Annotated in this window: 56 protein-coding genes and 2 pseudogenes (2 of these 58 cut by a window edge); 31 read left to right on the forward strand and 27 right to left on the reverse strand. The window is 59.6% G+C overall.

Annotated features, from left to right (window positions below; genetic code table 11):
• From ACDZ94_RS25495 to ACDZ94_RS25535, 9 genes and pseudogenes are all read left to right on the forward strand, one after another.
• Nucleotides 1–717, forward strand: the 3' portion of a protein-coding gene (locus ACDZ94_RS25495) for a PIG-L deacetylase family protein (RefSeq protein WP_432751820.1). The gene continues 45 nt to the left of window position 1, outside the view; the window shows 717 of its 762 coding nt (coding positions 46–762); its start codon lies beyond the left edge, outside the window; the stop codon is at nucleotides 715–717.
• Nucleotides 718–856: 139 nt separating this feature from the next.
• Nucleotides 857–1876, forward strand: coding sequence for an alpha/beta fold hydrolase (locus tag ACDZ94_RS25500; RefSeq protein ID WP_432751821.1), 1020 nt, complete (start codon nucleotides 857–859; stop codon nucleotides 1874–1876).
• A gap of 222 nt (nucleotides 1877–2098) precedes the next feature.
• Complete coding sequence (locus ACDZ94_RS25505) at nucleotides 2099–2719, forward strand: LysE family translocator (RefSeq protein WP_432751822.1); 621 nt, start codon at nucleotides 2099–2101, stop codon at nucleotides 2717–2719.
• A gap of 30 nt (nucleotides 2720–2749) precedes the next feature.
• Nucleotides 2750–3142 (forward strand): ester cyclase, encoded by a 393-nt coding sequence (locus ACDZ94_RS25510; protein ID WP_432751823.1) that lies wholly within the window; start codon nucleotides 2750–2752, stop codon nucleotides 3140–3142.
• Nucleotides 3143–3154: 12 nt separating this feature from the next.
• A pseudogene (locus ACDZ94_RS25515) lies at nucleotides 3155–3253 on the forward strand (VOC family protein); the annotation flags it as partial.
• A 104-nt stretch (nucleotides 3254–3357) separates the two neighbouring features.
• Nucleotides 3358–4335, forward strand: coding sequence for an alpha/beta hydrolase (locus ACDZ94_RS25520; RefSeq protein ID WP_407016877.1), 978 nt, complete (start codon nucleotides 3358–3360; stop codon nucleotides 4333–4335).
• A gap of 285 nt (nucleotides 4336–4620) precedes the next feature.
• Nucleotides 4621–5472 (forward strand): 4-hydroxy-tetrahydrodipicolinate synthase, encoded by an 852-nt coding sequence (dapA, locus tag ACDZ94_RS25525; RefSeq protein ID WP_432751824.1) that lies wholly within the window; start codon nucleotides 4621–4623, stop codon nucleotides 5470–5472.
• Nucleotides 5473–5616: 144 nt separating this feature from the next.
• Nucleotides 5617–6993, forward strand: coding sequence for a pyridoxal-phosphate dependent enzyme (locus ACDZ94_RS25530; RefSeq protein ID WP_064452621.1), 1377 nt, complete (start codon nucleotides 5617–5619; stop codon nucleotides 6991–6993).
• The gene (locus tag ACDZ94_RS25535) at nucleotides 6990–8156 is read left to right on the forward strand and encodes a cystathionine gamma-synthase (RefSeq protein ID WP_432751825.1); all 1167 of its coding nucleotides are present in this window, start codon (nucleotides 6990–6992) and stop codon (nucleotides 8154–8156) included. Before ACDZ94_RS25530 ends, ACDZ94_RS25535 begins: the two co-directional genes overlap by 4 nt.
• Before the next feature lie 1295 nt (nucleotides 8157–9451).
• Here the strand turns inward: ACDZ94_RS25535 and ACDZ94_RS25540 are convergent.
• Entirely contained in the window at nucleotides 9452–11650 is a 2199-nt protein-coding gene (locus tag ACDZ94_RS25540) for an OsmC domain/YcaO domain-containing protein (RefSeq protein WP_432751826.1), read from the reverse strand.
• A 135-nt stretch (nucleotides 11651–11785) separates the two neighbouring features.
• On the opposite strand from ACDZ94_RS25540, the gene ACDZ94_RS25545 reads away from it, so the two are divergent.
• Entirely contained in the window at nucleotides 11786–12406 is a 621-nt protein-coding gene (locus ACDZ94_RS25545; RefSeq protein WP_432751827.1) for a LysE family translocator, read from the forward strand.
• A gap of 13 nt (nucleotides 12407–12419) precedes the next feature.
• Here ACDZ94_RS25545 and ACDZ94_RS25550 read toward each other — a convergent pair whose 3' ends face one another.
• Nucleotides 12420–13076 (reverse strand): O-methyltransferase, encoded by a 657-nt coding sequence (locus ACDZ94_RS25550; protein WP_064452625.1) that lies wholly within the window; start codon nucleotides 13074–13076, stop codon nucleotides 12420–12422.
• A gap of 111 nt (nucleotides 13077–13187) precedes the next feature.
• Here ACDZ94_RS25550 and ACDZ94_RS25555 point away from each other — a divergent pair, with 111 nt between their 5' ends.
• From ACDZ94_RS25555 to ACDZ94_RS25570, 4 genes are all read left to right on the forward strand, one after another.
• Nucleotides 13188–13820 (forward strand): TetR family transcriptional regulator, encoded by a 633-nt coding sequence (locus ACDZ94_RS25555; protein ID WP_432751828.1) that lies wholly within the window; start codon nucleotides 13188–13190, stop codon nucleotides 13818–13820.
• Between the two features lie 28 nt (nucleotides 13821–13848).
• Entirely contained in the window at nucleotides 13849–14655 is an 807-nt protein-coding gene (locus ACDZ94_RS25560) for a suppressor of fused domain protein (protein ID WP_407016884.1), read from the forward strand.
• Nucleotides 14656–14962: 307 nt separating this feature from the next.
• Nucleotides 14963–16276 (forward strand): NAD(P)/FAD-dependent oxidoreductase, encoded by a 1314-nt coding sequence (locus ACDZ94_RS25565; protein ID WP_432751829.1) that lies wholly within the window; start codon nucleotides 14963–14965, stop codon nucleotides 16274–16276.
• A 69-nt stretch (nucleotides 16277–16345) separates the two neighbouring features.
• Entirely contained in the window at nucleotides 16346–16927 is a 582-nt protein-coding gene (locus ACDZ94_RS25570; protein ID WP_432751830.1) for a cysteine hydrolase family protein, read from the forward strand.
• 39 nt (nucleotides 16928–16966) lie between these two features.
• On the opposite strand, the gene ACDZ94_RS25575 is transcribed toward ACDZ94_RS25570, so the two are convergent.
• From ACDZ94_RS25575 to ACDZ94_RS25585, 3 genes are read right to left on the reverse strand one after another with little or no spacing between them, the layout of a single operon-like run.
• Nucleotides 16967–17416, reverse strand: coding sequence for an NUDIX hydrolase (locus ACDZ94_RS25575; RefSeq protein ID WP_432751831.1), 450 nt, complete (start codon nucleotides 17414–17416; stop codon nucleotides 16967–16969).
• On the reverse strand, nucleotides 17409–17864 hold the full coding sequence (locus tag ACDZ94_RS25580; RefSeq protein WP_432751832.1) for a bleomycin resistance protein: 456 nt from the start codon (nucleotides 17862–17864) through the stop codon (nucleotides 17409–17411). Before ACDZ94_RS25580 ends, ACDZ94_RS25575 begins: the two co-directional genes overlap by 8 nt.
• A 20-nt stretch (nucleotides 17865–17884) precedes the next feature.
• Nucleotides 17885–18313 carry an HIT family protein gene (locus ACDZ94_RS25585; RefSeq protein ID WP_221294896.1) on the reverse strand — a complete coding sequence of 143 codons (429 nt, stop codon included), beginning with the start codon at nucleotides 18311–18313 and terminating at the stop codon, nucleotides 17885–17887.
• Between the two features lie 483 nt (nucleotides 18314–18796).
• On the opposite strand from ACDZ94_RS25585, the pseudogene ACDZ94_RS25590 reads away from it, so the two are divergent.
• Both ACDZ94_RS25590 and ACDZ94_RS25595 read left to right on the forward strand, forming a co-directional pair.
• Nucleotides 18797–19654: pseudogene (locus ACDZ94_RS25590) on the forward strand (cache domain-containing protein); the annotation flags it as partial.
• A gap of 198 nt (nucleotides 19655–19852) precedes the next feature.
• A complete protein-coding gene (locus ACDZ94_RS25595; RefSeq protein ID WP_432751869.1) occupies nucleotides 19853–20557 on the forward strand; it encodes a methyl-accepting chemotaxis protein in 705 nt (234 codons plus the stop codon).
• Nucleotides 20558–20636: 79 nt separating this feature from the next.
• Here the strand turns inward: ACDZ94_RS25595 and ACDZ94_RS25600 are convergent, their stop codons facing one another.
• Both ACDZ94_RS25600 and ACDZ94_RS25605 read right to left on the reverse strand, forming a co-directional pair.
• On the reverse strand, nucleotides 20637–21407 hold the full coding sequence (locus ACDZ94_RS25600) for a nucleotidyltransferase domain-containing protein (protein WP_432751833.1): 771 nt from the start codon (nucleotides 21405–21407) through the stop codon (nucleotides 20637–20639).
• Nucleotides 21404–21883 carry an AAA family ATPase gene (locus tag ACDZ94_RS25605; protein WP_432751834.1) on the reverse strand — a complete coding sequence of 160 codons (480 nt, stop codon included), beginning with the start codon at nucleotides 21881–21883 and terminating at the stop codon, nucleotides 21404–21406. Before ACDZ94_RS25605 ends, ACDZ94_RS25600 begins: the two co-directional genes overlap by 4 nt.
• 252 nt (nucleotides 21884–22135) lie before the next feature.
• On the opposite strand from ACDZ94_RS25605, the gene ACDZ94_RS25610 reads away from it, so the two are divergent.
• From ACDZ94_RS25610 to ACDZ94_RS25620, 3 genes are all read left to right on the forward strand, one after another.
• On the forward strand, nucleotides 22136–22558 hold the full coding sequence (locus ACDZ94_RS25610) for a DUF2231 domain-containing protein (protein ID WP_432751870.1): 423 nt from the start codon (nucleotides 22136–22138) through the stop codon (nucleotides 22556–22558).
• Entirely contained in the window at nucleotides 22555–23847 is a 1293-nt protein-coding gene (locus tag ACDZ94_RS25615) for a PQQ-dependent sugar dehydrogenase (RefSeq protein WP_064452635.1), read from the forward strand. Before ACDZ94_RS25610 ends, ACDZ94_RS25615 begins: the two co-directional genes overlap by 4 nt.
• A 68-nt stretch (nucleotides 23848–23915) precedes the next feature.
• Nucleotides 23916–24833 (forward strand): bifunctional helix-turn-helix transcriptional regulator/GNAT family N-acetyltransferase, encoded by a 918-nt coding sequence (locus ACDZ94_RS25620; RefSeq protein WP_432751835.1) that lies wholly within the window; start codon nucleotides 23916–23918, stop codon nucleotides 24831–24833.
• Nucleotides 24834–24975: 142 nt separating this feature from the next.
• Here the strand turns inward: ACDZ94_RS25620 and ACDZ94_RS25625 are convergent, their stop codons facing one another.
• On the reverse strand, nucleotides 24976–26379 hold the full coding sequence (locus tag ACDZ94_RS25625; RefSeq protein ID WP_221294901.1) for an MFS transporter: 1404 nt from the start codon (nucleotides 26377–26379) through the stop codon (nucleotides 24976–24978).
• Between the two features lie 143 nt (nucleotides 26380–26522).
• Nucleotides 26523–27053: a GNAT family N-acetyltransferase gene (locus ACDZ94_RS25630; RefSeq protein ID WP_432751836.1), complete on the reverse strand. Its 531-nt coding sequence runs from the start codon at nucleotides 27051–27053 to the stop codon at nucleotides 26523–26525.
• Nucleotides 27054–27206: 153 nt separating this feature from the next.
• Here ACDZ94_RS25630 and proP point away from each other — a divergent pair, with 153 nt between their 5' ends.
• On the forward strand, nucleotides 27207–28709 hold the full coding sequence (proP, locus tag ACDZ94_RS25635) for a glycine betaine/L-proline transporter ProP (protein ID WP_064452639.1): 1503 nt from the start codon (nucleotides 27207–27209) through the stop codon (nucleotides 28707–28709).
• A 51-nt stretch (nucleotides 28710–28760) separates the two neighbouring features.
• Nucleotides 28761–29267, forward strand: coding sequence for a GAF domain-containing protein (locus ACDZ94_RS25640; RefSeq protein ID WP_064452640.1), 507 nt, complete (start codon nucleotides 28761–28763; stop codon nucleotides 29265–29267).
• Here the strand turns inward: ACDZ94_RS25640 and ACDZ94_RS25645 are convergent.
• A complete protein-coding gene (locus ACDZ94_RS25645) occupies nucleotides 29242–30159 on the reverse strand; it encodes an AraC family transcriptional regulator N-terminal domain-containing protein (protein ID WP_432751837.1) in 918 nt (305 codons plus the stop codon). The genes ACDZ94_RS25640 and ACDZ94_RS25645 overlap by 26 nt on opposite strands.
• A gap of 166 nt (nucleotides 30160–30325) precedes the next feature.
• Between ACDZ94_RS25645 and ACDZ94_RS25650 the strand changes: the two genes are divergently transcribed.
• Together ACDZ94_RS25650 and ACDZ94_RS25655 are read left to right on the forward strand one after the other, a co-directional pair.
• The gene (locus ACDZ94_RS25650; RefSeq protein ID WP_064452642.1) at nucleotides 30326–31348 is read left to right on the forward strand and encodes an alpha/beta hydrolase; all 1023 of its coding nucleotides are present in this window, start codon (nucleotides 30326–30328) and stop codon (nucleotides 31346–31348) included.
• On the forward strand, nucleotides 31348–32535 hold the full coding sequence (locus tag ACDZ94_RS25655; protein WP_432751838.1) for an MFS transporter: 1188 nt from the start codon (nucleotides 31348–31350) through the stop codon (nucleotides 32533–32535). The genes ACDZ94_RS25650 and ACDZ94_RS25655 overlap by 1 nt, the downstream gene beginning before the upstream one ends.
• On the opposite strand, the gene ACDZ94_RS25660 is transcribed toward ACDZ94_RS25655, so the two are convergent.
• The gene (locus ACDZ94_RS25660) at nucleotides 32528–33349 is read right to left on the reverse strand and encodes an AraC family transcriptional regulator (protein ID WP_064452644.1); all 822 of its coding nucleotides are present in this window, start codon (nucleotides 33347–33349) and stop codon (nucleotides 32528–32530) included. The genes ACDZ94_RS25655 and ACDZ94_RS25660 overlap by 8 nt on opposite strands.
• 96 nt (nucleotides 33350–33445) lie before the next feature.
• On the opposite strand from ACDZ94_RS25660, the gene ACDZ94_RS25665 reads away from it, so the two are divergent.
• Nucleotides 33446–34657, forward strand: a complete 1212-nt coding sequence (locus tag ACDZ94_RS25665) for an MFS transporter (protein WP_262664895.1) — start codon at nucleotides 33446–33448, stop codon at nucleotides 34655–34657.
• Nucleotides 34658–34787: 130 nt separating this feature from the next.
• On the opposite strand, the gene ACDZ94_RS25670 is transcribed toward ACDZ94_RS25665, so the two are convergent.
• The gene (locus tag ACDZ94_RS25670; protein ID WP_432751839.1) at nucleotides 34788–35210 is read right to left on the reverse strand and encodes an MAPEG family protein; all 423 of its coding nucleotides are present in this window, start codon (nucleotides 35208–35210) and stop codon (nucleotides 34788–34790) included.
• The gene (locus tag ACDZ94_RS25675) at nucleotides 35203–35508 is read right to left on the reverse strand and encodes a DUF2834 domain-containing protein (RefSeq protein WP_432751840.1); all 306 of its coding nucleotides are present in this window, start codon (nucleotides 35506–35508) and stop codon (nucleotides 35203–35205) included. The genes ACDZ94_RS25670 and ACDZ94_RS25675 overlap by 8 nt, the downstream gene beginning before the upstream one ends.
• An 83-nt stretch (nucleotides 35509–35591) precedes the next feature.
• On the opposite strand from ACDZ94_RS25675, the gene ACDZ94_RS25680 reads away from it, so the two are divergent.
• The gene (locus ACDZ94_RS25680) at nucleotides 35592–36380 is read left to right on the forward strand and encodes a helix-turn-helix domain-containing protein (RefSeq protein ID WP_432751841.1); all 789 of its coding nucleotides are present in this window, start codon (nucleotides 35592–35594) and stop codon (nucleotides 36378–36380) included.
• Nucleotides 36381–36435: 55 nt separating this feature from the next.
• On the forward strand, nucleotides 36436–38136 hold the full coding sequence (locus tag ACDZ94_RS25685) for an amidase (RefSeq protein WP_432751842.1): 1701 nt from the start codon (nucleotides 36436–36438) through the stop codon (nucleotides 38134–38136).
• A gap of 559 nt (nucleotides 38137–38695) precedes the next feature.
• On the opposite strand, the gene ACDZ94_RS25690 is transcribed toward ACDZ94_RS25685, so the two are convergent.
• The 3 genes from ACDZ94_RS25690 to ACDZ94_RS25700 are packed head-to-tail and all read right to left on the reverse strand — an operon-like array spanning nucleotide 38696 to nucleotide 40138.
• A complete protein-coding gene (locus ACDZ94_RS25690; protein WP_432751843.1) occupies nucleotides 38696–39433 on the reverse strand; it encodes a CPBP family intramembrane glutamic endopeptidase in 738 nt (245 codons plus the stop codon).
• 19 nt (nucleotides 39434–39452) lie between these two features.
• Entirely contained in the window at nucleotides 39453–39923 is a 471-nt protein-coding gene (locus ACDZ94_RS25695) for a RidA family protein (protein ID WP_064452651.1), read from the reverse strand.
• The gene (locus tag ACDZ94_RS25700) at nucleotides 39920–40138 is read right to left on the reverse strand and encodes a DUF6434 domain-containing protein (protein WP_432751844.1); all 219 of its coding nucleotides are present in this window, start codon (nucleotides 40136–40138) and stop codon (nucleotides 39920–39922) included. The genes ACDZ94_RS25695 and ACDZ94_RS25700 overlap by 4 nt, the downstream gene beginning before the upstream one ends.
• 257 nt (nucleotides 40139–40395) lie before the next feature.
• On the opposite strand from ACDZ94_RS25700, the gene ACDZ94_RS25705 reads away from it, so the two are divergent.
• A complete protein-coding gene (locus ACDZ94_RS25705) occupies nucleotides 40396–40827 on the forward strand; it encodes a nuclear transport factor 2 family protein (RefSeq protein WP_432751845.1) in 432 nt (143 codons plus the stop codon).
• Nucleotides 40828–40855: 28 nt separating this feature from the next.
• Here the strand turns inward: ACDZ94_RS25705 and ACDZ94_RS25710 are convergent, their stop codons facing one another.
• The gene (locus ACDZ94_RS25710; RefSeq protein WP_432751846.1) at nucleotides 40856–42181 is read right to left on the reverse strand and encodes a PLP-dependent aminotransferase family protein; all 1326 of its coding nucleotides are present in this window, start codon (nucleotides 42179–42181) and stop codon (nucleotides 40856–40858) included.
• Between the two features lie 88 nt (nucleotides 42182–42269).
• On the opposite strand from ACDZ94_RS25710, the gene ACDZ94_RS25715 reads away from it, so the two are divergent.
• Nucleotides 42270–43160, forward strand: coding sequence for a DMT family transporter (locus tag ACDZ94_RS25715; RefSeq protein WP_432751847.1), 891 nt, complete (start codon nucleotides 42270–42272; stop codon nucleotides 43158–43160).
• 5 nt (nucleotides 43161–43165) lie between these two features.
• On the opposite strand, the gene ACDZ94_RS25720 is transcribed toward ACDZ94_RS25715, so the two are convergent.
• Nucleotides 43166–43732 (reverse strand): YceI family protein, encoded by a 567-nt coding sequence (locus tag ACDZ94_RS25720; RefSeq protein WP_262664911.1) that lies wholly within the window; start codon nucleotides 43730–43732, stop codon nucleotides 43166–43168.
• Nucleotides 43733–43854: 122 nt separating this feature from the next.
• Between ACDZ94_RS25720 and ACDZ94_RS25725 the strand changes: the two genes are divergently transcribed.
• The 3 genes from ACDZ94_RS25725 to ACDZ94_RS25735 all read left to right on the forward strand — a co-directional run bounded on the left by ACDZ94_RS25725 (nucleotide 43855) and on the right by ACDZ94_RS25735 (nucleotide 45885).
• On the forward strand, nucleotides 43855–44349 hold the full coding sequence (locus tag ACDZ94_RS25725) for a PaaI family thioesterase (RefSeq protein WP_432751848.1): 495 nt from the start codon (nucleotides 43855–43857) through the stop codon (nucleotides 44347–44349).
• A 44-nt stretch (nucleotides 44350–44393) separates the two neighbouring features.
• The gene (gene yghX, locus ACDZ94_RS25730; RefSeq protein ID WP_432751849.1) at nucleotides 44394–45281 is read left to right on the forward strand and encodes a YghX family hydrolase; all 888 of its coding nucleotides are present in this window, start codon (nucleotides 44394–44396) and stop codon (nucleotides 45279–45281) included.
• A gap of 301 nt (nucleotides 45282–45582) precedes the next feature.
• Entirely contained in the window at nucleotides 45583–45885 is a 303-nt protein-coding gene (locus tag ACDZ94_RS25735) for a DUF6124 family protein (protein WP_221294915.1), read from the forward strand.
• A 264-nt stretch (nucleotides 45886–46149) separates the two neighbouring features.
• Here ACDZ94_RS25735 and ACDZ94_RS25740 read toward each other — a convergent pair whose 3' ends face one another.
• The 9 genes from ACDZ94_RS25740 to ACDZ94_RS25780 form a co-directional block, all read right to left on the reverse strand.
• Nucleotides 46150–46455, reverse strand: a complete 306-nt coding sequence (locus tag ACDZ94_RS25740) for a hypothetical protein (protein WP_208604437.1) — start codon at nucleotides 46453–46455, stop codon at nucleotides 46150–46152.
• Between the two features lie 163 nt (nucleotides 46456–46618).
• Complete coding sequence (locus ACDZ94_RS25745; protein ID WP_221294917.1) at nucleotides 46619–46843, reverse strand: hypothetical protein; 225 nt, start codon at nucleotides 46841–46843, stop codon at nucleotides 46619–46621.
• Nucleotides 46844–46918: 75 nt separating this feature from the next.
• Nucleotides 46919–47311 carry a DUF2846 domain-containing protein gene (locus tag ACDZ94_RS25750; RefSeq protein ID WP_169876735.1) on the reverse strand — a complete coding sequence of 131 codons (393 nt, stop codon included), beginning with the start codon at nucleotides 47309–47311 and terminating at the stop codon, nucleotides 46919–46921.
• Between the two features lie 374 nt (nucleotides 47312–47685).
• Complete coding sequence (locus tag ACDZ94_RS25755; protein ID WP_432751850.1) at nucleotides 47686–47961, reverse strand: hypothetical protein; 276 nt, start codon at nucleotides 47959–47961, stop codon at nucleotides 47686–47688.
• Between the two features lie 30 nt (nucleotides 47962–47991).
• The gene (locus ACDZ94_RS25760) at nucleotides 47992–48132 is read right to left on the reverse strand and encodes a polymorphic toxin type 50 domain-containing protein (RefSeq protein ID WP_432751851.1); all 141 of its coding nucleotides are present in this window, start codon (nucleotides 48130–48132) and stop codon (nucleotides 47992–47994) included.
• Between the two features lie 173 nt (nucleotides 48133–48305).
• Nucleotides 48306–49043 carry a hypothetical protein gene (locus ACDZ94_RS25765; RefSeq protein WP_432751852.1) on the reverse strand — a complete coding sequence of 246 codons (738 nt, stop codon included), beginning with the start codon at nucleotides 49041–49043 and terminating at the stop codon, nucleotides 48306–48308.
• A 237-nt stretch (nucleotides 49044–49280) separates the two neighbouring features.
• The gene (locus ACDZ94_RS25770; protein ID WP_432751853.1) at nucleotides 49281–49766 is read right to left on the reverse strand and encodes a hypothetical protein; all 486 of its coding nucleotides are present in this window, start codon (nucleotides 49764–49766) and stop codon (nucleotides 49281–49283) included.
• Nucleotides 49767–50219: 453 nt separating this feature from the next.
• Nucleotides 50220–50576, reverse strand: coding sequence for a hypothetical protein (locus tag ACDZ94_RS25775; RefSeq protein WP_305453733.1), 357 nt, complete (start codon nucleotides 50574–50576; stop codon nucleotides 50220–50222).
• Nucleotides 50573–55170 carry the final stretch of a filamentous hemagglutinin N-terminal domain-containing protein gene (locus tag ACDZ94_RS25780; protein WP_432751854.1) on the reverse strand. It continues 6055 nt past the right edge of the window, so only the last 4598 of its 10653 coding nucleotides appear in the window; the start codon falls outside the window, past its right edge; its stop codon occupies nucleotides 50573–50575. The genes ACDZ94_RS25775 and ACDZ94_RS25780 overlap by 4 nt, the downstream gene beginning before the upstream one ends.

A 55170-nucleotide genomic window follows, 5' to 3' on the forward strand; every position in this document is an offset into this window, starting at 1 on the left:
ATCTGGAACAGTGCGCCCCAGCTGGCGCAAACCCCCGCCATCAATCCCTCTTCACTGGTGCCCCGAGGGGCGCGAGTGGTAGTCATCGCCCCCCATCCGGGTGACGAGGTATTGGCCTGTGGGGGCTTGCTGCAACTGCTCAGCACCCTTGAACACCCACTGCTGCTGATCTCGATCACCGATGGCAGTGCCAGTCATCCGGGCTCAAACGCATGGCCAGCGAGCCGCCTGAGTGTGATTCGGCCCCAGGAAAGCGCCGAGGCATTGCGCCGCCTGGGGATGCCATTACACAGCCTGAAGTGGATTCGTGGCGGCTTTAGTGACAACGCCCTCGCCGCCCGCGAACAGCCATTGAGCCAATTTATCGCGCGCTACCTGCAGCCCAGTGATGTGGTCTTCACCACTTGGCGCCACGACGGCAACGACGACCATGACGCCGTCGGCCGCGCCAGTGCCAAAGCCTGCACACTGACGGGCGCGCGCCTGTACGAGCTGCCGGTCTGGGCATGGCACTGGCCTGCTCGCGAAGGCTCGGTGATCCCTTGGCAACGCGCGCGTAAAGTGCGCCTGGACACCTGGAGCGTCGCACGCAAACTGCACGCCGCCCATGCGTATGCCAGCCAATTGGTCGGCGACCCGGAAATCGGGCTGGCGCCGATACTCGCCCAGGATTTGCTGGAGCGCATGCGCGAGCCTTACGAAATCGTGTTCACCTAAGTGAGGCGTATGTATCGCACTGTGTACGCCACCGCCTGCGATACATGGCGTTTAACCCGAGACAGTTTCTGAAACACAGCCGATACAACGCAGCGTTCAACTGTGAGCCAGGCACACATCCCGCCGTAGGAGGCTCGCCATGCATACGCCGTTGAAACGTCACCCACTGTTCCTGACCTTTGCCCTGTTGCCGTTCGCTGCCATGGGCATGGCCCACGCCGACATGCCCCAGGCGCAAGCCCCGGTATCGCACACCCAATCGGCTGTCGGCGCCCTCAAGCACATCAAGGCCGGCCTGCTCGATGTGGCCTACGCAGAAGCCGGTCCGGCCAACGGCCAGGTGGTCATCCTGCTGCACGGCTGGCCGTACGATATCGACAGCTACGCCGACGTCGCGCCTTTGCTCGCCGCCAAGGGCTATCGCGTGTTGATCCCGTACGCCCGTGGCTATGGCGACACCCGCTTCCTGTCGGATAACACCCTGCGCAACGCTGAGCCTGCGGCGCTGGCCCAGGACGTGATCGACTTCATGGACGCGCTGAACATCAAACAGGCAGTGCTCGGCGGCTACGACTGGGGCGCACGCACGGCGGATATTGTCTCGGCGCTCTGGCCGCAACGCGTCAAGGCGCTGGTGTCAGTGAGCGGCTACCTGATCGGCAACCAGGCTGCCGGCAAGAACCCGTTGCCGCCCAAAGCCGAATTGCAGTGGTGGTACCAGTTCTATTTCGCCACCGACCGCGGCGCCGCCGGCTACCAGAAAAACACCCATGATTTCGCCAAGCTGATCTGGCAGACCGCTTCGCCGAAATGGGCGTTTGACGACGCCACCTTCGAACGCAGCGCCAAAGGCCTGGACAACCCCGACCACGTCGCTATCACGGTCTTCAATTACCGCTGGCGCCTGGGCCTGGTGCAAGGCGAGGCCCGCTACGACGCACTGGAACAGAAACTCGCCCAGTCACCGTCGATTGGCGTACCGACCATCACCCTTGAAGGCGACGCCAACGGCGCACCGCACCCTCTGCCGGAAGACTATGCGAAGCGCTTCACCGGCAACTACCAATTCCGCCTCATCAGTGGCGGCATCGGTCACAACTTGCCACAGGAAGCGCCTGCGGCGTTCGCCAAGGCGGTGATGGACGCGGATCATCTGTGAAGGGGAAATGCCAGCGGCGACGGCCAAAGCGGCGGTAACCGTCGAGACATCAACTTGAGCACCGCACGCGATGCCATGAAGCAGTAATCCACGAATCACGCGGGGCCAGCATCTCGTCATCATCGACGCGGGCCCCGCGACACTGAATGCCTCGATTGTCATCACGCCTGCCCATCTCTTACTCTTGTGAGCACCTCAACCCGAGTCGCTATCGGAGTTCACATGGATTTTGCCACCCTCAGCCTCTTCCTCCCGGCTTGCTTTGCCCTGAACATGGCGCCCGGGCCGAACAACTTGCTGTCCGTCAGCAACGCCACGCGCTATGGCTATCGCACCTCTTGCCTCGCCGGTATTGGCCGCTTGCTGGCCTTCGCCGGCATGATCGCCCTCGCCTCAGCCGGCCTGGCGGTGGTGCTGCAAACCTCGGAGCTGTTGTTTTACGCGATCAAGGTCCTGGGGGCGGCGTACCTGTTTTATCTGGCGTTTCAGTTGTGGCGGGCCAATCCGGCGGCGCAGACTGAAGCGGCTACGGCCAAGGCGGGATTGTGGGCATTGGCGCGTCAGGAGTTTCTGGTGGCGGCAGGCAACCCAAAAGCCATTCTGATCTTCACCGCCTTCCTCCCGCAGTTCGTAGTACCCGGCCAACCGATTACGCCGCAATTCGCACTGCTGGGCGCGATGTTCCTGATGCTGGAATGGATCGCCATCAGCGCCTACGCCTATATGGGCCTGCACATGCGCCGTTGGTTTGCCGAGCCACGTGGCCAGCGGATGTTCAATCGGTGCTGTGCGGGGCTGTTGTCAGCGGCAGCAACGGTGTTGTTGATGGCGCGCAGGGCCTGAGCCGTTTCGCCTCCAACGGAGTGCCCATTTATGACCAAAACCGAACTCGCCGACTTCTACCAGGGCTACATCGATTGCCTGAACCGTGAGGACTGGGACCAGTTGGGCCACTTCGTCCACCCGGACGTCACCTACAACACCACCCCAATCGGCCTCGCCGGCTACCGCGCCATGCTCGAGCGGGACTTCCGTGAAATCCCCGATCTGGTGTTTCGCATCCAACTGTTGGTAGCCGACCCGCCCACCCTCGCCAGCCGGTTGAATTTCAACGTCAGCCCCAAAGGAGAGTTCTTCGGGCTGCCAATCAATGGCAAGACGGTGACCTTCGATGAGAACGTATTCTATGAATGCGTCGACGGGAAAATCGCGCACGTCTGGTCAGTGATCGATAAAGCGGCGATTCAGCAACAGCTTGATGGATGAGGCGATGGAGCCCATCCCGCCCCGGCGACGGCCAAGCGCGCGTTTGACGCGATGATGACCATGACCAAAATCGAGATTGCCGCCATCGAGGCCGCCGTGGCCGGGCGCTGAAAGCCTCCAAAGATCGCGGGTGGGCGCGGGCTTGAGCGCTCCCACATACGTCAGCGTTCTGGCATCCTTACCGCCCCCAGTCGTCAAACGCGAGCGGTAGGCCCATGAACCACGGCGTCAAACTCGAAGCACGCACAATCCCGGTCCCGCCGTCGATCAGCCCTGAAGCCCAAGCGACGCTGCAACGCCTGGTCGGCGCGGACGGCGTGCCGCTCAACGCGCTGCACGCCATGCCCGCGCCCGACGACCACGACGGCTGGCGCCATCTGCAAGCCGCCGTTGCCGAGCGTTACGCCACGGCCAACGCCGGGCAAGCGGCCACCCTGCGCGCCAGCCTGCACACCATCACCGTGGAAAATGCCACCGTACACGTGGCCACTCCGGCTGCTGCAACTGACTTTGCCTACATCGACCTGCACGGCGGCGCGCTGGTATTCGGTGGCGGGGAAAACTGCCGCATCGCAGCAGGCAAGCAGGCCGATTTGCACAACGTGATCTGCTATGGCATTGATTACCGTATGCCACCCGAGCACCCTTACCCCGCCGCGCTGGATGACTGCATGGCCACCTATCGCCATGTGCTCCAGCACCACGCTGCGGAACACATCGTGATTGGCGGCCGTTCGGCCGGCGGCAACCTTGCGGCGGCCATGGTATTGCGCGCCCGCGATGAAGGTTTGCCTCTACCGGCGGCGCTGGTGCTGCTGTCGCCGGAGGTGGACCTTACCGAGTCCGGTGACAGTTTCCAGGTCAACCGAACCGTCGACGTGATAATGCCCAACCCGTTGATGAGCGCCAACCTGCTGTACGCCAACGGCGCCGACCTGTCGCACCCGTACCTGTCGCCATTGTTTGGCGATTTTGCCCCCGGCTTCCCGCCGACCTTCCTGCAAAGCGGCACGCGGGACCTGTTCCTGTCCAACACCGTGCGCCTGCACCGCGCCTTGCGCCAGGCGCGGGTGCCTGCGCTGCTGCATGTGTTCGAGGCGATGCCCCATGGCGGTTTCATGGGTGCACCGGAAGATGCAGAGTTGGCCGCCGAGGTCGCAGAATTTGTGCGGACGCAGCTGCAGCGGGGTTGACACATTCAGTCACACACCCTGAAGATGGAGGTCATATCCAGGGTGTGTCAGCTCATGTCCGCAACGTCTTTCGCTAACGCTTTCGTCATTGGCCTGATTGCCAAGGCGCAAGCTTGCGTTGCGCGCACCCTCAAATCGAAGAAACAGTCGCTCATTTGACCGGGGCGCGCTGTCCCGTCAGATGAGCTGACAGGACATTGAGCGCGACGGACTTCCCTCCTCTTTGCACAATTCCCTCTGCCCTTCTGACGGTGACTTCAGCGGTCAACTATCAGGAGAAAGTGCATGTCATCGTTTCAAGGTATCTGGGTTCCCGTGGTCACGCCGTTTCATGACGGCGCCATCGACTTTATCGGCCTGCGCCGGCTGGTCAGCCATTTGCTGGAAAAGCACGTGGCCGGGATCATGGTGTGCACCACCACCGGGGAAGCCGCCTCGTTGAGTCGTCCCGAACAGCTGGCGGTGCTGGATGCAGTGTTGCAACAGGTGCCGGCGCACCGAGTGGTGATGGGCCTGTCGGGCAACAACCAGATTGAACTGCTGCAGTTTCAGAGCGAGATCCTCGAGCGCCCGGTGGCCGGCCTGCTGGTGCCGGCGCCGAGCTATATCCGCCCTTCTCAGGCGGGCCTTGAAGCGTTTTTCCACACCGTGGCCGATGCGTCCGGCGTGCCGATCATTCTCTACGACATTCCCTACCGCACGGGCGTGGCCTTCGAACAGGCCACGTTGCTGAGCATCATCAAGCACCCGCGAGTCGTCGCCATCAAGGATTGTGGCGGTAACCTGGCGAATACCCTGGCGCTGATCGCCAGTGGCGAGGTGGCTGTGTTGTGTGGCGAAGACATGCAGATTTTCAACGCGCTGTGCCTGGGTGCCAGTGGCGCGATTGCGGCCTCGGCGCATGTGCAGACCGAAGACTTTGTGGCGCTGTGCCAGCAAGTGCGGGATAACCAGCTCGTCGAGGCCCGGGCGACTTTTTTCAAGTTACTGCCACTGATCAACACCCTGTTTATGGAGCCTAACCCGGCGCCGGTAAAGGCTGCGCTGGCCCTGAAGGGGTTGATCGGCAGTGAGTTGCGGGCGCCGATGCAAGCCGCCAGTGCACGGGTGCAGCAAGCATTAAGCCTGATGGTGTAATGCACCGACCCGGCTCATGCGCCAAAAAAAGACATCCAGCGGACCGCCCGGTTGCGACCGGCGCGATCCCGGCCTATGTTCCAAGCCATGCTTTGCATTTTTGCTGTCCCCCTCCCTACACCTAAACCGTGCCCAGGTGACGACATGCCCACGCTTTCCCGCCCCGCCGTACTTGAGCTGATCGGCAATACGCCGCTGGTCAAGGTCAGCCGTTTTGATACCGGCCTGTGCACGCTGTTTCTCAAACTCGAATCGCAAAACCCCGGCGGCTCGATCAAGGACCGTATCGGCCTGGCCATGATCGACGCCGCCGAGCGTGATGGTCGCCTGCGCCCGGGCGGCACCATCATTGAAGCCACCGCCGGCAACACCGGCCTGGGCCTGGCGCTGGTCGGCCGAGCCAAAGGCTACCGCGTGGTGCTGGTGGTGCCCGACAAGATGTCCACTGAAAAAGTGCTGCACTTGAAGGCCATGGGCGCCGAAGTGCATATCACCCGCTCCGACGTCGGCAAGGGCCATCCCGAGTATTACCAGGATGTCGCCGCGCGCCTGGCCAAGGACATTCCCGATTCATTCTTCGCCGACCAGTTCAACAACCCGGCCAACCCCCTCGCCCACGAAACCAGCACCGCCCCGGAGATCTGGGCGCAAACCCAGCATGATGTGGATGCGATTGTGGTGGGCGTCGGTTCAGCCGGCACGCTCACCGGCCTGACACGCTTCTTCAAGCGGGTGCAACCGGACCTGGCCATGGTGCTGGCCGACCCGGTGGGCTCGGTGATGGCCGAATACAGCCGCAGCGGCCAGTTGGAGACGCCGGGGTCGTGGGCGGTAGAAGGCATTGGCGAAGACTTCATTCCGTCGATTGCCGACCTCTCCAGCGTGCGTCACGCCTACTCCATCAGCGATGAAGAAAGCTTCGACCACGCCCGCCAGCTACTCAAGGCCGAAGGTATCCTGGGCGGCTCATCCACCGGCACCCTGCTGGCCGCCGCCCTGCGCTACTGCCGCGAACAAACCGAACCGAAACGGGTGGTCACCTTCGTCTGCGACACGGGCACCCGCTACTTGTCGAAGGTTTACAACGACCAATGGATGAAGGACGCGGGCCTGCTGCAATACAAACACTACGGCGACTTGCGCGACCTGATTGCGCGCCGTTTTGAAGACGGCCGAGTCATCAGCGTCAGCCCCGACGACACCTTGCTCACCGCCTTTCAGCGCATGCGCCTGGCGGACGTGTCACAACTGCCGGTGCTGGTGGACGGCCAGGCGCTGGTGGGGGTGATCGATGAATCCGACATTCTGCTGGGCCTGCACAATGACGCCGCGGACTTCTCCATGACCGTCGCCAGTGCCATGACCGATACCGTGCAAACCCTCGCCCCCGGCGCCAGCCTGGCCCAATTGCAGGCGGAACTGGATCGGGGCCTGGTCGCCATCATCGCCGACGCGGCGGGCTTCCACGGCCTGATAACCCGCGTCGACTTGCTCAATCACCTACGGAGATCCCTTGCATGAGTCAGCCCGATAAAAGCGCCTTTGCCACCCGCGTGATCCACGCCGGGCAATCACCCGACCCGACCACGGGAGCGCTGATGCCGCCGATCTATGCCAACTCCACCTACCTGCAAGACAGCCCCGGCGTGCACAAGGGCTTTGATTACGGTCGCTCGCACAACCCAACGCGTTTTGCCCTGGAGCGTTGCGTCGCCGACCTTGAGGGCGGCAGCCAGGCGTTTGCCTTTGCATCCGGGCTGGCCGCGATCTCCACCGTGCTGGAACTGCTGGATGCCGGTGCGCACGTGGTCTCCGGCAACGACCTGTACGGTGGCACCTTCCGCCTGTTCGACAAGGTACGCAAACGCAGCGCCGGGCACCGTTTCAGCTTTGTCGACCTGACTGACCTGGCCGCGTTTGAAGCGTCGTTGCAGGATGACACGCGCATGGTCTGGGTCGAGACCCCGAGCAACCCGCTGCTGAGCCTCACCGACCTCAGCGCCATCGCGCGCATCTGTCGTGACCGTGGCATCCTCTGCGTGGCTGACAACACGTTCGCCAGCCCGTGGATTCAACGGCCGCTGGAGTTGGGTGTCGACATCGTGGTGCACTCCACCACCAAATACCTCAACGGCCACTCCGACGTGATCGGCGGCATCGCCATCGTCGGCCACAACCCGGACCTGGCCGAGCGCCTGGGTTTCCTGCAAAACTCGGTCGGCGCCATCGCTGGCCCGTTCGATGCCTTTTTGACCCTGCGCGGCGTGAAAACCCTGGCGCTGCGCATGGAGCGCCATTGCAGCAACGCCCTGGACCTGGCGACCTGGCTGGAACAACAGCCGCAAGTGTCACGGGTTTACTACCCGGGCCTGGCGTCACACCCGCAACACGCGCTGGCGCGTCGGCAAATGCGCGGGTTTGGCGGGATGATTTCAGTGGACTTGAACACTGACCTGGCTGGCGCTAGGCGCTTTCTGGAGAACGTCAAGATCTTCGCCCTGGCCGAGAGCCTGGGCGGTGTGGAAAGCCTGATCGAACACCCGGCGATCATGACCCATGCCAGCATCCCGGCGGCGACGCGGGCGCAATTGGGCATTGGTGATGGGTTGGTACGGTTGTCGGTGGGGGTTGAGGACGTGGAGGATCTAAGGGCAGACCTGGCCCAGGCGTTGGCACTTATCTAACCCAATCGCCCAACAATGAATTACCCCTGTGGGAGCGGGCTTGCTCGCGAAAGCGCAGTGTCAGTCAACTGATGTATCAACTGACCCAACGCCTTCGCGCGCAAGCCCGCTCCCACAGTTGGTTTAGCGTCAGGCTGAAGTGATGTGGGCATGCGCCGATTTGGCGTTGCCGCTGATCCAGCGGCAAAACCCGGTCAAATGTGGGAGCTGGCTTGCCTGCGATGGCATCACCTCGGTGCAGCTGATAAACCGAGGTGTCTGCATCGCAGGCAAGCCAGCTCCCACAGGGATAGGCATCAGGCTGAAGTGATGTGGGCACGCGCCGATTTGGCGTTGCCGCTGATCCAGCGGCAAAACCCGGTCAAGTGTGGGAGCTGGCTTGCCTGCGATGGCATCACCTCGGTGCAACTGATAAACCGAGGTGTCTGCATCGCAGGCAAGCCAGCTCCCACAGGGATACGCGTCAGGCTGAAGTGATGTGGGCACGCGCCGATTTGGCGTTGCCGCTGATCCAGCGGCAAAACCCGGTCAAGTGTGGGAGCTGGCTTGCCTGCGATGGCATCACCTCGGTGCAACTGATAAACCGAGGTGTCTGCATCGCAGGCAAGCCAGCTCCCACAGGGGTAGGCGCCAAGCTGAAGTGATGGTGGCAACTGCCGGTTTAGTGTTGGCGCTGATCCAACGGCAAAACCCGATCAAATGTGGGAGCTGGCTTGCCTGCGATAGCATCACCTCGGCGCAGCTGATAAACCGAGGTGTTTGCATCGCAGGCAAGCCAGCTCCCACAGGGGTACGCGTCAAGCTGAAGTGATGGAGGCAACTGCCGGTTTAGTGTTGCCGCTGATCCAACAACAACACTCGGTCAAATGTGGGAGCTGGCTTGCCTGCGATAGCATCACCTCGGTGCAGCTGATAAACCGAGGTGTCTGCATCGCAGGCAAGCCAGTTCCCACAGGGGTACGCGTCAAGCTGAAGTGATGGTGGCAACTGCCGATTTGGCGTTGCCGCTGATCCAACAACACTCGGTCAAGTGTGGGAGCTGGCTTGCCTGCGATAGCATCACCTCGGTGCAGCTGATAAATCGAGGTGTCTGCATCGCAGGCAAGCCAGCTCCCACAGGGATAGGCATCAGGCTGAAGTGATGTGGGCACGCGCCGATTTGGTGTTGGCGCTGATCCAACGGCAAAACCCGATCAAATGTGGGAGCTGGCTTGCCTGCGATGGCATCACCTCGGTGCAGCTGATAAACCGAGGCGTCTGCATCGCAGGCAAGCCAGCTCCCACAGGGATCGGCATCAGGCTGAGGTGATGTTGGCCCGTGCCGAGTGCAGCTTTTTGTAGCTCTCGATCAAGCGCAAATGCCGGTCCAACCCTTCCAGCTTCATGCTGGTCGGCGTCAAGCCATGGAACCGCACCGTGCCATTCACCGAGCCGATCACCGCATCCATCCGCTCGCTACCAAACATCCTGCGGAAGTTGGCCTCGTAGTCCGCCAGTTCCAGGTCCTCGTCCAGGTGCATCTCCAGCACTGCATTCACCGCCTGATAGAACAGGCCGCGATCGGCGGTGTTGTCGTTGTACTGCAGGAACATTTCCACGCACTCTTTCGCCTCTTCATATTGCTGCAAGGCGAGGTAGATCAGCAGCTTCAGCTCCAGGATCGTCAGTTGACCCCACGCGGTGTTGTCGTCGAACTCGATGCCGATCAGGGTGGTGATATCGGTGTAATCGTCCAGCTCGCTTTCCACCAGGCGCTCGACCAGTGCCTTCAGTTCGTCATCGCCCAGGCTGTGCAGGTTGAGGATATCGGCGCGGAAAAACAGGGCCTTGTTGGTGTTGTCCCAGATCAGGTCATCCACCGGGTAAATTTCCGAGTAGTCCGGCACCAGGATGCGGCAGGCGGTGGCGCCAAGGTGTTCGTACACGGCCATGTAGGACTCTTTGCCCATGCCTTCGAGAATACCGAACAGGGTCGCAGCTTCTTCGGCATTCGAGTTCTCACCCTGGCCCGAGAAGTCCCACTCGACGAACTCATAATCGGACTGGGCACTGAAGAAGCGCCACGACACCACTCCGCTGGAGTCGATGAAGTGCTCGACGAAGTTGTTCGGCTCGGTGACCGCGTGGCCTTCAAAGGTCGGCTGCGGCAAGTCGTTCAAGCCTTCGAAGCTGCGCCCCTGGAGCAATTCGGTGAGGCTGCGCTCCAGCGCCACTTCCAGACTCGGGTGCGCGCCAAACGAGGCGAATACGCCGCCGGTGCGCGGGTTCATCAGGGTCACGCACATCACCGGGAATTCACCGCCCAGGGACGCGTCCTTGACCAATACCGGGAAGCCCTGGGCTTCCAGGCCTTGAATACCGGCCAGAATCCCCGGGTACTTGGCCAGCACCTCGGCAGGCACGTCCGGCAGCGCGAATTCGCCTTCGATGATTTCGCGTTTTACTGCGCGTTCGAAAATTTCCGACAGGCACTGCACCTGGGCTTCGGCCAGGGTATTGCCCGCGCTCATGCCGTTGCTGAGGTAGAGGTTTTCGATCAGGTTGGACGGGAAGTACACCACCTCGCCATCGGACTGGCGTACAAACGGCAGCGATACAATGCCGCGCGCTTCATTGCCGGAGTTGGTGTCGAACAGGTGCGAGCCACGCAGTTCGCCGTCGCGGTTGTAGATCTTCAGGCAGTAGGCGTCGAGGATTTCCGTTGGCAGCTCATCCTTACGGCCCGGCTGGAACCAGCGCTCATCCGGGTAATGCACGAACGGCGCGTTGGCCAGTTCTTCACCCCAGAACTGATCGTTGTAGAAGAAGTTGCAATTGAGCCGCTCGATAAACTCGCCCAACGCCGACGCCAGTGCGCCTTCCTTGGTCGCGCCCTTGCCGTTGGTAAAGCACATCGGCGAGTGCGCATCGCGGATATGCAACGACCACACGTTAGGCACGATGTTACGCCACGAGGCGATTTCAATTTTCATGCCCAGGCCAGCCAGGATGCCGGACATGTTGGCGATGGTCTGCTCCAGCGGCAGGTCCTTGCCCGCGATGTAGGTGCCCGCCTCTGACGTCGAGCCGGGCATCAACAGCGCCTGGGCATCAGCGTCGAGGTTTTCCACCTCTTCAATGACAAATTCCGGCCCGGCCTGCACCACTTTCTTTACCGTGCAACGGTCGATGGAACGCAGGATGCCCTGGCGATCCTTGTCGGAGATATCCGCCGGCAACTCGACCTGAATCTTGAAGATCTGGTTGTAGCGGTTTTCCGGATCAACAATGTTGTTTTGCGACAGACGAATATTGTCCGTGGGGATATTGCGCGTTTCGCAGTACAGCTTCACAAAGTACGCCGCACACAACGCCGACGAAGCCAGGAAGTAATCGAACGGACCCGGGGCCGAACCGTCGCCTTTGTAGCGAATCGGCTGGTCGGCAATCACCGTGAAGTCATCGAACTTGGCTTCAAGCCGAAGGTTGTCGAGAAAGTTGACCTTAATTTCCATGCGGGCACACCAGAATAACGAGCTAAACAAATTGGCCGCTATTATGAGGATTTTCAGCGGGAAGTCTCAGGGTTTTCAGAATTGCCTGCCGATCGGTGCTAACGTCCAGCCACCTCTCGTTGAAGTCATCCGCCCATGTCCATCGCCGATAACCTCCTCGCCTTCACCTTCGCCGCCACCTTGCTCACGCTCACGCCCGGGCTCGACACCGCCCTGGTATTGCGCACCGCCACGGTAGAAGGCAAACGCCAGGCGCTGCATGCCACGCTGGGCATCAACGCCGGCTGTTTGTTATGGGGCGCGGCCGTGGCCTTTGGGCTGGGCGCGTTGATCGCAGTGTCGGAACTGGCGTTCAACCTGCTCAAGTATTGCGGCGCGGCTTACCTGGCGTGGTTGGGGCTCAACATGCTGCTGCGTCCGCGCCGTTCACTGTCACCCGCCGAGGCCGACGGCAAGCCGGGCGGCAACTGGTTTCTGAAGGGCATGCTGGGCAATGTGTTGAACCCCAAGGTGGGGATTTTCTACGTGTCGTTCCTGCCGCAATTCATCCCCCAAGGGCATTCGTTGATTGCCTGGACCTTCGGCCTGGTGAGCATTCACGTGGTGCTGGGCCTGGTGTGGTCGCTGGCATTGATTGGGGCCACCCGCCCCCTGTCGGGTTTCCTGCGCCGGGAGAAGGTCATCCAGTGGATGGACCGCACCACTGGAATGGTATTCGTGTTGTTTGCCGCGCGATTGGCTTTCAGCAAGCGCTGAGCGCGAGTGGCCGTTAGCGCAGGCGGATCGACAGTTCGATGTCATCGGCAAACGGCACCGACAAGTAGCCGTTCTGCGGCGAGCGTACATGGGCCAGGTATTCCGGGCAGTAGTCGGTGTTGTCGGCCACCACCAGCGCACCGGGCCGCAAGTGCTTTTCCACGCGGTTCAGCACCTCGCCATACAGCGCCTTGGCACCGTCCAGCAGCAGCAGGTCGACCACTTCGGGCAGGTGCGTGGCCAACGTGACCAGCGCATCCCCTTCACGGATTTCGATCAGATCACTCACGCCGCCTTCGATGAAATGCTGCCGCGCCAGGGCAATTTTAGACGGCTCGAACTCGCTGCCAATCAATACCCCACCGCCGTTGTCGCGCAGGGCTGCGGCCAGGAACAACGTGGACAGGCCGAACGAAGTGCCGAACTCGACGATGGCCTTTGCTTGAGTGCTGCGCGCCAGCAAATAGAGCAGATTGCCCGTGTCGCGGGAAACCGGCAGCCACAAATCCTTAAGCATCGTGTAGAGCGCCACGTAGTCGGTTTTGCTGTGCATCAGGCGGTCGCGCTCTTCGTCGCTGACACTGTTCAGGCTCGGGCTGGTGGCAGCGCCCGCTTGTTGGTAGAGCCGTTCGATCAAGGGCGCCAAGGGCGCAGTAGTCAGGGTGGTCATGATGGATTTCCGTGTGGTCGGGACTAGAATGCGATTAATTCGTCGCATTAAAAGTATGCGAGTGATTCATCGCCTTCGCTATTCGCGTTAGCCCCGCGGCCGGAGCCCAGCATGACAACCCGCCAGACGCCCCGTATTTCCTCACGCAAACAGCCGCAGCAGGCGCGTTCCACCGAGCTGGTGGCAGCGATCCTCGAAGCGGCTATTCAGGTTTTGGCCAAGGAAGGTGCCACACGTTTCACCACCGCACGGGTGGCGGAAAAGGCCGGTGTGAGTGTCGGTTCGGTGTATCAATACTTCCCCAACAAGGCCGCAATCCTGTTTCGGCTGCAGAGCGATGAGTGGCAGCAGACCACGCAGATGCTGCGCGACATTCTCGACGAAACCGACGTGCCAGCGCTGACTCGCCTGCGCACCATGGTGCATGCCTTTATCCATTCTGAGTGCGAGGAAGCGCAGATGCGCGTGGCGTTGAACGACGCCGCGCCGCTGTATCGGGATGCGCCCGAAGCGCTGGAAGTACGCGCCGCGGGCCAGCAGGCCTTTGAGACCTTCATGCTGGAGTTGCTGCCGCAATTACCTGAGCCAACCCGCGCGCTGGCCTGCGACTTGATCCTGACCACGCTCAGTTCGGTGGGTAAGGATTTTTCCAGCAGCCCGCGTACCGTAGCAGAAATAGCTATTTACGCCGATGGAATGGCTGATATGTTTCGCGCCTACGTGAACGCGCTCAATCATCTGTAATGCACTCATCTCCAGCAAAGGAATGCACATGAACTTCTTCAAGAAGTTGTTCGGCGCTGCCAAAAAGCCCGAAGCCGAAGCGACCCTGTCGACGCCGGTTGACCCGGTTGAAACTCCAGCGGATGCCGCCAATATGGCAGCCCGCATTGCTAGCGAAGAATGCCTGGACCGGCATTGGCAGGCCGTGGGCACTGTGGAGCGCGACGTGCTGACGTACATGATCAGCCCAAGCTTTACCGGCGGTCCTCATTGGCCGTCCACCCGCCAGGCCTACCGAGTGGTGCGCCGTGACGGCTCCATCGTTCTCGCCACCGAGGGCCTGTCCGACCCGTTCGACGATGCCGAAGGGCTGGGTAATGGGTTCGAGATGGAGTTGTTCCTGGAAACCACAGATATACCCAACGATGCCCGTGGTGAGCTGGGTAATGTCGACCCTCTACGCCGCAGCTGGGCGTTCGAACTGCTCGAACACGTGGCCAAAACCGTGGCCAATGCAGGCGGCATCACGCATCAGTTGGACAACCATGGCGTACTGTCCCTGGAACTGCCGGGGTTCAGCCTGTCACACCAGATGAGCGAGCAAGTTCCTAAGCTGTTCGTCACTGAAGACGATGCCACCGGCGTATTGCTCGGTGGGCCGGAACCCGACTTCCCGACCCGCCTGGAAGACATGCCGCTATCGCCCGTACGGCTGGTACCCGTGGTATTGATCACCGCGTCGGAGCTGGAGTACGTGCGATCCGGTGGGCGCGCGGCGCGGGAAGATCTGGTGGAGCGGTTGAAGGCCGCAGGCGTAGGCCATACCAGCAGCCTGTATCGCGCAAGCGTGGTGTGAACAGTCGTTGCGTCGACGCGTTGATTGTTTAACAAAGCCATAACTGAAGGTTCACAAACGACAATTGAACGCGCCTGCGCACGATGGGAGCATCGACGACCATGATTGCGCGCTTAAGCTTGATCCGTCGTCACCTGCTCCCCTCCTCCGCGAAGGTGCAGGCGCGCCCCTGCGAAAACCCTCTGGTCCATATCATCCTGGCCTTCTGGGCGCTGTGGCATTGCCGCCATGCGCGCCCGCCCGACACCCGCCTCTGATTCAAGTCGAATACGCCTCGCCGGCATTCATTTATCAGAAGGATCACCCCATGACCGCAGCCATGCGCCCCGTCATCGGCGCTGCCCAGCGCAGTGACTCGTATTACACCGCCAGCCTCAACGACGCCACCCAATACCCGACCTTGCAAGGCCAGGTCAGCGTCGACGTGGTGATTATCGGCGGCGGCTTCACCGGTGTCGCCAGCGCTGTGGAACTCGCCGAACGCGGGCTCAAAGTCGCGATTGTCGAGACTAACCGTATCGGCTGGGGCGCCAGCGGGCGCAATGGCGGGCAAGTCACCGGCAGCCTGTCGGGTGACGAAGCTATGCGCGCGCAAATGCGCAAGCGCCTGGGCGATGAGGTCGACGATTTCATCTGGCACCTGCGCTGGCGAGGCCATGAAATCATCGAGCAGCGGGTCAACAAATACGCGATTGCCTGCGACCTCAAGCACGGCCACCTGCATGCCGCGATGAAACCCGCGCACTTGACCGAACTGCGCGCCTTTCACGATGAAGCACAACGGCGCGGCATGGGCCAGCACGTCAGCCTGCTCGATGAGACTGCGGTGCGACAGCATCTGGACAGCACGCTGTACCTGGGCGCGCTGAAAAACACACGCAACCTGCACCTGCACCCGCTCAACCTGTGCCTGGGCGAAGCGCGCGCGGCGCAGAGCCTCGGCGCGTTGATTTTCGAGAACTCCGAGGTACTGCAAATCGTGCATGGCGACCGACCTGCCGTGATAACGGCGCAAGGCCGGATCGACGCGCGCCAAATGCTGCTGGCCGGCGATGTGTACCACCAACTCGAACCCAGGCAACTCAAGGGCAAGATATTCCCGGCGATGGGCGGGATTGTCACCACGGCGCCACTGGGCGAACTGGCGCACCAGATCAACCCGCAGGACTTGGCGGTGTACGACTGCCGGTTTGTCCTCGATTACTACCGCCTGACGGGTGATGGGCGATTGTTATTCGGTGGCGGCGCCAATTATTCCGGGCGAGACTCACGCGACATCGCAGCGGAGTTGCGCCCGTGCATCGAGCGCACGTTCCCGGCACTCAAAGGCGTGGACATCGAGTTCCAGTGGAGCTGCGCCATGGGCATTGTGATGAATCGCATCCCGCAGTTGGGCAAACTCTCCGACAACGTCTGGTACTGCCAGGGCTACTCCGGACATGGCATCGCCACCAGCCACATCATGGGCGAGATCATGGCTGAAGCGCTGACCGGCACGCTGTCAGCGTTCGACACCTTTGCCGGGTGCAAGCACATCAAGGTGCCGCTGGGCGATGTGTTCGGCAACCCGATGCTGACGGTGGGCATGTGGTACTACCAGATGCTGGAAAAGCTGCGCTGACACACGGCGCATTCCATGGCACCGGCATTCGCTGCTATGTTTCGCTCCTCGCCAGCGAAGGGATGTGCCATGGAACCGCTAGACATAAACGCCGCATTGATCATCATCGACATGCAACAGGGCATGAACGATCCCAAGCTGGGGCGACGCAATAATCCGCAGGCCGAGTTGCAGATTCAGCACCTGCTCCACGCGTGGAGGCAGGCGCAACGCCCCATCGTCCATGTCCGGCATATGTCTCGCACTCCGGGCTCGGTCTTTTGGCCCGGCCAGCCGGGCTGCGAGTTCCAGCCCGCACTCGCACCGCTCAAGCATGAGCATGTGCTGGAAAAAAACGTTCCGGATGCGTTCACCGCCACAGGCCTGGAGCGCTGGCTGCATGTGCGTTCGATCAAGCAATTGGTGGTCGCTGGGGTAATCACCAATAACTCTGTCGAGTCTACGGCACGCTCCGGCGGCAACCTGGGCTTTGAGGTGATAGTCGCGGCAGATGCCTGCTATACCTTTGATCAAACCGATTTGTCCGGCCGCCTTTGGCCCGCTGAGGACGTGCATACGCTGTCGCTGAGTAACCTGGCGATGGACTACGCCACGGTTATCGAGACACGCGACCTGTTGGCCCGCTGTCAAGCCGGGAAGGGAGATGAGTAAGGGCGCTGGCAAGCGAAGCGTCGTTTGAGTGCCCAACGCTCAGAACACGCCTGCGTTCACCAGCATGTCGACAAGTGCCTCCGGCCATACCGTATCCGCCGTCGATTGCAGCTCGTCAGCGGACCACCAGTGATGATCCGCCATGACCTGGGCTTCCTGTACCGTCCATTCGTCTCGGGAAAGGACTTCGTTTTGCGCATGAACAACAAAATACTGCTCAATGGCTAACACGGTTTCGCCACTGGGTAACATCAGCGAAAACCGGCGGTCTGCCACCGGCGCTTGCACAGTGCTGACCACAATGCCGGTCTCTTCACGCAACTCGCGGAGTGCAGCCGCCTGGAAGGTCTCTCCCTCTTCAACGCCGCCGCCGGGTGTAGCCCAGTAATTTCTGCCGGCCAGCGCCCCCTCTTTATGCACGAACCTGAAAAGAAGCACCTTTCGCGAAGGGCTGATAACCAGCAGCCGAGCGGCTTTTCGCTCACGCATGGGACGTGATTCCTTCTTCAAAAGCCTTACATACGCGTTCGCCAAGCCGCTCGACCAGTCTCACCAAATAGCCGTCCGGGTCCTGCACCAGAAACTCACGCTGCCCAACCTCGACCTCGCCCGCCCGGTACCACACGTCCTGGCTGGCCTTGAACAAGGGATAGCCAGCCGTCTCCAGTCGTTGAATAACCGGGCTTACCGCCGCGACGTCAATCTGCAGATTGATACCGCGTCCAAACGGGCGATACAACGCAGCGGTCAGCCATTGATTGGCCTGGGGGTCGACTTGCTCAAGCATCACCTGGGCGCCGTCCAGGTCGAGGTAGGCAAAGCCGTCTTCCAGACGTTGGTAGGCAACCTTGAACCCCAGGCACGTCACCCAGAACGCCAGGCTCTTGTTCAGATCGGTCACCATCAACTCCGGGACCAGTTTATTTCTCTTCATCATGGACCTGCTTCCATTGCGGGTTAACTCAGTCGCTGGGCAATCTTCCTGCGCAGCTCACCGTGCTGTTCTTCAGCGTAAGGCGTTGCGGTTTTCCAGTCATAGAACCAGACGGGCATCTTGCGCTTGTCGTCCGGCTCCGAGGCGTATCGAGGGAAAATATGGCTGTGTAACTCCGGCTCGGAATTTCCCAGGATCTCGTAGTTCATGCGCACTGCACCGGTGACGTGCAGTACGGCGTCGCCGATCCGGGCCATGTCGAGCAAGTACGTTGCCCTGGTCTGCTCGTCCAAATCATTCAAACTGGCAACCACAGGATCGGGCAACAGCAGGCAATAACCCGGCAGAAACTGCACGTCACCCATCACCGCCCAGCCCGACGCCATGCGGCAGATCACCTTATCGTTGGCACCGTTGCGGGCCAGTTCTACGCGTTGCGAAATCAGCGGCATGCCGTGTCCCCAATAGTGACGTCCATTCAGTCTCTTGCACCGCAATTCATCCGGCGTTTGCCCGCTGAGCTTACATGACCCAAGTATCGATAACCGGTGTTCCGGGCACACGCTGTTGCGCTCAAGCACGTCGAGACCACGCTGATCGACCTGCCGAATTTACACAACAAAAACAATTTTTGTTGTACACAAAATATCGCTAAAGATTTTCCGAGCACGCGCCGAAATAGCAGTGATAGCAAATCGCCGCTCCTGCCCCATGAGTTGACGGTTTGGCCGCCCTCCCCGCTGATGGTCGTCTCGATGAAAATAAAAAATAAGCTGGTGCTCGCGTTTGTATCCGTCGCTTTTATCCCGGTCAGCGTGGTCGCGGTGATCTCCGTGCTGAACACCCGGACCCAGGCCGTCGAGCAGTTCATTGATGGCAGCACCCGCGAAATTCGTCAGATCGATGGCAATATCCGCCAGTTTTTCGATGGCACGATGCAGAACGTCGATCAAATGTCCGCTGATCCTGTATACACTTCCGCGAACACTCTGAAAAATTACCAACCCGCCGATGCTGCCAGCCAACCGATGCCGGCGCAGGCACAACAGGTGATCGACCAGTTCGCCCGGTTCGGCGCCACGCACCCGTCGGCGGCGATTCTGTCGATTGGCCTGGAAGATGGCACCTACGCCAAATGGCCCGACGACCCGCAGTTGGCCAAGTACGACCCGCGCGCCCGTCCGTGGTACAAGGCCGCGATGGCCACCCCCGGCAAGACCGTGCGCACGCCCGCTTACTATTACGACAAAGACGACGTGGCCCTGGTCGGCACCGCGCGGGCGCTTCTGGACACTGCCGGCAAAGCCAAAGGCGTGTTCGTGGTCAGCGTGTCATTGAAAAACCTCACCGAACTGCTCAAAAGCATCAAGCTCGGTGAAAGCGGCTATGTGATGTTGATCGAGGACGGCGTGGTGCTGGTCGACCCGCGTAACGCCGCGCACAACTTCAAGCCGCTCAAAGACCTCGGCGCGCCGTATGCACAGTTGGCCAATACGCCCCAGGGCTCGACCGAGGTGGTGATCGATGGCGTGCGCTACATGGCCAACGTGTGGACCTCGCCCGGCCTTGGCTGGCGTTATGTGGGGTTGATCGAATACAGCGAAGTGATGACTGCAGCCACCCGCATGACCTACCTGACCACGGTAATCGTGGCGGTACTGGTGCTGATTTTCGGGTTGATCGCAGCGGCTTTTTCCAAGGTAATCGTCAAGCCGATCGGCCAGGTCAGTACCGGCTTGCAGTCCATCGCCCAGGGTGAAGGCGACTTGCGCCATGAGCTGCACGTACAAGGCAAGGATGAAACCGCCGAGCTGGCGGGCTGGTTCAACAAGTTTCTCGCCGCGATCCGCCAGTTGATCCAGCACATCGGCGCGGCCTCGACCAACTTGCAGGACGCGTCACGGGTCAACAGCCAGGTGGCGCACAACATGAACGAGGCTGCCGGGCGTCAGCGTGAGGCGGTGGAGCTGGTGTCCACCGCTTTCAACGAGATGGTCGCCACCGCCAACGAAGTGGCGCGTTCGTGCAGCGGCGCGGCGGAATCCGCCGAGAACGGCCATCGCCGCGTGGCCGAGGGCAAGCAGCAAATTGAAGTGACCACCGACAACGTCAATCGCCTGGGCCGGCGGTTGACCGAGTCGTCCCAGGCCATGGTCGAACTGGAAGCCGGCAGCCGCAGCATCAACCAGATACTCGGCACCATTCGCGCCATCGCCGAACAAACCAACCTGCTGGCGCTTAACGCCGCGATCGAAGCTGCCCGGGCCGGCGATCAAGGCCGTGGGTTCGCCGTGGTGGCAGATGAAGTGCGGGCGCTGGCCAAGCGCACGTCCGACTCCACCGGCGAGATCGAGCAACTGCTCGGCACCCTTGGCAGCAAGACCGAGGAAGTCACGCAGAAGATGAGCAGCTGCCTGGACCTGTCGCGGGCCAGCGTATCGTCCATCGAAAACGCGCGGGACAGTTTTGAGGGCATCCAATTGTCAGTGAATGAAATCCGCGACCAGAACCTGCAGATTTCCGCCGCCGCCGAGGAGCAGCACAGCGTGGCCGAAGAAATCAACCGGCATATCCAGCAGATCTATGACGAGGCGCGGCTGGTGGAGAGCCTGGCCAACTCCGCCCAGGACGATTCGGGGCAACTGGCCAAACTGTCGGAAGAGTTGAACGGCTTGGTGGGGCGTTTCAAGTCCTGACGTCGAAATACTCCCGTTGATCAAGGACGATCCATGGGCGTGGCGTTTGTAACAGGACGTTGAACGCCAACCAACCGACCTACGCCTGCTGTGAAACCATCCAGCTCACAAAGGCTTGCAGCCGCGTGTTAAAGGGCTCGCGCTCGGCACTTGGGTTGCGTGCCTCAAACAGAAAGTACGCGATCTGAATGCCCATCGTCGGGTAATGCTGCACGAACAACGCAACATGCTCTTCCAGAGTGTGCGGCCAGCCTAATGCATCATCGGCGCGCAACGTGTGAGTGGCCCGGATCAACCTGCGTGCCGCTTCTCGCTGTAAGCGAAGTCGCTCTGGCTCAGTACCGGCCTGCGTGATGCGTGTGAGATAAGCGCTCAACGCGTGTTCGAAGTCAGCATTCAAGGCCCGGGCGATTTCACGCGAAGGCCTGAATCGCTCGAAGTGCAGAGAGAGGTCATCGCCCCACACACAACGGCAATGATGCTTGAGCCAGAAGCCCCATTTATTGGTGTTTTCAGGCACGAGCACGTCGGCGCGATAACCCAGGTCGAAGTCGATTTTGCTGACGACCGGATGTCGCTGCTCCAGCACCTGGCGCAGCGCTTCCAACGACTCAAGCACCTGCGCACCAGGCTGGTCGCGGGTTACCAGCGTGAGGTCAAGGTCCGAATCACCCGGGCGGGCGTCGCCCCTGGCCACACTGCCATAGACAAAAATAGCCTCCAGCCCCAACCCGGCCTGCGAAAGGGTCGCACACACATCCGTCAGCACGGGCTGGAATTCAGGCTGAAGGGCAGCATCGCCAACGGTTTGTACAAAGCCCTGCGCATCAACACCGGTCACCATGCTCATGGGCGATGCACCTCAATCACCAGGCCTTCCTCCTCACTCGGAGCACAGAAGTGGCGGGTGATCAGGTCAAACTCGGCATCGGTGGCGGCAAAATCATGCTCGCCCCGAGCATTGCGCGCATGCAGGCGAGCGCGGCAGGTGGCGTCATCCAGTTCAAGGTAATGCAGGCGATGGGGCACCTGCGCCGCCTGTGCCAGGCCGAGCAGCCATTCGCGATTGGCCAGTGTATTGGCGGGAAAATCCAGGACCACGCTGACACCAGACTGCAACAGGTTAATCACCAGCGGGCCCAGTACACCGCGAACGCGCTGGGCACGGCTTACGTAATCGGTAATCGAGCGGATCTCACCGGGGTAAAGCTGTGCAAGCCAGTGGTCCTCGCTGAGCACGATGGTCGCGGGCTCGGCGGCGAGGGTTTTAGCCAGTGTGGATTTTCCGGAGGCGATCTTGCCGCAAAGCAGATGCAGGGTGGGCATGGGTCGGTTCCTTATGTCTGGCGCACAAGCATGGCATTTTTTCAGGCCGAACGACGTTGCCAGTGCTTATAAAATGCCAGCGGCGCCAGGTTCTTTTCCTAATGGCCTGGGTGGAATGACAAGCGGGTAATGAGCCGGACCCGCGTGTTCATAATATTTCGACACGAAATATGCTGAACTATCTGACGAACCCCAGGCTCCTTTCCTATGCGCTGCCCCAACCCCAGGGGCGTTGTACAACAAGGAGCCGCCATCACCATGACTACCCTTCCCGTCTACCGACACTCCCTCCCGGGCCCGCTGCACGCGACCCTGCTGGCCGGCACCGTGCCGTTGTTTCTAGGCGCCTTGCTCAGCGACATCACCTACACACAGACCTATCAGATTCAATGGGCCAACTTTGCCTCCTGGCTGATCGCCGGTGCGCTGGTGTTCTGTGGGTTCGCACTGTTGTTTGCACTGGTCAATCTGGTGCGGGCCGAGCGCAAGTCGGGTCAACCGGTTGTGTATGCCCTGCTGCTGTTGGCTACATGGGTGCTGGGCCTGGTCAATGCGTTCCAGCATGCCAAGGACGCCTACGCCGCCATGCCCGCCGGCCTGGTGTTGTCGGTGGTCGTCACCGTGCTGACGATTGCCGCGACCTGGACCGGACTGCGCACAGGAGCCACCAAATGAAAACCTCCCACACACTGACCTTACTCAGCGCTGCCCTGTTATTGACCGCCTGTGGCGGCGAAGGCGACAAGTCCCAGGCCCGCGGCCCCGATCCTAAATTGCCGGAACAGCAAAGCAGCCTGTTGCCGAGCATGAAAATCGCCGAGCCCACGCCGTGGGGCACGCAAAAACCCACGGTGCCTGAAGGCTACAGCGTCACCGCCATTGCCACCGACCTGGCCATCCCGCGGCAAACCCTGGTATTGCCCAACGGCGACATTCTGGTCGCCGAAGGCCGTGGCGGCAGCGCGGCCAAGCTCAAGCCCAAGGATGTGATCGCCAGTGTGATCAAGGCCCAGGGCAACACCAAGGTCAAGGGTGGCAACCGCCTGACCCTGCTGCGCGATGCCGATGGTGACGGTACTTATGAACTGAAGACGGTGTTCGCCGACAACCTCAACGCGCCCTACGGCCTGGCCTTCGCCGACGGCAAACTCTACGTGGCCAACCAGGACGCGCTGGTGCGCTTCGACTATGCCGACGGCCAGACCAAGGCGAGTGGCCCACCCACCAAAATCACCGACCTGCCGGCGCAGATCAACCACCACTGGACCAAATCCCTGGCCGTGAGTGCTGACGGGCGCCAGCTCTATGTGGGCATTGGCTCCAACAGCAATATCACCGAGCGCGGCATGGAAGTGGAAATCGACCGGGCGATGGTCTGGCAGATCGACGCCGCGACAGGCGCACACAAGCCCTACGCCACCGGCATCCGCAACCCGACCGCGCTGACCATTCAGCCCGGTTCCGGACAATTATGGGCGGTGGTCAACGAACGCGATGAACTCGGCCCGGATCTCGTGCCGGACTACCTGACCTCCGTGCGTGAAGGCGCCTTCTACGGCTGGCCCTACAGCTACTGGGGCCAGAATGTCGACCCGCGTGCGCAACCGCAGAACCCGGCGAAAGTCGCCGCTGCGATCAAGCCGGATTACAGCCTGGGTTCCCACGTGGCGGCACTCGGCGTGGATTTCTCCATTGCCGAAATGGGTGAGAAATTCGCCGAGGGTGTATTTGTCGGCGAGCACGGCAGCTGGAACCGCGAGAACCCGGTGGGCTACAAGGTGATTTTCGTGCCGTTCAGCCATGGCAAACCCGCCGGCGAGCCGATTGATTTCGCCACCGGTTTCCGTGGTGATGACGGCAAGACGCGCGGGCGCCCCGTGGGCGTCACGGTGGACCCTAAAGGCGCACTGATCATCGCGGATGACTTGGCCAATACCGTTTGGCGGGTGACGCGGAACCGTTAAACAAAGCGTTTGACTTGGTTGCCTGAGGCAACAATATAATTGCCTCAGACAACCAACCGAGCATCCTCATGTCCGCGCCCCTTGTAGAACGCGCCGCGATCATTCGCGGTTTCAACCGTTTTTACACCCACCAGATCGGCGTGCTGCAGGAACACCTGCTGCAAAGCGACTTCTCGCTCACCGAAATCCGTGTGATGTACGAACTCTCCTCCCGTGGCGACCTGACCAGTGCCGACTTGTGCCAGATGCTTGGCCTGGACGCGGGCTACCTGAGTCGACTGATCAGCGGGTTCGAAAAGAAGGGCCTGATCCAGAAATTCCGGTCCACCGCTGATGCGCGGGCCGTGCAACTGCACCTCAGCGACCTCGGCCGCGCGGTGCTGGCACCGCTGGAACACAAGACCCAGCAAGAAGTCATCGCCTTGCTCCAAACCCTGCCCGAACCGCAACAACAGCAACTGACCGGCGCCATGCAGCGGATCCAGACGCTGCTGCAAGGCCGCACGCCGAGCTACCTGCTGCGCGATCCGCAACCGGGCGATATGGGCTTGGTGGTGCAACAGCAATCGGCGCTGTATGCGCGTGAATACAGCTGGAATTGGGAGTTCGAGGCTTTGGTGGCGGAGATCGTCGCCAAATATCTGCGCGAATTTGACCCAACGTGCGAGCGCTGCTGGATCGCGGAAAAGGATGGCGAGGTGGTGGGTTCAGTCTTCGTGGTGCGCCATGACGAAACGACCGCCAAGCTGCGCATGCTCTACGTGGACGCCAGTGCGCGCGGCATGGGCATAGGTCAGCGTTTGGTGGAGGAATGCCTGCGCTTTGCCCGGCATGCCGGTTATAAAAGCATGCTGCTGTGGACGGTGGACGCGCTGACCGATGCACGCAAGCTGTATCAGAAAGCCGGGTTCAGCTTGGTTGAAGAAGAGGCCACGGTCAGTTTCGGCAAGTCGCTGGTGAGTGAAACCTGGGCCCGCGAGCTGTAAGGCAATTGCCATATGGGAGCGGGCTTGCTCGCGAAAGCGGAGTGTCAGTCGACTGATGTGTGACTGTTCCACCGCCTTCGCGAGCAAGCCCGCTCCCACAGTTGATCTTCGCTGCTCAGAGAATTGCGTCCGCTTAACTGAGTTACAGATCAGTGATTTCCTTGTGGCGTGGCACCAGCGCTTTCATCACGCTCCACGCCACCAGGTACGCCAGCGCACAGATCGCAAACATGATCATGTAGCCGGTGTGAATGTCGTTGATGGACTTGTAATAGTCGAACACCCAGCCACCGATCTTGGTCATCACCACACCGCCCAAGCCGCCCGCCATGCCGCCGATACCGACCACCGAGGCCACGGTTTTTTGCGGGAACATATCCGACACGGTGGTGAAGATGTTGCATGACCACGCCTGGTGCGCCGAAGCGCCAACGCCGATCAGCAACACCGGTACCCAGAAGCTGAGGTAACCGAACGGTTGCGCCAGCAACACCACCAACGGGAACAACGCAATCACCAGCATGGCTTTCATGCGGCCGTCATACGGTGCATCGCCACGTGCCATAAAGTAGCTGGGAAACCAACCGCCGCCGATACTGCCGACCATGGTCATGCTGTACAGCACGGCGAGCGGCATCACGATATCCGCGCCTTTCATGCCGTACTGCGCCGACAGATAAGTGGGCAGCCAGAACAGGAAGAACCACCACACGCCATCGGTCATGAACTTGCCGAAGGCGAACGCCCAGGTCTGGCGGTAGGTCAACAATTTGAACCAGGAGACTTTTTTCGCGGTGGCACCCGCAGGCTCCGGGGTGAAAGGCTGCACCGTCTGGTCGCTACGGATATAGGCCAGTTCTGCAGCCGACAAGCGTTTTTGCTGCTCCGGCTTCTGATAAAGCGCCGACCATACGGCCACCCAGACAAACCCCAACATGCCAATCACCATGAACGCGGCTTCCCAGCCCCACAGGCCGGCAATCAACGGCACGCAGATCGGCGCCAGGATCGCACCGACGTTAGCGCCGGAGTTGAAGATACCAGTGGCCAGCGAGCGTTCTTTCTTGGGGAAGTATTCAGCGGTGGCCTTGATCGCGATGGGAAAATTGCCCGCCTCGCCAATCGCCAATACGGCGCGAGACAGCATGAAGCCGGCAATCGACACCGGAATCACTGCCAGGCCGATTGCGCCGCTGAGCGCAGCGATCCCCTCGCCCATCGGCACCGAAAACGCATGCATGATCGCGCCGGTGGACCAAATGGCAATCGCCACCACGTAGGCGGCCTTGGTGCCGATCTTGTCGACAAACCGCCCGGCAAACAGCATGGAAATCGCATAGACAAACTGGAACACCGCCGCAATGTTGGCGTAATCGGTGTTGCTCCAGCCAAATTGTGTCGACAGCTGCGGCGCCAAAAGGCTTAGCACCTGACGGTCGAGGTAGTTGACGGTCGTGGCGAAGAACAACATCGCGCAGATGGTCCAGCGATAGTTGCCGACGGCCGTGCCGACGCGATGGGCGTTGAGGGGCTCATTCAAATTCATGGCATCACTTTTTATTTTTGTTAGATAGGACATACGCAGTGTCATATGTCGTCGTACAACCATAACTTTTATAGCGGGCTCCCTACACGCTGTCAATCTGAAAGATTGCCGTTTATTGAGGTATCAGGCGGATATAGAAATATTCAACCAGGCACAGTTGTAGGATGACAAACACGAAATACCCGGCTCGGCGCTTTGCCCGGCACATCATCGAGCACGCCGAAAGGCTTCAGCCCAAGCTTCTCCAGCACCCGAATCGAGGCCGCGTGATCGGGCCGTACCAGCCCGAATACCTCGGGAAAATTGAGGGTTTCGAACGCCAGCACCAGCGCATCACGACCCAGTTCGGTGGCATAGCCCTGCCCCCAGGCCTCGACCGCAAAGCGATAACCCAGGTTGATGCGCCGCTCGGTCAGGTAATTGAGCGGCGCGACACCGCCGAAGCCAATCAGGTGGTGCGGTGCTTCGATGCGCGCAATCGCCCACCAGCCGTAACCCTGAGTGGCCCACTGTTCAAGCCAGCGGTCGAGCAAGCGATGGGCATCGTCAAGGCGGGTCATGGGACCGACAGGATTGAACAGGTTCGTCTGTGGATCGCCGAAGATCGCGAACAATCGCTGCACGTCGCTGGGCGATGGTTTGCGGTAGACCAGCCGCGGGGCAGTGTCGGGCATTCTGATAACTCCCTGGTTAAACCGTGAAGTTCAATGCATCTGCAAAAAAACGCAATTAGTGGTGAATTATTTCGTGTCGGCTTGTATCTGAACTGACAGAGCGGTGCCATCGCAACGATGGCACCTCCCCTGTTCAGTTTTAGAGTGGCCCGCATGAAATTACGTAAGAAAAGCGTCAAACCCATTGGATTAAAAGACATCACGATTGTCGACGATGCCAAGGTGCGCAAGGCGATCACCGCCGCCGCACTGGGCAACGCCATGGAGTGGTTCGACTTCGGCGTCTACGGTTTTGTCGCCTATGTGCTCGGCAAGGTGTTCTTCCCGGACGCATCGCCCAGCGTACAAATGATCGCGGCCTTGGGCACGTTCTCCGTGCCCTTCCTGATTCGCCCCCTGGGCGGCCTGTTCTTCGGCGCCCTGGGCGATAAATACGGACGGCAGAAAGTCCTCGCCGCAACCATCGTGATCATGTCCCTGAGCACCTTCGCCATTGGCCTGATTCCAGGGTACGCATCGATTGGCATCTGGGCGCCGATCCTGTTGTTGCTGTGCAAAATGGCCCAGGGTTTCTCGGTGGGCGGTGAATACACCGGCGCCTCGATCTTTGTCGCCGAATACGCGCCGGACCGTAAACGCGGGTTCCTCGGCAGTTGGCTGGACTTCGGCTCCATCGCAGGCTTCGTGCTCGGCGCCGGTGTGGTCGTACTGATTTCCACGATATTGGGTGAAGCCGATTTCGAGGCCTGGGGCTGGCGCCTGCCGTTCTTCCTCGCCTTGCCCCTGGGCATGATCGGCCTCTACTTGCGCCATGCGCTGGAAGAAACCCCGGCCTTCCAGCAGCACATGGACAAACTTGAACAAGGCGACCGCGAAGGCCTGACACACGGCCCCAAAGTATCGTTCAAAGAAGTGGCCACCCAGCACTGGCGCAGCCTGCTGACCTGCATCGGTATCGTCGCGGCCACCAACGTGACCTATTACATGCTGCTCACGTATATGCCGAGCTACCTCTCGCATAACCTGCATTACAAAGAAAACAGCGGCGTGCTGATCATCATCGCGATCATGGTCGGCATGCTCTTCGTGCAACCGTTCATTGGTTTTGTCAGCGACAAAATCGGCCGCAAGCCCTTCATCATCGCCGGCAGCATCGGCCTGCTGTTCTTGGCCATCCCGGCGTTCATGCTGATCACCAGCGGCAAGATCGGCCTGATCTTCGCCGGCTTGCTGATCCTGGCCGTGATCCTGAACTTCTACATCGGCGTCATGGCCTCGACCCTGCCCGCGATGTTCCCCACTCACTTGCGCTACAGTGCGTTGGCCAGTGCGTTCAATGTCTCGGTATTGATCGCCGGCCTGACACCGACGGCGGTGGCCTGGCTGGTGGAAAGCACCAACGACCTGTTCATGCCTGCTTACTACCTGATGGTGTTTGCCGTGGTCGGCCTGATCACCGGCCTGACCATGAAGGAAACCGCCAACAAGCCCCTGCGCGGCGCGGCACCAGCCGCCTCGGACATGGCAGAAGCCAAGGAGATACTGCAAGAGCACCACGACAATATCGAGCAGAAGATCGAAGACATCGACGCCGAAATTGCCGCACTCGAAGCCAAGCGCCAGAACCTGGTGCAGCAGCATCCTCGGATTAACTAACACCTGACCGTGCGTGGTGGTTCGCGCCGCCACGCCATTGGAGTGCTCAGCATGATTCCAAGCGTCACCGCAGCACATTCGTTACTCAGCGCCGCTGAACGCGCGGCCATCGCCGAAATAGAAGCGACCACCAGCATTCTGCAGCTGGTCACCCGTCTGACCGGCATGCGCTTCGCCGGTATCGCCAAATTCACCGATCTGGAATGGGTGGTGTGTTCAGCCTATGACCCGCTGCAAATGGGGATTCATGTCGATGACGTACTCGACCTGGAAACCACCCTGTGCAGTGAGTTCTGCATCAACCCGCAAACATTGTTCATCCCGCAAGTCAGCCGGAACGGCCGCTTTGCGGCGCGCCCGGTGGTCAAGCAATACGCCATCGAGAGCTATGCCGGCGCGCCAATCTTCCTGCCCGACGGCCGCCTGTTCGGCGCACTGTGCGCACTGGATTCGCGGGCGATGCTGTTTGACGACCCCAATCTGCCGGAAACCCTCAGCCTGTTTGCGCGGCTGATTGGCTGTATTTTCTTCGCTAACTTGACGGCGGCTGATCAGTGACTTTGCCGCGCAGCGCGGCCATATCGCGCTTGGGCGGCATACCAAACAGTCGGCTGTACTCACGGCTGAACTGTGACGGGCTTTCATAACCGACCTTGAACGCGGCGCTGGAGACATCCTGATGCTCATTCAACATCAAGCGCCGCGCCTCGTTCAGGCGTAACCACTTCTGATACTGCAACGGGCTCATCGCCGTCAGCTGGCGAAAGTGATGGTGAAAGGTGGCGGCGCTCATTTGCACGCGCGCAGCCAATTCATCCACGCGCAACGGCGCGTCGTAATTGAGTTTCAGCCAATCGATCGCCTTGGCAATCCGATAGCCCTGCCCGTCCACGGCGCAGATCTGGCGCAGTCGACCGGCTTGATCGCTCTTCAACAGCCGATAGTGGATCTCGCGCTGAATCAAGGGGGCGAGCACCGGTATCGCCTCAGGCTCATCCAGCAACGCAACCAGGCGTGCAAACGCCGTCAGCATGCCTTCGGTGACAGTGCCGATGCCGACCCCCTTCATCACCGCCCGTTGACGGGTTGGCGGCATATCACTCTGGGCGATCAATTCGGCCAGGATGCGCACATCCAGCTTGAAGGTCAGCCCCAGACAAGGTTTCGCCGGGCTGGCGGCCAGCACCTCTGAGTTGGCCGGAATGTCCAGCGAGGTCAGCAGAAAGCGCGACGTGTCATACGGGTAGCCCTCGCCGCCGACCCAAAGCTGCTTCTCGCCCTGGGCGACCAACACGATGCTGGGTTCGACCATGCATACCACCGGCGTCGCCGGCTGCTCGCGCCGATAAAAGCCCAGGCCGGGAATGGGCATGGGGTAATCGCCCGGTGCTGAAACCCGCGAACCAATGGACTGGATCAGCGCCTCCAGGGGCGATGGATTGATCTTCATAGCGGGCTCTGTCCTCTCTTCAGTGAACTTTACCCCGGTCGGGGTCTGAGCGTCCCCGACATGTGGCAAGACTCAGAGGATCAGGCAAGTAATCCAGTGGAACGCACTACAGAAGCCCCGCCCCCATCGGGAAAATGTGCGCACCAACCTCCTCAAGGATCAACGCATGAAACGCTTCTTGCTCGCCCTGTGTGTGCTGGTCACGTCTTTTTCTTCACTTGGAGCCGATATGTCCAACGGTGCTGACAACTTCTACACAAGCGACAAGGTGACGGTGGAAAAGGTCACCTTCAACAACCAGTACGGCATGCCCGTTGCGGGCAATCTGTTCATCCCCAAGGGCTTTGCCTCGGGTTCGAAGAACGCCGCAATCATAGTCGGCCACCCGATGGGCGCCGTCAAAGAACAGAGCGCAAACCTTTACGCCACCAAAATGGCCGAACAAGGCTTCGTCACCCTTTCACTGGACCTGTCGTTCTGGGGTGAAAGCGCAGGCGTGCCGCGCAACGCGGTGTTGCCCGATCTCTACACCGAAGCCTTCAGCGCCGCCGTGGATTACCTCGGCACCCGCCCACTGGTTGATCGAGAACGCATCGGCATTATCGGTATCTGTGGCAGTGGCAGCTTCGCCATCGCTGCCGCCAAGATCGACCCACGCCTCAAGGCCATCGCCACGGTCAGCATGTACGACATGGGGGCGGCCAATCGCAACGGCCTCAAGCATGGGGTGACACTGGAGCAGCGCCAACAGCTGCTTCGCCAGGCCGCCAACCAGCGCTATGTGGAATTCCAGGGTGGCAACACCGCCTATACCGGCGGAACCCCGCTGACCCTCACCGGCGATGCGGTGGGCGATGAGTTCTACGACTTCTACCGGACCCCGCGCGGCGAATTTACCCCGGCCGGTGCGTCGCCCCAAACGACCACGCGGCCGACGCTGACCAGCAACGTGAAGTTCATGAATTTCTACCCGTTCAACGACATCGAGACCATCTCCCCGCGCCCGCTGTTGTTGATTACCGGCGCCGACGCCCACTCCCGCGAGTTCAGTGAAGACGCCTATCGGCGTGCTGCCGAGCCCAAGGAATTGGTGATTATCCCGGGTGCCGGCCATGTGGACCTGTACGACCGGGTCGACCTCATCCCGTTTGCCAAGCTCAGCACCTTTTTCAAAGGCCACTTGAAGTAATGTCCGATAACACTCATACGCACAACTGGGGTGCCGTGTTCGCGATGTCATTGGCGGCATTCGCCCTGGTGGCCTCCGAATTCATGCCCGTAAGCTTGCTCACGCCCCTGGCGAGCGACTTGCACATCTCTGAAGGCCAGGCTGGCCAGGGTATTTCGGTATCCGGGTTGTTTGCCTTGCTCACCAGTCTGATCATCGCTGCTGTCGCAGCGCGGGTTGAACGCAAACGCCTGCTGCTGGCATTGACCTCGCTGATGATTCTGTCCGGCACCGTGGTGGCGTTAGCGCCGAACTATCTGACATTCATGCTCGGTCGCGCGCTGATCGGCGTGGCCATTGGTGGTTTCTGGTCACTGTCAGCCGCTACCGCGATGCGCCTGGTGCCTTTGGCGCAGGTGCCGCGCGCCTTGGCGATCGTCAACGGCGGCAACGCGCTGGCGACCGTGATTGCGGCACCGTTGGGCAGCTTTCTCGGCGGGCTGATCGGTTGGCGTGGCGCGTTCTTTTGCGTCATCCCGGTCGCCGTTGTGGCCGGCGCCTGGCTGCTGGTGAGCCTGCCTTCGCTCAAGCACGACGACAGGGTCAAGACGCGCAATGTGTTTCGCCTGATGAAGGATGCCCGGGTAGCCCTGGGCATGCTGGCCGCCAGTGGGTTTTTTATGGGTCAGTTCATGCTGTTCACTTACCTGCGCCCGTTCCTGGAAACGGTAACCCAGGTCAGTCTTTCCATGCTGTCACTGATGTTGCTGGTGCTCGGCCTGGCCGGGCTTGCCGGGACGTTCCTGATTGAGCGTTTTCTGAAAAACCACCTGTACCACGCGCTGACGGCCATCCCGTTATTGATGGCAACAATTGCCCTGGCGCTGGTGGCATGGGGCAGTTCGCCGGTGGCGACCACTGTTTTGCTGGGCCTGTGGGGCCTGGTTGCCACCGCCGCGCCGGTGGGCTGGTGGACCTGGCTGTCGCGGGTCCTGCCTGACGATGCCGAGGCGGGAGGCGGACTGATGGTGGCGATTATCCAATTGGCGATTGCCTGCGGCGCCACGCTTGGGGGTGTGGTGTTCGACCTGAGTGGCTACCGGGCGACCTTTGAACTGAGCGCGGGTTTGCTGGGTATCGCTGGCCTGCTGGCTTACCTGACCTCACGGCGTGTTTCGGTGACACGTGTGGCAACGCGCACTACCTGAAAAACTGACTCGGTGTCTTGCCAAACTGTTTCTTGAACATGCTGGTAAAGGCACTCGGGCTTTCGTAGCCCAACTCGATGGCGACATCAATAATCTTCTCCCCTACCGCAATGCGCTCCAGCGCCAGCAGCAACCTTGCCTGTTGGCGCCATTGGCCAAACGTCAGGCCGGTTTCCTTGCGGAACAGGCGCTGGATGGTCTTCTGGTCCAGGTCCAGTCGATCACTCCAATCAGCGACCGTCGACGCATCGCCAGGGTCGTGTTGCAGCGCCTGGCAAACCCGGTTGATCCGTGGGTCGACGGGCTGTGGCAGCGACAAGGGCAACGCCGGAAGAATCGCAAGTTCGTCGAGGATCAGGTGCATGATCCTGGCGTCGCGCGAATCTTCGGCATACGGCGGCTTCAAACTCACCGACGCCTTGATCAGCTCGCTCAGCAACGGCGAGATACTCACCGCCTTGGTCTCGGTCGGCAGGTTCGGGAAGGCATCGGGCCGCACAAACACACTGCGCATCTTCAATGTGCCCACGCAGCGCAGCGAGTGGACTTGCCCGCTGGGCATCCAGAAGCCGCGACTGGACGGCACTGTCCACTGGTTCTGCGCCGAGTGCACCACCATCACGCCTTCGATGGCGTACAGCAGTTGATGCTTCTCGTGGCGATGTTCGGGTATCACCCAATTCTCGGGATAATCGGTGGCGGAACTGATGACCGCCCAATCGCCCGCGTCGATCTCCTGCAGAAATAAATCCAGTGGTTTTATCATTTCGCCCTTTTTGCGACAGTTGCCTCCCGAATTTCGTGAGACAGGCATTTTTGTCGAATCTAGCATGAACGCCGAAACAATTAGAAATGGGCAGCCGGCATCGTACTGGCTGCCCCTGTTCGCTGCCTTGTATGGAATGCCTGCATGTCGACCCTGACCGCGTCACCCGCCGCTGCAACCACTGCGCCCCAAATAAGCCCGCTGGTCATGCGCGTTCTCGGCGCCTGCGCCCTGGCGCACATGATCAATGACCTGATCCAGGCCGTGCTGCCGTCGATTTACCCGATGCTCAAGGCCAATTACGGGCTGAGCTTCACCCAGGTGGGCCTGATCACCCTCACCTTCCAGCTGACCGCCTCCCTGCTGCAACCCTGGATCGGCTACCACACCGACCGCCATCCCAAACCCTGGCTGCTGCCGGCGGGCATGGTGTGCACCTTGATCGGCATTCTGATGCTGGCGTTTGTCGGCACGTTCCCGGCGATACTGCTGGCGGCGGCGCTGGTCGGCGTCGGCTCGTCGACCTTCCACCCGGAAACATCCCGCGTGGCCCGTCTGGCTTCCGGCGGCCGCTACGGCCTGGCGCAATCGACCTTCCAGGTCGGCGGCAACACCGGCAGCGCTTTCGGCCCGTTGCTCGCGGCGGCGATCATCATTCCCTACGGCCAAACCCACATTGCCTGGTTCGGGCTGTTCGCGGTGTTTGCGATTCTGGTGCTGTATGGCTTGAGCCGCTGGTACCGCCACCACCTCAACCTGTTCAAGCTCAAGCAAGGCGGTAAAGCCACCCATGGTTTGTCCAAAGGACGCGTGACGTTTGCCCTGGTGGTACTGGCGCTGCTGGTGTTTTCCAAATACTTCTACATGACCAGCCTGACCAGCTACTTCACCTTCTACCTGATCGAAAAGTTCCAGCTGTCGGTGGCCAGTTCGCAGATGTACCTGTTCCTGTTCCTTGGCGCGGTAGCGGTCGGCACCTTTGCCGGCGGCCCTATCGGCGACAAGATCGGCCGCAAGAAAGTCATCTGGTTCTCGATCCTCGGCGCCGCGCCCTTCACCCTGGCGCTGCCCTATGTCGACCTGTTCTGGACCGCGGTGCTCAGCGTGGTGATCGGCTTTATCATCGCCTCGGCCTTCTCCGCTATCGTGGTCTTCGCCCAGGAACTGGTGCCGGGCAATGTGGGGATGATTGCCGGTATTTTCTTCGGCCTGATGTTCGGTTTCAGCGGGATCGGCGCCGCGCTGTTGGGCTTGCTCGCCGATAACCATGGCATCGAGTACGTCTACAAGATCTGCTCGTTTCTGCCGCTGGCGGGCATCCTCACGGTATTGCTGCCCTCGACCAAAGGCGTCTGACCGGTCGATCATGCCTGGCGCTTGGCGCACATGCGCCCCAGCGCCAGGCATGGGGGTGCTGAAGGGTGTTCCTTGACAAGGCGGCCATGCCGCCATCTCAAGCACGCTCTCTTGCCACGAAAACCGTGATTCATATCAGCCTGGCAACCACCTGGCTGCCCAGCCCGAACAGACAAACCACGCCCACTGCGTACGTCAGCGTGCGCCAGGGCTGAAGCCCCGTCAGATAGGTTACCGTGTGCGCCACCCGGGCCAGGGTAAAACACCCAAATAGCCAGCCAGTGACAACCTCGGCACTGCCCAGCGCCACGCATAACCCACCCACTGCAAAAAACAGCGGAATGTTCTCCAAGTCATTGGCCCAGGCCTGTTTCGCTCGACTGACGGGCGCCAGCTCCTCTGGTCGCGCGGCGCGGCTGAAGAGCGCTGCATCTTCAACATTGGTGAACGCCAGCCCACGAATTCGGAAGAACCCCTGATAGCAGGAAATCGCAAACATCTTCAGGCACAGCACCAGCACGCAGATTGCGTAGACACTCAACAGGTCATTCATTTCGGTCCCCATTCACCACGATATAGAGCAACGGCCCCACCGAAACGAACACCGCCGTCAGTACAAAATAGGGCCACAGTGACACCGCCGAGCGCCCTCGCTTGCGCGCATCCCGGTACATCCACACACACGCCAGCACTGCCATCAGGTACAGGTCGATCACCACCTGCGCGGTGTCCGGCCGGGACATCAATTCCCACCCGAAGGCCAGCAGCGATTGTTCAGCAGTGAGCAGTGTGGCCAGGGTGTACAGCGAAAATCCGAGCAAGCCGGCCCAGGCGATATAGGGTCTTTGCATGGTCTGTTCCTTGACGTGATCGAGGCTCACGATAGTGATATGGTCGTGCCTCTCGCAATGACCTCGGAGGTCATCATTACGCCATGGACGCCCCCTCTACCGCCGGCGAACACCTGCGCCAATTGCGTCGCCACGCCAGGCTGAGCCAGCTGGACCTGGCGCTGATCACCGGCGTTTCGCAACGCCACCTCAGTTGCCTCGAAACCGGCCGCGCCAAGCCGAGCCCAGGCACGCTGCACATGTTACTCACGGCGCTGGACGCACCGCTTGAGCAGTGCAACCGCGTATTCCTCGCCGCCGGCTACGCCCCACGCTACACCGCCACCCCACTCGCCTCGCCAGCCATGGCCGCCATTCGCGAAGCGGTCAGCCATGTGCTGCACGCCAACAACCCCGCCCCGGCGATTCTGCTGGGCAGCGAGTGGCAAGTGCTGGCGGCGAATGCCAGCGCCGGGCTGTTGTTTGAACAGGTGGGGCTCAAGCAAGATGCCGCTGACGGGCTGAACCTGCTGACAACTTTGCTGCAACCCGGCGGGCTGGGTGACCACCTGCTCAATGCCGATGAGATCCGCACCCTGGCCTGGCAACGCGCAAGCCGTGAGGCACTGAGCAACCCGGCCCTGGCGACGTTGCTGGCGAGTTTGCCGACACCCGCCAGCACCGAACTGCCCAGGGAAATGCCGCCGCTGGTGCTGACGCGCATCCGTTCGCCCCACGGCGAGCTGAACTTCTTGTCGACCTTCACCACCTTCGGCATGCCCCAGGACATCACCCTGACCTCGCTGCGTATCGAACATCTGATTCCCGCCGATGAGCCCACGTGGCAAGTCATGCGCGCTGCCTACGCGGATTATGCGGCGCTGGTTTTGTGAAATATCTGTCCGTAGACTGCCGCCATACCTCCCACTTGAAGGCGGCGAAAAAAACGTGATGCAAGTTACCGAAGTCTCCATTGCCCAATTGCGCGCGGCGCTTGAAGCCGGCCAGACCACTGCCGTTGAACTGGTCAAGGCGTACCTGGCGCGGATCGATGCCTATGACGGCCCGCAGACCGCAACCGCGTTGAACGCCGTCGTCGTGCGCAACCCCGAGGCCCTTAAAGAAGCCGAGGCGTCCGATGCGCGCCGGGCGCAGGGTAAAACCCTGGGGCCATTGGACGGCATTCCCTATACCGCCAAGGACAGCTACCTGGTCAAGGGCCTGACGGCAGCTTCGGGCAGCCCGGCCTTCGCCAAGCTGGTCGCGCAGCGCGATGCGTTCACGATCGAACGCCTGCGGGCCGGCGGCGCCATCTGCCTGGGCAAGACCAACATGCCGCCGATGGCCAATGGCGGGATGCAACGCGGGGTTTATGGCCGTGCCGAAAGCCCGTATAACGCCGACTACCTCACCGCACCATTCGCTTCCGGCTCGTCCAACGGCGCCGGCACCGCCACGGCGGCCAGCTTCGCGGCATTCGGCGTGGCGGAAGAAACCTGGTCGAGCGGGCGCGGCCCGGCTTCCAACAATGGCCTGTGCGCCTACACCCCTTCCCGTGGGGTGATTTCGGTGCGCGGCAACTGGCCGCTGACGCCAACCATGGACGTCGTAGTGCCGTATGCGCGCACCATGGCTGACCTGCTGGAAGTGCTCGACGTGGTCGTCGCCGAAGACCCCGACACCCGTGGCGACCTGTGGCGCCTGCAACCCTGGGTGCCGATCCCGAGCGTGGCCTCGGTGCGCCCGGCGTCGTACGCCGAGCTGGCCGTCAATAGCCAAGCCCTCGCCGGTAAACGTTTGGGCGTGCCGCGCATGTACATCAACGCTGACCCCGAGGCCGGCACCAGCGAAAAGCCCGGGATCGGCGGGCCGACCGGGCAAAAGATCAACACCCGGGCCAGCGTCATCGACCTGTGGCACGCCGCACGCCAGGCACTCGAAGCCGCCGGTGCCGAAGTCATCGAGGTGGACTTCCCGCTGGTGTCCAATTGCGAAGGCGACCGCCCCGGCGCGCCGACGGTGTTTACTCGCGGCCTGGTGTCCAAGGAGTTCCTGCACGATGAATTGTGGGAACTGTCGGCCTGGGCCTTCGATGACTTCCTGCGCGCCAACGGCGACCCAGCGCTGAACCGCCTGGCGGACGTCGATGGGCCGAAGATCTTCCCCCACGACCCTGGCACCCTGCCCAACCGTGAAGATGACCTGGCCGCCGGCATGGATGAATACGTGCGCATGGCCGAACGCGGCATTACGCCGTGGAACGAGATCAGCACTGTACCGGATGGCCTGCGTGGCCTGGAGCAGACCCGGCGCCAAGACCTGGAAGACTGGATGGACAACCTGGGGCTCGACGCCGTGCTGTTCCCGACCGTGGCCGATGTGGGCCCGGCCGATGCCGACGTGAATGAAGCCAGTGCCGACATCGCCTGGAGCAATGGCGTCTGGGTCGCCAACGGCAACCTCGCCATCCGCCACCTGGGCGTGCCGACCGTCACCGTACCGATGGGCGTGATGGCCGATATCGGCATGCCGGTCGGCCTGACCTTTGCCGGGCGGGCATACGATGACTCGGCGCTGCTGAGCTTGGCCAGCGCGTATGAAGCCACCGGCAGCAAACGCCTGATTCCGCCGCGCACACCGCCGCTATAGAAGTTGTGGGAGCTGGCTGTATTTCACATCAAGCCATGTAGAGCCACAACGGCCTAAACGCGATCAACCCGGGGGAGCGGGCTTGCTCGCGAAAGCGGAGTGTCAGGTGATGCATCTGGTGACTGACACACCGTCTTCGCGAGCAAGCCCGCTCCCACATTTTGACTGTATTTCAAGTCGAGCTCGGTGGGAGCTGTGTTTTAGATCAGGGCATGCAGCGCCACAACGGCCTAAACGCGATCAACCTGGGGGAGCGGGCTTGCTCGCGAAAGCGAAGTGTCAGGCGATGCATCAGGTGACTGACACACCGTCTTCGCGAGCAAGCCCGCTGCCACATTTTGACTGTATTTCAAGTCGAGCCAGGTGGGAGCTGTGTTTTAGATCAGGGCATGCAGCGCCACAACGGCCTGAACGCGATCAACCTGTGGGAGCGGGCTTGCTCGCGAAAGCGGAGTGTCAGGTGATGCATCTGGTGACTGACACACCGTCTTCGCGAGCAAGCCCGCTGCCACATTTTGACTGTATTTCAAGTCGAGCCAGGTGGGAGCTGTGTTTCAGATCACGCCATGTGCGGCACGGCAATCAGCAGGATCGCGGTGCCATGGGCGATCGTCGCCGGTAACACGCCATAACGCATGCGCACCAGCGCGCACGCCAGGCCTTCGATCAGGGTAAACAGCAACACCGGCCAGCCCAATTGGGTGACGCTTAAGGCCAGGAAAGCATGACAGGCTGCAAAGGCCACGCCGCTGATCAACGCCGCCCGCAACGGGGTGACCTGCTGCTCCAGATAGCCCTGTAAAAAGCCGCGAAACAGCACCTCCTCCAACGCATTGGCGCCATACGCCAATACCACCATGCCAGGCAGCCACACCCAGTAGCCGTGGATCGCGGACGCCTCGATGCCTTGGTAAACCCGCAACGGCACGCCGATCAAGCAGCCCACGGCCAGCGCGACAGCCAGGCCAACCGTCGGGTTGCCGATGGACCAGCGCACCCACTGCCACAGCTCCGGTGCTATCCGTGCAAGCAGCACTATCAACAGCAGCGAAAAACCACCCAGCGCCGCCAACACAAAGGCATTGCCGCTGAATGCAATCTGCACATCGCCGCTCAACGACCAGATGCCCAACGGCGTCATCGCATCACGCAGCAACACAAATGCCATCAGCAAGATAAGGATGCGTACCGCGGCCAACGCTTTGGGCGTAAGCGCGAACCACAAGCCAAACAGCAGCACGCCGGGTGCCAGGTAGTGTGCGTAGTTGACCAGCACCACCATGCCTGAGGTAATCATCAACGGTTATTCCCGCAGGTTAAGCGTGAGCAATGGCCAGCATTTCGATTTCAACCGCCGCTGATTTTGGCAACTGCATCACACCAACCGATGTCCGTGTATGCGCCCCGGCGGCACCGAGGATTTCATGCAGCAGGTCGGAGGCCGCATTGGCCACTTCGCTCTGCTGGTCGAAATCTTCAGCGCTGCGCACGTACACCGCAATGCGCGGGATTGCCTTGACCTGATCCAGCGAACCCAAGGCCTGCTTGAGCAACCCCAGGCAACGCAATGCGCTGATACTCGCAGCGATTTGCGCCTGGGCCAGGGTCAGGCTTTCACCGACTTTGCCCGGCAGTACGATGGTGTCGCCGACACGGGGAATCTGGCCACTGATGTACAGGTGGTTACCGTCGCGCACCAGCGGCGTGTAGTTGCCGCCGATTTTGAATGTTTCCAATAGATAGCCGATGCGCTCTTGCGCGGCCTGGTATTTCTGATCCGGTGTCATGCGTGTGAATCCTCCTGGCGACGTTGCCATTCATCCACCACATCGCCCAGCGTCTTGGGGATGTCGTTGCGAATCCAGGCCATCAACGGCCGGTCGAACTTGAACGACGGGCCGCAGTGTTCAAGCATGAATCGGCGAACTTTCTGGGTATTTTTATAGTGTGGCGTCACGGGGGTGGCGCGGGTCATGACGCCGCTGTGCCAGTCAAAATCCATTTTGCACCTCGGGCGAGTTGTTGTTTCGGCAGTAGCATAGCGATGTGCTACTGGTGCAGGAAGTGGCAAGCGCACGCCTTGGCGCATATTTGATGTGTTGGGACGTCGTATAAGACAGTCTTATTTCCATGAAGCCTTTAGGCCTTAACTTTTTAAGACTTTTAAAAATTTCACTTTCCTTCCCAGACGAAAATATTGCATGGTTGTACGACGACTAAAGTGGTCGTTGCGCCCCCCACAACAATAAGGAAACACCCATGCCAAACGTCAAAGTGCTGATCGGTTTTCTGTGCCTGTTTTCCTGTTATGTCGCAGCGGCGCCTGCCGCCGCTGAAAAGGATGTGGCTCAAGCGGTCGACCAACTGACCCAAGCCATGCTGCACCTGGACCTCAAGCAGCTTCACGCGCTGACTTCCGACAAACTCACCTACGGCCATTCCAGTGGCAAAGTGCAGGACAAGGCGCAATTCATCGCCGATCTGGAAACCCACACCAGCGCCTTCAAGACCCTCGAAATGCAGAACCAGACCATCACCCTGCAAGGCGACACCGCCCTGGTGCGCAACCACTTTCACGCGCTGGCCGTGAACAGCGGCGTCGACGTGCCGACCGACATCGACAACTTTCAGGTCTGGCAGAAGCAAAAAGGCAAGTGGCTGCTGATCGGGCGTCAGGCGTACAAATACTGATGACCACGGTGAGCCGCCCAAGCTCGGCTCACCACTGCACCACTCTGCGCACGCGCACCAGCGCCGTGCGCAGCGCCGCCATGTCCACCGAGCCCAGCGCCAGGCGCAGCGCATGCGGCACACACGCCGAGACGGCAAACGGCTCGGCGGTGGACACCGAAATGCCCTCGTGTTGCAGGGTCATGGCGACCTGATCGGCCCGCGCTTCTTCTTGCAGCGGCAACCACAAAAAATACGACGAGGGGTGGCTGATGTAATGCACCCCAGCCAACACCTGCGCGGCCAAGGCTTGTCGCGCCTGGGCATCCTGGCGCTTTTGCGCTTCCAGGCGGGCGACGGTGCCGTCCTCGATCCAGGCGACGGCAATTGCGCTCACCACCCCGGGCACGTTCCAGGTGGTGGCCATGATGGTGCGTTCAATCGCCTTTACCCATGCCGCAGGCGCCGCAACAAAACCGACGCGCAAGCCGGTGGCGACACTCTTGGACAGCCCGCCGACGTACACCGTGCGTTCAGGCGCCAGGGCCGCCAGTGGCGGCGGTGCGTCCTCGGCCAGGTACGCGTAGGCCGCATCCTCGATCAGCATCAGGTGGTGCTGGCGGGCGATGGCCACCAGTTGTGTTCGTTGCTCCAGGCTCATCACCCAGCCCAACGGGTTATGCAGGGTCGGCATGCTGTACACAGCGCGCACCGGCCGCTGGCGACACAGGCGTTGCAAAGCCGCCAGGTCCGGGCCTTGGGCAGTGACCGCGATTGCGACGATTTCCAGGTGCAAGGTTTCCCCCAGCACCTTGAACCCCGAATACGTCAACGCGTCGACGGCGATCACATCCCCTGGCTTGAGCAACGCCATCATCGCCACCGCCAAACCGTGCTGGGCGCCGCTGACCACCAGCACCTGCTCGGCCTCCACCGCCAGCCCTCGGCTCAACAGGTGGCGAGCCATGGCCGCGCGCTCATGCAAACGGCCGGCATGGGGCTGGTAACGCAGCAACGCTTCCAGGTCGCCCGATAACGCCAGTTGGCGCAAGGCCGTGCGCAACAGCTCCGCCTGCCCCGGCAGCGACGGGTAGTTGAAGTTAAGGTCGAGCATCCCCGTCGCGACGCTCATCTGCCCACTGCCCTGCCCTGGCGGCAACGCAATCTCGCGCACAAACGTGCCACGGCCGGTTTCACCGCTGACCAGGCCCATGGCCTCAAGTTCGGCGTACACCCGGCTCGCGGTCACCAGTGCCAGGCGGTGGTCGGCGGCCAGTTGCCGGTGGGTGGGCAGGCGCGTGCCGGGCGGCAACACCCCGCTGCGGATGTCCTCGGCAAAGGTGTCGACCAGCGACTTATAGCGGGCGCGCGGCATAGGCGGTGTATCCATTACAATTTTTTGATTGTGCTGATATTCGACCCTAGGATGCCCGTCACGCAACCCCTCCTTTCGAGCACAGCCCATGGAACGTACCTCAGCGCTCAACCCCCTCGACAGCAGCACCCAAGGGTGGATCAACGGTTTTATCGGCGTCGTGATTTTCAGCGGTTCATTGCCGGCCACACGCTTGGCGGTGATGGAATTCGACCCGGTGTTCCTGACCATGATCCGCGCCACCCTCGCCGCCGTGCTGGGGTTATGCCTGCTGCGGCTGTTCCAGGCGAAGCGCCCCGCGCGCAATCAATGGCTGCCCCTGGTGGTCGTGGCCCTCGGCGTCGTGATCGGCTTTCCCTTGCTCACCGCCCTGGCCTTGCAGTACGTCACTTCCGCACATTCCATTGTGTTTATCGGCTTACTGCCCCTCGCCACCGCAGTGTTTGGCGTGCTGCGCGGCGGCGAGCGTCCGCGCCCGGTGTTCTGGTTATTTTCGAGCCTGGGCAGCCTGCTGGTGATGGGCTACGCCGTGGCCCAAGGCTTGAGCGCCGCCCCCGCCGGTGACGTGCTGATGCTGTTGGCGGTGTTGGCCTGTGGCCTGGGTTATGCCGAAGGCGCCAAGCTGTCGCGCAGCCTGGGTGGCTGGCAGGTGATCTGCTGGGCGTTGGTGGTGTCGCTGCCGGTGGTGGCGCCCTTGAGCCTGATCCTGGCGCCTTCGACCCTGGCCGGCATCAGCCTGCCGGCCTGGCTGAGCCTGGGTTACGTGGCACTGTTTAGCATGCTGATCGGCTTTGTGTTCTGGTATCGCGGCCTGGCCCAAGGCGGCATTGTCGCCGTCGGCCAGTTGCAGTTGCTGCAACCGTTCTTCGGGCTGGCATTGGCGGCGGGCCTGCTGCATGAGCCGGTCAGCCTGGGCATGGTGCTGGTGACGGTCGCAGTGATCGGCTGCGTGGCCGGCGCGAAGCGGTTCGCCCGTTAACGGCCCTAGCGTTGTGGCGCGACCATCTTGAATTTGATGTTGATGCCGTTGGACACCACGCTATTACCAGCCCACTCGCCCTCACCAATTTTGAAGTCGTCACGGTTGAGGATGAACTCACCGTCGAACACGCCGATACCGCTTTGCTCCTTGAGCACGACCTCAATATTGACCGGCCGCGTAATGCCCTTGATCGTCAGGTTGCCGGTGATCCTGTAGCGGTTGTCGCCCAGCGCGCGGGCACCGTTGGATTCATACACGCCCACCGGATAGGTTGCGGTGTCAAACCACGCCGGTTGCTGCAACTGGATGTTGGCGTCCTGGCTGCCGGCATCGATACTGGCGAGCTGGATCTTCAGCAATGCGTGCGCCGCCTCGGGCTTTTGCGTATCGAAGGTCAGGCTGCCCTCGAAGTCGCTGAAGGTGCCGTACACCCGCTGCCCGAATTGCTGGAAGGTAAAGCTGATCTGGCTGGCCGTGCGGTTGACGTCTTTGTACTCCACGGCCTGGGCATTGGAAAACCAACCCACAACCAGAGCCAGCATGACGACCGGGTGCGTTCGACGCTTCATGGAAAACTCCGCAGGAGAAAAGAACACGCGTGCTGAGCTTACACGCCACGCCATGGATGTATTCCCATCAGGCGTTTGTCCTGTTAAACAGAGTAGTCGCCCCAGAACAATAAGGACTTTGCATGCACACCCCGTCTCTGCAGGACACCACCGCGCCGGAAGGCATCTGCTACGGCTGCGGCGGCAGCAACCCGCACGGCCTGCACATCAAAAGCCGTTGGGACATCGATGGCGTCCATGTGATTGCCGAGCATCAGCCGGACGCCAAATACAGCGGCTGGCCCGACCTGGTCTACGGCGGCCTGATCGCCATGCTGGTGGACTGCCATTCCAACTGGACCGCCATGGCCTACCACTACCGCGCCGAGCAACGCGCGCCAGGCAGCCTGCCGCGCATCGACTGCGTGACCGGCAACCTGGGGATCAAATTTATCAAGCCGACGCCGATGGGCGTAACGCTGAGCCTGCGCGCACGGGTCGAAGGTGACGTGGGGCGCAAAAGCCGCGTGGTCTGCGAGGTGTACGCCGGTGACGTGCTCACGGCCATCGGCGACTCGGTCTTTGTGCGCGTCGACACCGGCCAATTGGCTGCCGCCGCCCATGGCCGCGAAGGCTGATCCTGGTCTACATTGAATGCCACTGCTAATCGAGGACTGCTCCGATGACTCGTCTCACCGCGAAAGACTTTGCCCCCGAACTGCTGGAACTCTATGACGGCTACGCCCACGGCAAGCTCAACCGCCGCGAATTTCTCGACCGCGCCGCGTTGTTCACCTTCGGTGGCCTCACCGCCTCCGCGCTGCTGGCGGCCCTGAGCCCCAACTACGCGCTGGCCGAACAAGTCAAATTCACCGACCCGGACATCATCGCCGACTACATCACCTACCCCTCGCCCAAAGGCAACGGCACAGTGCGCGGCTACCTCGTGCGCCCGTCCAAAGCCAGCGGCAAACTGCCCGCCGTGGTGGTCGTCCACGAAAACCGAGGCTTGAACCCCTACATCGAAGACGTCGCCCGCCGCCTGGCCAAAGCCGGCTTCATCGCCCTGGCACCCGACGGCCTCACCTCAGTGGGCGGCTACCCCGGCAACGATGAAAAAGGCGTAGAGCTGCAACAGAAAGTCGACCCCGAAAAACTCATGAACGACTTCTTCGCCGCCATCGAATGGCTGATGCACCACGACAGCAGCACCGGCAAAGTCGGGATCACCGGCTTCTGTTATGGCGGCGGCGTGACCAATGCGGCGGCGGTGGCCTATCCGGAACTGGGTGCGGCGGTGTCGTTCTATGGGCGCCAACCAGAGGCCAAGGACGTGCCACGCATAAAAGCACCGATCATGCTGCATTACGGCGAGCTGGACACGCGGATCAACGAGGGTTGGCCGGCGTATGAGAAAGCGTTGAAGGCCGCAGGCACGACCTATGAGGCGTATATCTACAAAGGCGCCAATCATGGGTTTCATAATGATTCGACGCCACGGTACGACGAGGCGGCGGCGAACCTGGCGTGGGAAAGAACCCTCGGCTGGTTTAACAAATACCTGGCCTGATCATGATCTGAATGGTGGGAGCTGGCTTGCCTGCGATGGCGGTCTTACAGTGACAAATGTGCTGGCCGGCCCGGCGTTATCGCAGGCAAGCCAGCTCCCACATTTGATCGGTGTTGCCCGCTCGCCATGCATGGTCAAAGGCCAGCAATCCATATCGCTTTAATTTGCAGGAAGTTTCCTAGACAATCCTTTGGCCTTGCGCCTGCTCACGCCACTGGCTAGCCTTCGCTCTGTCGCTGCCTATCAGCGAACAGGAGTGGAAACCTGAGAACAAGTAGGCCCCCTTATCAGGAGCTTATGTATGAGCAAAAGCCATTCGGATTCAACTTGCTTCACCCCCGACCGCGAGATCTTTGATCGCGCCCTGAGTCACTATCTGCAACCCGCTTCACCGCAATCTTTTACAGTACATCAAGACCTAAGCTTCGAAGACGCCCTCGCCCAAATCTGCAACCTACTGCGCTGTGCTGCGGCCACCGCTGCCGACATCACCCAAGGCCTGAGCGGCGATCAACGCCATATGGCTGGCGCAACCGAACACCTGATCGACATGGCCCGCACACTTGCCGACCGCGCACTGGATTGCCTGCAGCCCAGGGCATAAGCCAGCGCCCCCTGACACGGCACAAAACAAAGGTGGGAGCTGGCTTGCCTGCGATGGCATCACTTGGGTCTGTCAGAAAAACCGAGGAAAATAAGGGTCAGACCACGTTTAGTGCTCCGCCAGTAGAATAGTGGTCTGACCGCATTTTTTGCATCATCAAGCGCAGAGCTTGGAGTAAATTTGTGGGGATCCCTCAGGGTCTAACCCCGACTTCCTGACAGGCAGGCGTCAGAAAAACATCTGCTTATCCTTTTTGCACTCCAACTACTCACTACGTCCCTCACACACTGCTTTGAGCCCAAGCATTGTAGTTGGAGTAGGCCCCAAATGAGATACGGTGCTAACGAGCATATTGGCGTCTTTGTCTCCTTCTAAATGGTAATCCGCACCACCACAGGCCTTTTTAGCCTCTTGATTAATATTTTCCAATAGCCCCGCCCTTGAATTGAAAATACTACCACTGCTGGTAATCATATACTCACCCGGTGCAATTTTACTGGCATCCGTCCACGTGCAACCTGTCAAATGCAAAGCAACGAGGCCGACCAATATTAATTTTTTCAATTTCACAACCTCACATAGATTACTTATTTAAAGGATATTTTTTCTTCGCATCATTTACGCACTTGAACATCGCACTTAACACCCAGACACCTTTATATTAATTACTTTAAAAAAGCTCTGAGAAAATCAAATAACTCTGCCGCCCTTTTCCAGCCCTCTTTGTCACACTTCAAAAGTACGAGGCAGCAAAGGTGACAGATTTATTTCTCAAAAACGCCGCAAGGACCCCACCCTTGGCCGTCACGGCGGGGACGAACGCCGACAGCACCTCGGCGCCCAACTTAACAATGAAAAAGATCAGCACCGCGATGCCAGAATCGATGATTCGGGCCAGCAGGCGACGGCCGATGCTGGCCAGAATGGTCGGCCGTTTAGCGGGGGCAATTGCGTCCATACGGTGTCACTCCGGCTTATGTAAACAGCAACAACGGCCGAGCTCTGCGCCCGGCCGCCTCAAGCGCTTTTTAACTCACTTGCTTTCTTTTGCCACGGTACCCAACGACGCGTCCTTGACCAGATAACGGCCTTCCACATCGCTCAGCACTTTGAGGCTGTTGCGCGCCACGGCGAAGCCCATTTCGACTTCCTGCTTGAGGTAAACCACCTCACCGGCCTTGACGTTGATCGGCATGTCAGCCCAGTTTTCAGCTTTAGAACTGATCACGTGCTGACCCGGCGTCACGAAGAAATAAATGTACTGGTTACCACGGTTGTAACCCATCTCCGAGTCGGCTTCCTTGTCATCCAGGAACACGTTGAACCGCACCATCATCCCCACGTTGCTTGGGCGTACGACATACACCAGGCCTTTATCGGCGACCGCGGCCTTGGGCAACGAGTAGTTCGCCACGTCAGCCTGCATCTTCTCCACCGACGGCGTCGAGGAGCAGCCAAACAGCGTGGCCAGGGACAATACAACAGCAGCTTTGCAGAACAGCTTGATCATGTACTTCTTCCTTGTGGTGTGACGGTAGAGCGGGTTGAGAGCCCCGGCGATTGGCCGGCGCGGGTTCTTTGATGCGTTTAATCATCGCCTGGGTATCGGCCTCGGGGACGAATACGTGAACCGTTGTGCGTGGGCCAGCACTTTGATGCCTTGCGGGGGTTTGGGCGCGGGGAAATAGGGGTCAGACCACGTTTAGTGCTCCGTCAGAAGAATAGTGGTCTGACCCCATTTTTCTACTTGGCTTTCCTATGACTGAGTTATCAATTGCTTTTGCACCAACCTAATTATTCTTAAATTTCACGCCGCTTAAATACCCAAACTCCCTGATCAAGTATCGGCTCCGAGGCATCTAGCCGCAAGCACTTCACTATAACCGTCCAGTCATCCTCATAATCAGCAATCATCTCAGTTTCAACACAGGAGGCAGACTCAAAATCATCATCATCGATTTCTCCGTCAAAATAGAATCTAATATTCAGAATCAGTCCCGATACTGAAAATATAACAGCACGAAGCTTCCCTGAAACCTCACCTAACAATGCCCTTTGAATATTCAGACGGGCCATCACGATCAAATCATCAAGAGAACACATTATTCACGGCCTCGCTGGCACAATGTGGATACCATCCTTAGAGTAGTGAATTATTCCATTCGCTGTAGGTGTTGCCACCCCTGCTCCATCTATATACGTCCCTATAGGCCCGCCAAAATTCACCCTTTCTTTCGAGCCTGGCATGCCAACTGGAATATTGAAAAATAGGGGTCAGACCACAATTAAATAAGCTAAAACCTTCGAGCGGAAGAATAGTGGTCTGACCCCATTTCTCCAAGGTGCATCATCAGGCGCAGAGCTTGGAGTAAATTTGTGGGGATCCCTCAGGGGCTGACCCCATTTTTTCTCTTGTTACTTTATTGCGGCACTTTTCCAATGTCGCCCAAGGCATCTATGTAAGCAGCTTTCAATGCAAGACTGACAGTATTAAGTGTCTCGGACCTCAGATAGGCTAGATCCTGACGAACTAGCTCCTGGCCTGCCCTTTTTATTTTTACACGCGACTGCCCGGTATATTTGGCCGTCCCAATATAAACCGAGAGCCTGGCTTCGCACGCATAATAATCAGGACTGTTCCAAGTCTTGACGAAAACCCGGTCGATCTCGACTCTGGTCTTTATACTCGCACTAGCATCAGACCCGATAGACTGTTTGGTAAATTCAGACCAATCGGTGACCGGTACATTAGCGAAATCCTCGTACAGACCCACATTATAGTTGGCTGCATGCCACACCACCTTACTGCTCTCGGAACAGTGAGTGCAGCGTTCATAGCCGGACACACTGGTTACCGCCGAGTGAATGGCAATATTTTTTATTGCAGATAGTTCTGCGTCTGTAGTGAAGGCGGCGAAGTGCAGTTGATTGGTGACGCAGCCGGTTAAAAGCAAAACCAATAATATATTAAACCTCACGACCAATCCTCTTTCTCTTGTTAGTACCCACACAACCAAGGCCTCGCTAGAGTCCATAGAAATTGAATAAGACTCATAACCTGCTCCCTCGCCGCCTTCAATTACGAGGGTATCTCCCGTACTGAATACCACCTGTAAAGTGGAGCCATCAAGGCACTCGACCGAAGCTAAATCCCTCAATAAAAAATCCAGCAGCGGAGCACTGTTATACGAATTTTCGAATTCTCGTAGAAAAATACGGATCAGACCACAACCAAACAAACTAAAAACTTCGAGAACAACTAAATCATGGTCTAACCCTGAGGAATTCCCGATTTTCGGAGTTATGACCGCAGGTGATTACAGGAAAATCGGGGTAAGACCACGTACAATACTCAGTCAGAAAAATAGTGATTTTATTCCATTCCTGCAAATTTTTCAGTCACAACTAACGAGCTTCTCGCGAACAACCTCTTTAGTAGGTAAACCAGATATTGCTCTTGAGTCGATCTCCTCAAATCGGTCGGTCAATCTATAGACTTTTGATTGCGTAAAAAAAACCGACACCAAGCGTAACAAAAGCAATTCATCCATAGCAATTCCGCCCTCATCAAGTTCAAAAACAATGAGGGATTCGCATGCGCAATCTATATAAAACGGATATTTTTTATTTTCTAAATACTCATCAATCAGCAGACCTTTAAGTATTTCAATCCTTATCCAAGGCTCAACACTCTGCCTATCGCTCCACCTTTTATTCATCTCCCACTTATTTATTTTTAAATCCAAAAAACTACATTCATTAATGCACTCATTATCTTGGACGTAGGATACAGGCACATCACCCCAAGCCTGGCCAATCAGATAGTCCCTCTCAGGAAATAAGGACTCACTCCCTGTAACAGCAGCATATTTACTAGTCATCACATGTTCCCTGTTTCTTTTAGGGAAAATAGGGGTCAGACCACGTTTAGTGCTCCGTCAGAAGAATAGTGGTCTGACCCTGTTTTTCGCTGTTTTTCCGTGACCCCGTTTTTCCTCAAGATGTAAAAAACAAAAGCCAATTTATTAAAGAACTAGATTTTAATATCTCAAACGAAAAAACACGTATAACTCCAAAAAAGTACACTACACCTAAATAAACTCGCCTACCTTAGACACCAACACCCTATGAAAATCAAATAAATCTGTGCCCTTTTCCAGGCGATGCTGCACAGATTTTGGGGGCCGAGGACACTTGGAAATATTGGAGCATGCTCTGCGTGATGAGGTGCATCATCAGGCGCAGAGCTTGGAGTAAATTTGTGGGGATCCCTCAGGGTCTGACCCCGTTTTTCATTTTTTTGCGACTAAATAAACCCACCCCATTTCCGCCTGCTACTCATCATCCCAAAATTTTCCTGGCTGCGCATAGATGCCATCATTTAATACACTGCACCATCCAAAAAGCCTATAAAACATTTCAAGATCCAGAATTTGATACACATCAGTTTGTATTTTCTTTAATGTTACTCGACTGTGCGCATAGTGCGAATACTGCCCTCCCACGCCGGAAATTGCTCTTAATTCGAGTTCTGAACGGTCCCATTCCGAAACGACTCCTGTCACCTCAGGAAGCGGATCTAAAAAACATATTTCAAATTCTTTTGATATTTTACACACACACGGAATTAGTCTCTGGGCAAGCAGGCTTTCGGCAACCATCGTCCGAGGAAAAACAATATTTAATTTCATTTCAACACTTCCTTTGGGACAACAACATAACCGGAAAAATTCTTTTCAAAAGTAGTTACCGGACTAAAATACTGCTTTCCATGGGGGTCTCGTATCGCAACAACATCGATACCATTCCTCCGAGTAACGCCATCTACCACTACAAAATGGGAAAAGTTGGTGCCATTAGTTTTATCTACCACCTGAACAACGACAGGTGTTCCATTTGAGGTATATCTCGACAAGTCAGCAACATTACGGCCAGCATAGGCGGCAGCATTAATACCCTCGGATTTCATTAAGCTTGCAACATCGTTAGGAAAAATACCGTCTTTTCCGGGTGGAAGTTTCTCTATCAAATTGCCTATGTCAACCTTTTTCCCCATGGTATCCAAAACCATTCCACAGGAGTTATGCCCGCAGGTGGGTACTGGCCCCTGATTCACGACCAAACGCTCACCGTTTCGCGGTATCGAATCGCCAAGAAGTGGGTTTTTAGGACCTGCTCCCGATGGTAAATTCTTCGCTAGCCCTTCCACCAAGTCCGCCGACTCGGCCACTTTCCCTTCAAGGTATAGCTTTTTCGCTTTACCCAAAATTTTCTGAGCTGCATCTCCAAGCCCGGGAATCAACCCAACGCTTGCCATCGCATAATCGAACGGATCCTGCGCCTCATAGAATCCCTTTGCGTCACCGTAGATGGGGATAAAGTCTGAACCGAACTCAGCAAGTTCCTTCGCCAGCCGCGCCGTTTGTGCCGCAGCAAATGGGTTGTTTATTTCCTTGATACTGCGAAGCTCAGCCTCAATCGAATAAGCAGCAAGTTCCTTGTTTTGGGCGGTTTCCTTAGCCTGCTCTTTGGCTTCAGGACCAAACCTGGCGGCCACAAGGCTCCGCGCGGCTTCTTCCGCTTTTTGTCGTAAACCGCGGCAGGTACTGCTGGCGCCGTTCGCAGTACAAGCGGTTTTCAGTTCCAGATCACGAAGTTTATCCAGATTGTCCAGGGCGTCAGCGCGACCGCAGGCAGCCTTATCCCCTCCCTGACAGTCTTTCTTAGCCTCGCGGCGCTCTTGATTTTCCTCATGATTGAGGTAGTTGTACTGTGTTGCATTACCCGCCACCCATGCCCCAGTTTGCAGACTTTTCGCATCAGCACCATCTAGTACCGAAGCCGCAAGCACACCAATCAACTGCGAGTTCATGACCAGCAAACCTTTCTTCTGGTCATCGGGCATGGCGGCGTAGTTCTTGGCGAGGCTATCTACCAATGCCTCAGTTACGCCAGCTGCCAGCGCTCCTGTGCGAAAATCGCCTCCAGAAGCCTCAGCTGCCAACCCGCCCATCAACGCATGCAACCCAATCTTGGTAATGCCACCCTCTGCAAACCGGCCCTTGGAAACATCCCCGACCAGGTTAAATCCATAAGCCGCAAATGCATTGGCCAAGCTATTTTGCAACGCCTCCCCAAGACGGGCTTCCCCTCCGAGCGCGCGATCCACCAAGACGGATGTTCCGTTTTGCAGTACTTGGTTGGCCGTGAACTGCCCCACGCCTTGCCAAGTGCTCAACGGACTTACGGTGGCAACAGCGCCAGTGTTGGGTAGTGCGGTGGAAGTACCGGTCTGAGTGCTGGTCCACTTGTCATAAACACCAGCAGTCAAGCCAGCAGTGACACCGGATACCACATAGCCCCTCATCGCATCGCTCGAAGTTACATCCTTCAAGACAGCGCCCAGGTTGCCACGGTTATTGATGGTGCTGATTGCACCGTTACTCGCCATGCCGCCGAGAACGACGCTCCCCGCAGCATTGGCCCAGCCCGCAGCAGAGGTAGCGGTGGCAGCAGCCGTCGCCCCTGCCATCGACGTCCCAGTCCCTGCAGCAGCAATTGCACCGCTGGCGGCACCCATCGTGAAGTACGTCACGATGATTGCAATGATGATTTGCGCGCCGGCGCCTAAGCCTGAATTGCTATATTTGAAACTGTCATGCAGCTCTTTAACCTGGCGCCAATCCACATCTCCGCGCTTCTCGGCCTCTTTCAGCCAAGCCAACTGCGGGTCGGCTTTAACCATCGCATCAATCGTCTGGCTAACCGTATTCTGATCGATCTGCTTGATATCAATCTTCAAGCCATCGACGGCTTTAATCACGACGTTGCCTTCTGCAACTATCTGCGTCTGGCGTAGAGTCTCGTCGGTGTTGCCCTTGCCCTTGGAGCTAGTCCAGGCGAGATCACCCTTGCTCTTGGTGTGGCTCTCGTCGTGCAAATCCTTCACCGCCTCAAACGTCACCGCCCCACCACTGACAATCGCAATATCCCCGCCACTGTCGAGCTTCGCCGCTTGATACTTCTGGTCCCCGCCGCTCTGCAACGTCAGGTCGCCACCGGTCTTGATCTCACTCCCCACATTCGTCACCTGGGTGACTTCATCACGCTGGGTTTTCTTGCTGCCCCAACCGCCCTTTTTGCTCATGTCGTACAGCGAATAGTTGCTGTCTTGCGCGGCCAGCAGTTGCAGTTCGTTGTCGGCGTGTACGTAGGCTTCGTTGCCGGCGCTGATTTTGCTGGCGACCAGGGTCAGGTCGGTGCCGGCGATGGCGATGAGGTCGCCGCCGGCTTTGAGTTCGGCGCTTTGTTGGGTGACGGTGTCGAGTTGGGTGGTGGTTTTGGTGCCGCCTTTTTTGCCTTTGGAGTAGTCGTGTTGCTCGTTGGCGGCGGCGGCCAGGGTCAGGTTTTCGCCGGCTTTGACGCTGAGGTCTTTGGCGGCGCTGACGGTGCTGGCGACCACGGCGATGTCGCGGCGGGCGTCGATGGCGAGGTTGCCGCCCACGTCCACGTTCGAGCCGTATTGCAGGGTGGTTTGCTCGGTGCCTTTGACGCGACGGCGTTGGTAGGCGTAGTCGTCCTGTTCAGTCTGGCTGGCGATCACCACGTCGCGCCCGGCGGTCACGCTGGCGTTGCCACCGGCCTTGAGGTCGCTGCCGATGTTGAGCACATCGCGCCCGGCGTTGAGCTTGAGGGTGTCGGTGGCTTCGAAGCGCGAGGCGTCGCTGGCCACGTCGTTGCGCAGTTGGTAGCCGTCGCCTTGCTGTTTAAAGGTGGTGACGGTGCGCTCGTTGAGGATGTCGCCGGTCACGGCGGTGGCGCTGATGTCGCGGGCGTTGATGATGCCGCCACGGGTGTTGCGGATCGAGTCGGTGGCGAGCATTTCCAGGCGGTTGCCGGCTTGCATCAGGCCGCTGTTGTCGATGTTGCCGGCGACCATGCTCAGGTTGTTGGTGGCGCGCAGGGTGCCGCTGTTATGCAGGTCGCCGCCGGTGATCAGGCTCACGTCCTGGCCCTGAATCAGTGCGCCGTTGGGTGCCAGGCGGTTGTTGGCCTGGGCCAGGTAGAGCACTGGGGTCAGGACTTTTTGGCCGTTGACCTCGGCTTCTTCCATCCACACGATGTCGTGGGTCAGCGCCGCGACTTGTTCGGCGCTCAACGATACGCCGAGTTGCAGCTTGAGCGAGTCCTTGTAGCTGATGGCGTTGTCCATCAGGTAACGGAACAACGCGTCGTCACTGGCGATGCCGTCGATGTAGCGCTGGCCGGTGCGCGCCACCACGGCTTCGCGGATCAGGCGTTGCTCATAGAGACCATCGCCCAGGCGTTTCCAGGCGGTATCAGGGTTGTAGCCCAGTTTGCCCAGCAGGTAATCGGAGCTCATGAACTGCTTGAGGTCGGTGAGCGCCGGGTTGGTTTCGATCAGGTATTTGTGGCTGTTGTCGACCGCGGCGATTTGCGGCAACCCTTGCACGCGGGTTACCGACGGCGCGCGGCTGTCCAGATTCAGCGGGCCCTGGCCATTGACTGCGCCGCTGAGTGGCTGGCCATCGACGCTGAAACCACGCTCTTGCACGGCGCTGTAGTCCAGCGGTTTTTCGCGGTCTTTGTCGGCAATCTGGCGGCCGCCGACGCTGAAGTCGCCATTGCCCGTGGAGGCGCTGGCGGCGCTGTCCGCCTTGGCCTGTTGGCCGCTCAAACGGAACAGACCGTTCTGGCCGGTGGGCAGGCTGAAGCCGGGCAAGGTGGCCGGGTTGACTTGGCGCTGGGCCAGGTCTGGCGGCAGTTGCGCGGTAATCGCCGGTTTCACCGTGGAGGCGAACACGTCGGAGTTGGTGTTGTGGTTTTGCGCCGGGGCCTTGATGTCGGTGGCGTTGGGGCGAATCACGCTGTTGTCGATTTTTTGCGTGGCGTTGACCGTCACCGAGCCAGCCGCCTGAATCACCGCTTGAGCAATAACGCTGCCGGCGGTCGGCACCACGTAGGTGCTGGTTTCGTAGAAGTTACCGATGCCGGCCATGATCTTGGCCAGGGTCATTTCACCTGGGCGGTAGTCGCCGGAGTTGGGGTTGTTATAGACGTTGAACTGGTTCTGGCGCTCCATGAAGGTGTTGTAGAAGCTGCGGTCACGGGTATAAAAGCCCGAATTCAGGTGCACTTCTTCGCCGCCGGCCGCACCACGGTTGGTCAGCACGTCGGTGTTGATCAGGATGTTCTTGGCGGCAGACACCGAGCTGTAGAGGTTATCGAAGGTCTGGCTGCCGACGGTCAGGTCACCACCGGCGT

The sequence above is a fragment of the Pseudomonas sp. UBT genome (assembly GCF_050915955.1).
Lineage (GTDB): Bacteria > Pseudomonadota > Gammaproteobacteria > Pseudomonadales > Pseudomonadaceae > Aquipseudomonas > Aquipseudomonas antarctica_A.

Excerpts from the sequence above, each read along its gene's own strand:
- ACDZ94_RS25500 (WP_432751821.1), top strand. The coding sequence starts at position 857 with ATGCATACGCCGTTGAAACGTCACCCACTGTTCCTGACCTTTGCCCTG.
- ACDZ94_RS25505 (WP_432751822.1), top strand. The coding sequence starts at position 2,099 with ATGGATTTTGCCACCCTCAGCCTCTTCCTCCCGGCTTGCTTTGCCCTG.
- ACDZ94_RS25510 (WP_432751823.1), top strand. The coding sequence starts at position 2,750 with ATGACCAAAACCGAACTCGCCGACTTCTACCAGGGCTACATCGATTGC.
- ACDZ94_RS25520 (WP_407016877.1), top strand. The coding sequence starts at position 3,358 with ATGAACCACGGCGTCAAACTCGAAGCACGCACAATCCCGGTCCCGCCG.
- dapA (WP_432751824.1), top strand. The coding sequence starts at position 4,621 with ATGTCATCGTTTCAAGGTATCTGGGTTCCCGTGGTCACGCCGTTTCAT.
- ACDZ94_RS25530 (WP_064452621.1), top strand. The coding sequence starts at position 5,617 with ATGCCCACGCTTTCCCGCCCCGCCGTACTTGAGCTGATCGGCAATACG.
- ACDZ94_RS25535 (WP_432751825.1), top strand. The coding sequence starts at position 6,990 with ATGAGTCAGCCCGATAAAAGCGCCTTTGCCACCCGCGTGATCCACGCC.
- ACDZ94_RS25540 (WP_432751826.1), bottom strand. The coding sequence starts at position 11,650 with ATGGAAATTAAGGTCAACTTTCTCGACAACCTTCGGCTTGAAGCCAAG.
- ACDZ94_RS25545 (WP_432751827.1), top strand. The coding sequence starts at position 11,786 with ATGTCCATCGCCGATAACCTCCTCGCCTTCACCTTCGCCGCCACCTTG.
- ACDZ94_RS25550 (WP_064452625.1), bottom strand. The coding sequence starts at position 13,076 with ATGACCACCCTGACTACTGCGCCCTTGGCGCCCTTGATCGAACGGCTC.
- ACDZ94_RS25555 (WP_432751828.1), top strand. The coding sequence starts at position 13,188 with ATGACAACCCGCCAGACGCCCCGTATTTCCTCACGCAAACAGCCGCAG.
- ACDZ94_RS25560 (WP_407016884.1), top strand. The coding sequence starts at position 13,849 with ATGAACTTCTTCAAGAAGTTGTTCGGCGCTGCCAAAAAGCCCGAAGCC.
- ACDZ94_RS25565 (WP_432751829.1), top strand. The coding sequence starts at position 14,963 with ATGACCGCAGCCATGCGCCCCGTCATCGGCGCTGCCCAGCGCAGTGAC.
- ACDZ94_RS25570 (WP_432751830.1), top strand. The coding sequence starts at position 16,346 with ATGGAACCGCTAGACATAAACGCCGCATTGATCATCATCGACATGCAA.
- ACDZ94_RS25575 (WP_432751831.1), bottom strand. The coding sequence starts at position 17,416 with ATGCGTGAGCGAAAAGCCGCTCGGCTGCTGGTTATCAGCCCTTCGCGA.
- ACDZ94_RS25580 (WP_432751832.1), bottom strand. The coding sequence starts at position 17,864 with ATGATGAAGAGAAATAAACTGGTCCCGGAGTTGATGGTGACCGATCTG.
- ACDZ94_RS25585 (WP_221294896.1), bottom strand. The coding sequence starts at position 18,313 with ATGCCGCTGATTTCGCAACGCGTAGAACTGGCCCGCAACGGTGCCAAC.
- ACDZ94_RS25595 (WP_432751869.1), top strand. The coding sequence starts at position 19,853 with ATGGTCGCCACCGCCAACGAAGTGGCGCGTTCGTGCAGCGGCGCGGCG.
- ACDZ94_RS25600 (WP_432751833.1), bottom strand. The coding sequence starts at position 21,407 with ATGAGCATGGTGACCGGTGTTGATGCGCAGGGCTTTGTACAAACCGTT.
- ACDZ94_RS25605 (WP_432751834.1), bottom strand. The coding sequence starts at position 21,883 with ATGCCCACCCTGCATCTGCTTTGCGGCAAGATCGCCTCCGGAAAATCC.
- ACDZ94_RS25615 (WP_064452635.1), top strand. The coding sequence starts at position 22,555 with ATGAAAACCTCCCACACACTGACCTTACTCAGCGCTGCCCTGTTATTG.
- ACDZ94_RS25620 (WP_432751835.1), top strand. The coding sequence starts at position 23,916 with ATGTCCGCGCCCCTTGTAGAACGCGCCGCGATCATTCGCGGTTTCAAC.
- ACDZ94_RS25625 (WP_221294901.1), bottom strand. The coding sequence starts at position 26,379 with ATGAATTTGAATGAGCCCCTCAACGCCCATCGCGTCGGCACGGCCGTC.
- ACDZ94_RS25630 (WP_432751836.1), bottom strand. The coding sequence starts at position 27,053 with ATGCCCGACACTGCCCCGCGGCTGGTCTACCGCAAACCATCGCCCAGC.
- proP (WP_064452639.1), top strand. The coding sequence starts at position 27,207 with ATGAAATTACGTAAGAAAAGCGTCAAACCCATTGGATTAAAAGACATC.
- ACDZ94_RS25640 (WP_064452640.1), top strand. The coding sequence starts at position 28,761 with ATGATTCCAAGCGTCACCGCAGCACATTCGTTACTCAGCGCCGCTGAA.
- ACDZ94_RS25645 (WP_432751837.1), bottom strand. The coding sequence starts at position 30,159 with ATGAAGATCAATCCATCGCCCCTGGAGGCGCTGATCCAGTCCATTGGT.
- ACDZ94_RS25650 (WP_064452642.1), top strand. The coding sequence starts at position 30,326 with ATGAAACGCTTCTTGCTCGCCCTGTGTGTGCTGGTCACGTCTTTTTCT.
- ACDZ94_RS25655 (WP_432751838.1), top strand. The coding sequence starts at position 31,348 with ATGTCCGATAACACTCATACGCACAACTGGGGTGCCGTGTTCGCGATG.
- ACDZ94_RS25660 (WP_064452644.1), bottom strand. The coding sequence starts at position 33,349 with ATGCCTGTCTCACGAAATTCGGGAGGCAACTGTCGCAAAAAGGGCGAA.
- ACDZ94_RS25665 (WP_262664895.1), top strand. The coding sequence starts at position 33,446 with ATGTCGACCCTGACCGCGTCACCCGCCGCTGCAACCACTGCGCCCCAA.
- ACDZ94_RS25670 (WP_432751839.1), bottom strand. The coding sequence starts at position 35,210 with ATGAATGACCTGTTGAGTGTCTACGCAATCTGCGTGCTGGTGCTGTGC.
- ACDZ94_RS25675 (WP_432751840.1), bottom strand. The coding sequence starts at position 35,508 with ATGCAAAGACCCTATATCGCCTGGGCCGGCTTGCTCGGATTTTCGCTG.
- ACDZ94_RS25680 (WP_432751841.1), top strand. The coding sequence starts at position 35,592 with ATGGACGCCCCCTCTACCGCCGGCGAACACCTGCGCCAATTGCGTCGC.
- ACDZ94_RS25690 (WP_432751843.1), bottom strand. The coding sequence starts at position 39,433 with ATGATTACCTCAGGCATGGTGGTGCTGGTCAACTACGCACACTACCTG.
- ACDZ94_RS25695 (WP_064452651.1), bottom strand. The coding sequence starts at position 39,923 with ATGACACCGGATCAGAAATACCAGGCCGCGCAAGAGCGCATCGGCTAT.
- ACDZ94_RS25700 (WP_432751844.1), bottom strand. The coding sequence starts at position 40,138 with ATGGATTTTGACTGGCACAGCGGCGTCATGACCCGCGCCACCCCCGTG.
- ACDZ94_RS25705 (WP_432751845.1), top strand. The coding sequence starts at position 40,396 with ATGCCAAACGTCAAAGTGCTGATCGGTTTTCTGTGCCTGTTTTCCTGT.
- ACDZ94_RS25710 (WP_432751846.1), bottom strand. The coding sequence starts at position 42,181 with ATGCCGCGCGCCCGCTATAAGTCGCTGGTCGACACCTTTGCCGAGGAC.
- ACDZ94_RS25715 (WP_432751847.1), top strand. The coding sequence starts at position 42,270 with ATGGAACGTACCTCAGCGCTCAACCCCCTCGACAGCAGCACCCAAGGG.
- ACDZ94_RS25720 (WP_262664911.1), bottom strand. The coding sequence starts at position 43,732 with ATGAAGCGTCGAACGCACCCGGTCGTCATGCTGGCTCTGGTTGTGGGT.
- ACDZ94_RS25725 (WP_432751848.1), top strand. The coding sequence starts at position 43,855 with ATGCACACCCCGTCTCTGCAGGACACCACCGCGCCGGAAGGCATCTGC.
- yghX (WP_432751849.1), top strand. The coding sequence starts at position 44,394 with ATGACTCGTCTCACCGCGAAAGACTTTGCCCCCGAACTGCTGGAACTC.
- ACDZ94_RS25735 (WP_221294915.1), top strand. The coding sequence starts at position 45,583 with ATGAGCAAAAGCCATTCGGATTCAACTTGCTTCACCCCCGACCGCGAG.
- ACDZ94_RS25745 (WP_221294917.1), bottom strand. The coding sequence starts at position 46,843 with ATGGACGCAATTGCCCCCGCTAAACGGCCGACCATTCTGGCCAGCATC.
- ACDZ94_RS25750 (WP_169876735.1), bottom strand. The coding sequence starts at position 47,311 with ATGCAGGCTGACGTGGCGAACTACTCGTTGCCCAAGGCCGCGGTCGCC.
- ACDZ94_RS25755 (WP_432751850.1), bottom strand. The coding sequence starts at position 47,961 with ATGGCCCGTCTGAATATTCAAAGGGCATTGTTAGGTGAGGTTTCAGGG.
- ACDZ94_RS25760 (WP_432751851.1), bottom strand. The coding sequence starts at position 48,132 with ATGCCAGGCTCGAAAGAAAGGGTGAATTTTGGCGGGCCTATAGGGACG.
- ACDZ94_RS25770 (WP_432751853.1), bottom strand. The coding sequence starts at position 49,766 with ATGACTAGTAAATATGCTGCTGTTACAGGGAGTGAGTCCTTATTTCCT.
- ACDZ94_RS25775 (WP_305453733.1), bottom strand. The coding sequence starts at position 50,576 with ATGAAATTAAATATTGTTTTTCCTCGGACGATGGTTGCCGAAAGCCTG.